Source organism: Mesorhizobium sp. WSM4935 (assembly GCF_029625735.1).
Lineage (GTDB): Bacteria > Pseudomonadota > Alphaproteobacteria > Rhizobiales > Rhizobiaceae > Mesorhizobium.
In genome coordinates this window covers 494,112-551,782 of sequence record NZ_JARTVR010000004.1, presented here as the reverse complement: position 1 = coordinate 551,782, position 57,671 = coordinate 494,112, and the positions used below count along the sequence as shown (strand labels likewise).

The 57,671-nt window shown below is 62.5% G+C and carries 50 protein-coding genes, 1 tRNA gene and 2 pseudogenes; 22 read left to right on the top strand and 31 right to left on the bottom strand.

Going from position 1 to position 57,671, the window contains the following annotated elements; translation table 11 throughout:
* Positions 1-363: 363 nt before the first annotated feature.
* Both P9273_RS14325 and P9273_RS14320 read right to left on the bottom strand, forming a co-directional pair.
* Positions 364-981 carry an ATP-dependent DNA ligase gene (locus tag P9273_RS14325; RefSeq protein ID WP_278049480.1) on the bottom strand — a complete coding sequence of 206 codons (618 nt, stop codon included), beginning with the start codon at positions 979-981 and terminating at the stop codon, positions 364-366.
* A gap of 34 nt (positions 982-1,015) precedes the next feature.
* On the bottom strand, positions 1,016-1,219 hold the full coding sequence (locus P9273_RS14320) for a hypothetical protein (RefSeq protein WP_278049479.1): 204 nt from the start codon (positions 1,217-1,219) through the stop codon (positions 1,016-1,018).
* 98 nt (positions 1,220-1,317) lie between these two features.
* On the opposite strand from P9273_RS14320, the gene P9273_RS14315 reads away from it, so the two are divergent.
* Complete coding sequence (locus P9273_RS14315) at positions 1,318-1,494, top strand: hypothetical protein (RefSeq protein ID WP_278049478.1); 177 nt, start codon at positions 1,318-1,320, stop codon at positions 1,492-1,494.
* Positions 1,495-1,720: 226 nt separating this feature from the next.
* On the opposite strand, the gene P9273_RS14310 is transcribed toward P9273_RS14315, so the two are convergent.
* The 3 genes from P9273_RS14310 to P9273_RS14300 form a co-directional block, all read right to left on the bottom strand.
* Positions 1,721-2,083, bottom strand: coding sequence for a hypothetical protein (locus tag P9273_RS14310; RefSeq protein WP_278049477.1), 363 nt, complete (start codon positions 2,081-2,083; stop codon positions 1,721-1,723).
* A 722-nt stretch (positions 2,084-2,805) separates the two neighbouring features.
* Positions 2,806-3,603: a DUF2243 domain-containing protein gene (locus P9273_RS14305; RefSeq protein ID WP_278049476.1), complete on the bottom strand. Its 798-nt coding sequence runs from the start codon at positions 3,601-3,603 to the stop codon at positions 2,806-2,808.
* The gene (locus tag P9273_RS14300) at positions 3,590-3,745 is read right to left on the bottom strand and encodes a hypothetical protein (protein ID WP_278049475.1); all 156 of its coding nucleotides are present in this window, start codon (positions 3,743-3,745) and stop codon (positions 3,590-3,592) included. Before P9273_RS14300 ends, P9273_RS14305 begins: the two co-directional genes overlap by 14 nt.
* Positions 3,746-3,910: 165 nt before the next feature.
* Here P9273_RS14300 and ctaD point away from each other — a divergent pair, with 165 nt between their 5' ends.
* Together ctaD and P9273_RS14290 are read left to right on the top strand one after the other, a co-directional pair.
* Positions 3,911-5,569, top strand: coding sequence for a cytochrome c oxidase subunit I (gene ctaD / locus P9273_RS14295; protein ID WP_442920213.1), 1,659 nt, complete (start codon positions 3,911-3,913; stop codon positions 5,567-5,569).
* A 50-nt stretch (positions 5,570-5,619) separates the two neighbouring features.
* The gene (locus P9273_RS14290) at positions 5,620-6,033 is read left to right on the top strand and encodes a hypothetical protein (protein ID WP_336619391.1); all 414 of its coding nucleotides are present in this window, start codon (positions 5,620-5,622) and stop codon (positions 6,031-6,033) included.
* A gap of 97 nt (positions 6,034-6,130) precedes the next feature.
* On the opposite strand, the gene ligD is transcribed toward P9273_RS14290, so the two are convergent.
* The 5 genes from ligD to P9273_RS14265 all read right to left on the bottom strand — a co-directional run bounded on the left by ligD (position 6,131) and on the right by P9273_RS14265 (position 12,638).
* Positions 6,131-7,900, bottom strand: coding sequence for a DNA ligase D (ligD, locus tag P9273_RS14285; protein ID WP_278049474.1), 1,770 nt, complete (start codon positions 7,898-7,900; stop codon positions 6,131-6,133).
* 1,061 nt (positions 7,901-8,961) lie between these two features.
* The gene (locus tag P9273_RS14280; protein ID WP_278049473.1) at positions 8,962-9,672 is read right to left on the bottom strand and encodes an ABC transporter permease; all 711 of its coding nucleotides are present in this window, start codon (positions 9,670-9,672) and stop codon (positions 8,962-8,964) included.
* Positions 9,669-9,941, bottom strand: a complete 273-nt coding sequence (locus tag P9273_RS14275; protein WP_278049472.1) for a hypothetical protein — start codon at positions 9,939-9,941, stop codon at positions 9,669-9,671. The genes P9273_RS14280 and P9273_RS14275 overlap by 4 nt, the downstream gene beginning before the upstream one ends.
* 2 nt (positions 9,942-9,943) lie before the next feature.
* Positions 9,944-11,440 (bottom strand): sugar ABC transporter ATP-binding protein, encoded by a 1,497-nt coding sequence (locus P9273_RS14270; RefSeq protein WP_040996592.1) that lies wholly within the window; start codon positions 11,438-11,440, stop codon positions 9,944-9,946.
* Positions 11,441-11,513: 73 nt separating this feature from the next.
* Entirely contained in the window at positions 11,514-12,638 is a 1,125-nt protein-coding gene (locus P9273_RS14265) for an ABC transporter substrate-binding protein (protein WP_082045091.1), read from the bottom strand.
* A gap of 216 nt (positions 12,639-12,854) precedes the next feature.
* Between P9273_RS14265 and P9273_RS14260 the strand changes: the two genes are divergently transcribed.
* The 12 genes from P9273_RS14260 to P9273_RS14205 all read left to right on the top strand — a co-directional run bounded on the left by P9273_RS14260 (position 12,855) and on the right by P9273_RS14205 (position 27,546).
* Positions 12,855-13,739: a DeoR/GlpR family DNA-binding transcription regulator gene (locus P9273_RS14260; protein WP_336619390.1), complete on the top strand. Its 885-nt coding sequence runs from the start codon at positions 12,855-12,857 to the stop codon at positions 13,737-13,739.
* 1 nt (position 13,740) lies between these two features.
* Positions 13,741-14,835: a four-carbon acid sugar kinase family protein gene (locus P9273_RS14255; RefSeq protein ID WP_040996594.1), complete on the top strand. Its 1,095-nt coding sequence runs from the start codon at positions 13,741-13,743 to the stop codon at positions 14,833-14,835.
* Between the two features lie 228 nt (positions 14,836-15,063).
* Entirely contained in the window at positions 15,064-16,095 is a 1,032-nt protein-coding gene (pdxA, locus tag P9273_RS14250) for a 4-hydroxythreonine-4-phosphate dehydrogenase PdxA (protein ID WP_278049471.1), read from the top strand.
* Positions 16,096-16,136: 41 nt separating this feature from the next.
* Entirely contained in the window at positions 16,137-17,627 is a 1,491-nt protein-coding gene (aldA, locus tag P9273_RS14245) for an aldehyde dehydrogenase (RefSeq protein WP_082045094.1), read from the top strand.
* Positions 17,628-17,805: 178 nt separating this feature from the next.
* Positions 17,806-18,843, top strand: a complete 1,038-nt coding sequence (locus tag P9273_RS14240; protein ID WP_278049470.1) for a substrate-binding domain-containing protein — start codon at positions 17,806-17,808, stop codon at positions 18,841-18,843.
* Positions 18,844-18,907: 64 nt separating this feature from the next.
* Positions 18,908-20,491 carry a sugar ABC transporter ATP-binding protein gene (locus P9273_RS14235; protein ID WP_278049469.1) on the top strand — a complete coding sequence of 528 codons (1,584 nt, stop codon included), beginning with the start codon at positions 18,908-18,910 and terminating at the stop codon, positions 20,489-20,491.
* A complete protein-coding gene (locus P9273_RS14230) occupies positions 20,488-21,435 on the top strand; it encodes an ABC transporter permease (protein ID WP_040996599.1) in 948 nt (315 codons plus the stop codon). The genes P9273_RS14235 and P9273_RS14230 overlap by 4 nt, the downstream gene beginning before the upstream one ends.
* A 120-nt stretch (positions 21,436-21,555) precedes the next feature.
* Positions 21,556-22,671: a sugar ABC transporter substrate-binding protein gene (locus P9273_RS14225; protein ID WP_040996602.1), complete on the top strand. Its 1,116-nt coding sequence runs from the start codon at positions 21,556-21,558 to the stop codon at positions 22,669-22,671.
* A gap of 59 nt (positions 22,672-22,730) precedes the next feature.
* Positions 22,731-24,254 carry a sugar ABC transporter ATP-binding protein gene (locus P9273_RS14220; RefSeq protein WP_278049468.1) on the top strand — a complete coding sequence of 508 codons (1,524 nt, stop codon included), beginning with the start codon at positions 22,731-22,733 and terminating at the stop codon, positions 24,252-24,254.
* 50 nt (positions 24,255-24,304) lie between these two features.
* Complete coding sequence (locus P9273_RS14215) at positions 24,305-25,213, top strand: ABC transporter permease (protein WP_278049466.1); 909 nt, start codon at positions 24,305-24,307, stop codon at positions 25,211-25,213.
* 65 nt (positions 25,214-25,278) lie between these two features.
* The gene (locus P9273_RS14210) at positions 25,279-26,208 is read left to right on the top strand and encodes an ABC transporter permease (protein WP_278049465.1); all 930 of its coding nucleotides are present in this window, start codon (positions 25,279-25,281) and stop codon (positions 26,206-26,208) included.
* A gap of 174 nt (positions 26,209-26,382) precedes the next feature.
* On the top strand, positions 26,383-27,546 hold the full coding sequence (locus P9273_RS14205; protein ID WP_278049464.1) for a mandelate racemase/muconate lactonizing enzyme family protein: 1,164 nt from the start codon (positions 26,383-26,385) through the stop codon (positions 27,544-27,546).
* A 196-nt stretch (positions 27,547-27,742) separates the two neighbouring features.
* Here P9273_RS14205 and P9273_RS14200 read toward each other — a convergent pair whose 3' ends face one another.
* From P9273_RS14200 to P9273_RS14165, 8 genes are all read right to left on the bottom strand, one after another.
* A complete protein-coding gene (locus P9273_RS14200; RefSeq protein WP_082045096.1) occupies positions 27,743-28,480 on the bottom strand; it encodes an ABC transporter ATP-binding protein in 738 nt (245 codons plus the stop codon).
* A complete protein-coding gene (locus P9273_RS14195; protein ID WP_040996608.1) occupies positions 28,477-29,205 on the bottom strand; it encodes an ABC transporter ATP-binding protein in 729 nt (242 codons plus the stop codon). Before P9273_RS14195 ends, P9273_RS14200 begins: the two co-directional genes overlap by 4 nt.
* Positions 29,192-30,271, bottom strand: a complete 1,080-nt coding sequence (locus P9273_RS14190; protein WP_082045109.1) for a branched-chain amino acid ABC transporter permease — start codon at positions 30,269-30,271, stop codon at positions 29,192-29,194. The genes P9273_RS14195 and P9273_RS14190 overlap by 14 nt, the downstream gene beginning before the upstream one ends.
* 13 nt (positions 30,272-30,284) lie before the next feature.
* A complete protein-coding gene (locus tag P9273_RS14185) occupies positions 30,285-31,154 on the bottom strand; it encodes a branched-chain amino acid ABC transporter permease (RefSeq protein WP_040997610.1) in 870 nt (289 codons plus the stop codon).
* An 85-nt stretch (positions 31,155-31,239) separates the two neighbouring features.
* On the bottom strand, positions 31,240-32,472 hold the full coding sequence (locus P9273_RS14180) for an ABC transporter substrate-binding protein (protein WP_278049463.1): 1,233 nt from the start codon (positions 32,470-32,472) through the stop codon (positions 31,240-31,242).
* A gap of 277 nt (positions 32,473-32,749) precedes the next feature.
* Positions 32,750-33,613 (bottom strand): amidohydrolase family protein, encoded by an 864-nt coding sequence (locus P9273_RS14175; protein WP_278049462.1) that lies wholly within the window; start codon positions 33,611-33,613, stop codon positions 32,750-32,752.
* Between the two features lie 5 nt (positions 33,614-33,618).
* The gene (locus tag P9273_RS14170; protein WP_278049461.1) at positions 33,619-34,605 is read right to left on the bottom strand and encodes an aldo/keto reductase; all 987 of its coding nucleotides are present in this window, start codon (positions 34,603-34,605) and stop codon (positions 33,619-33,621) included.
* 266 nt (positions 34,606-34,871) lie between these two features.
* Positions 34,872-35,621 (bottom strand): FadR/GntR family transcriptional regulator, encoded by a 750-nt coding sequence (locus tag P9273_RS14165; protein WP_040996617.1) that lies wholly within the window; start codon positions 35,619-35,621, stop codon positions 34,872-34,874.
* A 98-nt stretch (positions 35,622-35,719) separates the two neighbouring features.
* On the opposite strand from P9273_RS14165, the pseudogene P9273_RS14160 reads away from it, so the two are divergent.
* Positions 35,720-36,631: pseudogene (locus P9273_RS14160) on the top strand (NAD(P)-dependent oxidoreductase); the annotation flags it as partial.
* A 61-nt stretch (positions 36,632-36,692) separates the two neighbouring features.
* On the opposite strand, the gene P9273_RS14155 reads toward P9273_RS14160, so the two are convergent.
* Together P9273_RS14155 and P9273_RS14150 are read right to left on the bottom strand one after the other, a co-directional pair.
* Positions 36,693-37,478 carry a FadR/GntR family transcriptional regulator gene (locus tag P9273_RS14155; protein WP_040996621.1) on the bottom strand — a complete coding sequence of 262 codons (786 nt, stop codon included), beginning with the start codon at positions 37,476-37,478 and terminating at the stop codon, positions 36,693-36,695.
* 3 nt (positions 37,479-37,481) lie between these two features.
* A complete protein-coding gene (locus P9273_RS14150) occupies positions 37,482-38,924 on the bottom strand; it encodes an FAD-binding oxidoreductase (RefSeq protein WP_278049456.1) in 1,443 nt (480 codons plus the stop codon).
* Between the two features lie 161 nt (positions 38,925-39,085).
* Between P9273_RS14150 and gloA the strand changes: the two genes are divergently transcribed.
* Entirely contained in the window at positions 39,086-39,499 is a 414-nt protein-coding gene (gloA, locus tag P9273_RS14145) for a lactoylglutathione lyase (RefSeq protein WP_042639186.1), read from the top strand.
* Positions 39,500-39,582: 83 nt separating this feature from the next.
* Here the strand turns inward: gloA and P9273_RS14140 are convergent, their stop codons facing one another.
* The 4 genes from P9273_RS14140 to P9273_RS14125 form a co-directional block, all read right to left on the bottom strand.
* Positions 39,583-40,551 carry an ABC transporter permease gene (locus tag P9273_RS14140; protein ID WP_278049455.1) on the bottom strand — a complete coding sequence of 323 codons (969 nt, stop codon included), beginning with the start codon at positions 40,549-40,551 and terminating at the stop codon, positions 39,583-39,585.
* A gap of 4 nt (positions 40,552-40,555) precedes the next feature.
* A complete protein-coding gene (locus P9273_RS14135; RefSeq protein ID WP_278049532.1) occupies positions 40,556-42,058 on the bottom strand; it encodes a sugar ABC transporter ATP-binding protein in 1,503 nt (500 codons plus the stop codon).
* Positions 42,059-42,063: 5 nt separating this feature from the next.
* Positions 42,064-43,104, bottom strand: a complete 1,041-nt coding sequence (locus P9273_RS14130) for an ABC transporter permease (RefSeq protein ID WP_278049454.1) — start codon at positions 43,102-43,104, stop codon at positions 42,064-42,066.
* A gap of 107 nt (positions 43,105-43,211) precedes the next feature.
* The gene (locus P9273_RS14125) at positions 43,212-44,294 is read right to left on the bottom strand and encodes a sugar ABC transporter substrate-binding protein (protein WP_278049453.1); all 1,083 of its coding nucleotides are present in this window, start codon (positions 44,292-44,294) and stop codon (positions 43,212-43,214) included.
* Between the two features lie 208 nt (positions 44,295-44,502).
* On the opposite strand from P9273_RS14125, the gene P9273_RS14120 reads away from it, so the two are divergent.
* Complete coding sequence (locus P9273_RS14120; RefSeq protein ID WP_278049452.1) at positions 44,503-46,095, top strand: GMC family oxidoreductase; 1,593 nt, start codon at positions 44,503-44,505, stop codon at positions 46,093-46,095.
* A gap of 1,333 nt (positions 46,096-47,428) precedes the next feature.
* Here P9273_RS14120 and P9273_RS14115 read toward each other — a convergent pair.
* Positions 47,429-47,932: a DUF417 family protein gene (locus P9273_RS14115; protein WP_040996637.1), complete on the bottom strand. Its 504-nt coding sequence runs from the start codon at positions 47,930-47,932 to the stop codon at positions 47,429-47,431.
* Positions 47,933-48,782: 850 nt separating this feature from the next.
* Here P9273_RS14115 and P9273_RS14110 point away from each other — a divergent pair.
* A pseudogene (locus P9273_RS14110) lies at positions 48,783-49,223 on the top strand (tyrosine-type recombinase/integrase); the annotation flags it as partial.
* A gap of 191 nt (positions 49,224-49,414) precedes the next feature.
* Here the strand turns inward: P9273_RS14110 and P9273_RS14105 are convergent.
* Positions 49,415-49,490: transfer RNA gene (locus P9273_RS14105), tRNA-Ile, on the bottom strand.
* A 221-nt stretch (positions 49,491-49,711) separates the two neighbouring features.
* On the opposite strand from P9273_RS14105, the gene P9273_RS14100 reads away from it, so the two are divergent.
* Entirely contained in the window at positions 49,712-50,422 is a 711-nt protein-coding gene (locus P9273_RS14100) for an SIMPL domain-containing protein (RefSeq protein ID WP_278049451.1), read from the top strand.
* Positions 50,423-50,662: 240 nt separating this feature from the next.
* Here P9273_RS14100 and P9273_RS14095 read toward each other — a convergent pair whose 3' ends face one another.
* Both P9273_RS14095 and P9273_RS14090 read right to left on the bottom strand, forming a co-directional pair.
* Positions 50,663-51,016: a hypothetical protein gene (locus tag P9273_RS14095; RefSeq protein WP_278049450.1), complete on the bottom strand. Its 354-nt coding sequence runs from the start codon at positions 51,014-51,016 to the stop codon at positions 50,663-50,665.
* A 240-nt stretch (positions 51,017-51,256) separates the two neighbouring features.
* Positions 51,257-51,703, bottom strand: a complete 447-nt coding sequence (locus tag P9273_RS14090; protein WP_278049449.1) for a YcgN family cysteine cluster protein — start codon at positions 51,701-51,703, stop codon at positions 51,257-51,259.
* 243 nt (positions 51,704-51,946) lie between these two features.
* Here P9273_RS14090 and P9273_RS14085 point away from each other — a divergent pair, with 243 nt between their 5' ends.
* Positions 51,947-54,217 carry an OmpA family protein gene (locus tag P9273_RS14085; RefSeq protein WP_336619389.1) on the top strand — a complete coding sequence of 757 codons (2,271 nt, stop codon included), beginning with the start codon at positions 51,947-51,949 and terminating at the stop codon, positions 54,215-54,217.
* Positions 54,218-54,519: 302 nt separating this feature from the next.
* Positions 54,520-55,041 carry a TIGR00645 family protein gene (locus P9273_RS14080; protein ID WP_040996650.1) on the top strand — a complete coding sequence of 174 codons (522 nt, stop codon included), beginning with the start codon at positions 54,520-54,522 and terminating at the stop codon, positions 55,039-55,041.
* A gap of 14 nt (positions 55,042-55,055) precedes the next feature.
* On the opposite strand, the gene P9273_RS14075 is transcribed toward P9273_RS14080, so the two are convergent.
* The 3 genes from P9273_RS14075 to P9273_RS14065 all read right to left on the bottom strand — a co-directional run bounded on the left by P9273_RS14075 (position 55,056) and on the right by P9273_RS14065 (position 57,557).
* Positions 55,056-55,922 carry an SDR family oxidoreductase gene (locus P9273_RS14075; protein ID WP_040996652.1) on the bottom strand — a complete coding sequence of 289 codons (867 nt, stop codon included), beginning with the start codon at positions 55,920-55,922 and terminating at the stop codon, positions 55,056-55,058.
* A 106-nt stretch (positions 55,923-56,028) separates the two neighbouring features.
* The gene (locus P9273_RS14070) at positions 56,029-56,673 is read right to left on the bottom strand and encodes a helix-turn-helix transcriptional regulator (RefSeq protein ID WP_278049447.1); all 645 of its coding nucleotides are present in this window, start codon (positions 56,671-56,673) and stop codon (positions 56,029-56,031) included.
* An 8-nt stretch (positions 56,674-56,681) separates the two neighbouring features.
* Complete coding sequence (locus P9273_RS14065) at positions 56,682-57,557, bottom strand: S1C family serine protease (protein WP_278049446.1); 876 nt, start codon at positions 57,555-57,557, stop codon at positions 56,682-56,684.
* Between the last annotated feature and the right edge of the window lie 114 nt (positions 57,558-57,671).

Below are 57,671 nucleotides of genomic sequence, written 5' to 3'. Positions count from 1 at the left end.
TAAATGCGCGATTGGAGAAGGGGCACGTAGCTAGTGCGCCTAGTGCTGACGGCTCGCCGACTCTGAAATCCAGCATTGACGCGTGGCGCAGTTTCGCCTCACCCCTGAGAGTCTTCACCCGCGCCACGATGCCAGACCTCACCCATTCCACATCGTCCGTGACCGCAGCCGGCACGCCAGTCGGTTGCTTCGCCCTTGCCTCCTCCACGCGCCGCCATAACCGTTCTTTGATGGAACGGTTTGCCGTGATGACGGCACCGCCGGCGTATTTGCCGTCACGCGCCACAAGCGCGACAGCCGGTTTACCGGGGTCGCGCCTTATGCCCAACCACTCGAAGTCGGCGACATCCCAACATTTCGTCTTTACCTAGGCTTCGGTCTTCCCGCTGCGATAAGGGCTGTTCTTCCGCTTCGAGACCATGCCCTCGAGTCCATCTTGTCGGCGGCGGCGTAGAACTCGGCACCGCCACCCTCGACGCGATGGCTATATTGGATGATATCTGTAGCCGGCCTGACCAGCTCCCAGAGGATGTCCTTGCGCTGGACGGCCGGCAGCGACCGCAGCTCCCGGCCGTCCAGATGCAGGATGTCGAACGTGACGAACGCGAGCAGCTCGGTGTTCCATGCCATGCGGGAATGCATCTCATGGAAGTTGGGCCGACCGTCAGGATCCGGCGCGATCATCTCGCCGTCGATGATGAAGGATTTCGCCGGAAGCTTCTCGACCGCTCCGATGACGGGCCGGTAGCGCTTCGACCAGTGTGGCCGTTCCTTGAGAATGCGCGAGCACCAGCCCAATCGAGGATCAGCTGGGTGCGAAACCCGTCCTATTTGATCTCGTGAAACCGATCGTCGCTGATAGGCGGCTCGAGAACCTGAGCGGGTTCCATCGGGTTGATGAATTTCAACCGCTCTCTGGCGCCATGCATACACGTTGTACTCCGAACGCGATTCAAGCCGCACCTGGCCGATCGGTTCCAAGCCAAATTTGTTTGTAATAACCGTTATTCGCGGTCTACCCCGCCAAGCTTCCTTCGCGGTGCTCCATCGCTTCGAAGATCACTTCGTAGACGCTGTCGACCTCCTCGTTGATCTCCGCAGCCGGGATGCCTTCTCGCTCGTCGGCCAGGTCGCTCACCGCGACGGGATCATCAGTGATCGCGTTTGGGAGGTGCTCTGCCATCCATTTGTCGACGAAGTTGATGCCGCGTGTGCTCATTGAGCATGATCGCGCAGTCTCTACTATGTTCCCAAGCCAGCGGCTCGGGCCGGTTCGACTAAGGCTTGATCCGCAGCCTTTTCAAGTAGCCGCGACACATGCCACTCGTGAAGCTCTTGCATGCTTTCCAGAAGCGCAAGGAAATCGAGCGTCTGACTGATTGGCAATTCATCACGCTCCAGTTGAGCGATGCGCTGGCGCTGTTGCGCAAGGTGATGCCTGCCCAGCCGAACATGTCCTCGGACCATGCGGATATCGTCGGAAAGCGCCATTAGGGACAACGGCGGCGCGTTCAAGGCGTTCCGCGATCCGCCAAAGAGCGGGAACAAGGGCCAATGGTGGTGCTACTCCCATTCAGACGGAACCTACATGGCAGAAGACAAGAAGCGCTAAGTTCGGCGACCGCGATCTGCGGACCTCATTAAGAAGTACGGCAAAATAACCGCGAACGCTTGAGCATGATTGCGCGGCGGTGACACCTAGCAACAGGTCAAAAGAGTGTCACAGCGAAATGCCCGTGTTAGTACTGTCAGAGCCCTGGGCCAGCCGGGCCGCCAGACTAACAAGGTGTCGCACCGGCGCCGGTTTGGGCAGGTACGGCACTCCCTGGAAGATCGGGCCTGAAAAGCCGGATCGTAGCCAGAATGAACGGTGAAAGGAACGCCCAGTTCCTTTAGGCGAGCAGCAGCCCTTCCTTCCGGCCCATCCAACAGCTTGATATCGAGAATGGCAACGCTTGGCGTGTTGCGCTCCAGCGGCTGCGGTGTCACTGGCAGCACAGTTGACTTCGAACCCCGCTTCCTTCAGGTCCCCAGCAAGGTCGTTGGCGATCAGATACTCGTCTTCCAGAATGAGAGCCAACATAGCATCCACCTCATGCCTACTTCGATTTACTACCCCGCAATACAGCCGGTTCCCCATCCGTGAAGCTAGAAAGAGCCTGGCTGTGGGAGGGTCAGCCAGGCTCTTTGTCGGGGACCATCCACCCGACACGACGCGGTGAAGCGCTCGGGAAAGCGCGCGTCGCGCCCCCGAACATCGGCTTAGGCTCAATGTTCCGCTACGGAAGCGCCGCCCCTAGAATAGAACAGCCCACACGCACCTGGTGCCAATGGATAGAGGGCCTTTAAGCGAACTGAGGCCCGCGCCGCTGGTATAGCGGTCTGGGACGCCGTTGATGATCTCGTCTTGCGCTACTCCGGGCTCGACGTCGTCATGGCAGATGGGTCGACGGAGCGGATCGACGTGCTTTATCCCGCCATGGGATGCGAGGTCTGATCCGAGCTCGCGATGGACGTCGGCGCCGACTGCGATGACGACGGCTACATTACATTGGCTCGCACCCGCAAAGCTCGGTCGAGGGAGTTTACGCCATCGGCGACGTGGCCAAAGCTCTCAACCAGATGGCAGTGGGATTTGATCAGGCAGCTTTAGCTGCCGCTCACATCCCCAACGCTGTTGGCAGAGCAGGCTCGCGGCGGTCACTCGATGAAACCTTGGGGTAGTCGGTTGAAGCAATGGGCCTGGGAGTTGACTGGAGCTGTCAGCACTGAGGCGAAGATAAACGACCGAGCGTGCTATCCCGTTCAGGCCTTGAATTGCGACCAAGCTAAGCAGCCGCCGACGAACGGCGATGTGCTGACGACAAGGGCACCGTTCGCATGCAACCTGAATAGCCCTACCCATGAGACCGGCCCAAGGACCCACACAGATCCGTCGGAGCTGGTCCATTTTAAGCCCGTGCTGGCACCAAGAACCACTTGCATCATGGAGGCCGGACTCATCCCCCTTTGAAAGACCACTATCGTTTCGGAGTTTCGGGTGAAGCTCGGTCCGACCCCTGCCGCTAGCCCTGACAGTAAGACAATGCTCGTCAAGGCAGCGCTCGCGCTCCCACTCGCCGCCCCGCTCCGGCTCGGCAAGACCCAGGCGAGCAGCAAAGGTCCAAGACCAAAGACAACGACCCACCCGATGTCCCAGGCCAGCGGAGCATCGCTATTCATCTTGATCCGATGGAGCCCCAGCAGCCAGTGAAATACAGCGGCATCGACAACGTGCCACAGGCCAAACCCGACCAGCGACAGCCTCAGAATCTCACTTGTCGTGACGACGCGTGAGTTGGCTGCGCGTGCCGCTACCAGCAAAATGGTTGCCAATACTAGCAACAGGTACATCGCCAGATGGAACAGGCCGTCGCTCATGATCTGGAACCGCAAGTCGGCTTTGGGGGAAACGGCTGAAAGCAAGTGATGCCACTGCAAGATCTGGTGCAAAACGATGCCATCGAAAAATCCAGCCAGCGCGAAGCCGACCAGCAGCCATCCGCAAAGCGCCTTGCGATCCAGGCCACCAAGAGAACGGCCAACGCCCTCATGGAGCGACATCGGGTCCTCCCACATCGGTGCCGCCGATCGGCGCCTTCTCCGGCGGACCATGGAGGCCATGACGGGCCTCCAGCCAAAACACGACAATCAATCCCCCGGCGACCGCCGAAAGCACCAGTAGGGCTGCAAACATCTCCAGCATTTGCGTCGCTCCTGTCGCAACCGAACAGGCCGTTGGTTTGGTTGTTCCAGCGGCCGGAAAATTTACCGCCAATCGGCGGGGAACAATCCCCACATTGTCCGGTTCGGTGCGCCTGGCGCGTGCATAACTCGCTGCCAGTCATCCGGCTGAAAAGTGAGAGTTGCCGTGTCCCCCACCGAGACAAGTGCAGAACTGCAAGCTGGTATCCGCCACCCCACTGGAGCCGCGCGCTGGCTGTTCTCGACCAATCACAAAGACATCGGCACGATGTATCTGGTCTTTGCGATCATCGCGGGCATCGTCGGAATGGTTCTCTCGGTGGCGATGCGAATGGAGCTTCAGGAGCCCGGCATTCAGATTTTCCCGGGTCTGGCCGCATTCCTCTACGGCTATCAGGGCGATTCGGCGATCGATGGCGGCAAGCAGCTTTACAACGTGTTCACGACTGCCCATGCGCTGATCATGATCTTTTTCGCCGTGATGCCAGGGCTGATCGGGGGATTCGGAAATTGGATGATCCCGTTGATGATCGGCGCGCCCGATATGGCCTTCCCGCGGATGAACAACGTTTCGTTCTGGCTTCTCCCGCCGGCCTTCATGCTGCTCGTGCTTTCCATGTTCATGCCTAGCGTGCCTGGAGGCTACGGAGCTGGAACCGGCTGGTTCCTCTACCCGACCCTCTCGACATCCGGACACCCGGGGCCGGCAGTAGATCTTATCATCCTGGCCTTACACATCGCTGGCGCGTCTTCGATCCTAGGCGCCATCAATTTCATCACCACGATCTTCAATATGCGGGCTCCCGGCATGACGCTTCACAAGATGCCCCTGTTCGCCTGGTCGGTTTTGATTACCGGCTTCCTGCTGCTACTCGCCCTACCAGTGTTGGCCGGCGCGCTGACAATGCTGCTGACCGATCGCAATTTCGGCACCGCCTTCTTCGTGCCGGATCAGGGAGGGGATCTGATCCTCTACCAGCATCTCTTCTGGTTCTTCGGCCACCCGGAAGTCTACATCATGATCCTTCCGGCCTTCGGCATCGTCAGCCAGGTGATTTCGACGTTTTCCCGCAAGCCGATCTTTGGGTATTTGGGGATGGTTTATGCAATCGTCGCCATAGGAGCGATCGGCTTTGTCGTGTGGGCGCACCATATGTACACCAGCGGGATCGGTCTCGATACCCAGCGTTACTTTACCTTTGCCACGATGGTCATCGCCGTTCCGACGGGCATCAAGGTCTTCTCTTGGATCGCCACAATGTGGGGTGGATCAATACGCTTACAGACGCCGATGCTCTGGGCTCTGGGCTTCATCTTCCTTTTCACGATTGGTGGCGTCACAGGCGTCCAGCTGGCGAATGCGGGGCTCGATCGCGAGCTGCACGACACCTACTTCGTGATAGCCCATTTCCATTACATCCTATCACTGGGCGCGCTCTTCGGTATCTTCGCAGGGTGGTACTACTGGTTCCCCAAAATGACCGGATATATGTACAATTCCGTTCTTGCCGGCGTACATTTCTGGACAACTTTCATTGGCGTCAACCTGGTGTTCTTCCCGCATCACTTCCTCGGCCTGGCCGGTATGCCAAGGCGCTACATCGATTATCCCGACGCGTTTGCCGGATGGAACATGGTGTCTTCTTACGGCTCGTACATGTCCGGCGTGAGCGTCCTCTTCTTCCTCGCTTGCGTGATAGAAGCTTTTTACCGGAGACGCCAAGTTGGCAGCAATCCGTGGGGTTCAGGAGCCACAACGCTGGAATGGATGCTGCCCTCGCCCCCGCCCTTTCATCAGTGGGATCGCCTGCCGGTCATCAAGTAGGCTACCTGAGGCACCCGCTGGAGGTTCATCCAGCCCGTTGAGCGCCAACGTTGCCTTCCGAAGACATCTTTGCGCTTCAAGACGAGATCGCGCTGGCAGCGGTGGGCGCCATTGCGCCGAGGGTGCGGAAGGCCGAGATCCAACGCCTCAGGCGCAGGCGCCCTGACAGTCTCGATGCCTATCATCTCGTGCTGCAGGCCCAGCGTGATGTCGATTCCGGTATGCCGGAGCAAGGGACCAGGGCGCTGGTACTTCTTGAGCACGCGATCGCGCTCGAACCGGCCTATGCGCTCGCGCATGGCAATACTGCGATGTGCCATCATTGCCTGTTCCTTCGCACCGGCCTGAAGGAGATCAACCGCGCGTTTTCAATCCGTCGCGCCCGGGCGACCCTTGTTCATGGACAGGATGACGCGCTCGCCCTGACATGGGCGGGCTTTTCCCATCGGGATGGATGCGCATGATCGCGCCGATGACGGGTTGATCGCCAGGGCGGCTTCCAGTGCCTCGCTCGAACAGAGATTAACTTCTGATCGGAAGCAGCGCGATAGCTAACCCACCCTATGCTGCTTTCTGACCGCGGGCATTGAACGGATGCGCCAGCGTGAAAGCATCCGGTTGCAGCCCCCGCTCAACCTGTCTCCAGGTTACAGGACGGGCGATCGCGAAGCCGGGTCGTGCTCGGGGCGAAAACGCGCCGACCGCGGTGTTGCCCCGCCCGTTGCGAAGATAGTCCAGGAAGATGCGCCCTTTCCGCGCTACCGGATCGGCTGACAGCAGGTACCGGTCCGGATCGGCATCGACTAGGCGTTGAGCGAGAGACCTCGCCAATTGGCGCGCGCGGTCATGGGTCATCCTGGTGGTGAGCGGAGCCATCAGGTGGATGCCTTTGCCGCCGGTGACCTTCGGCCAACTCTCCAGGCCAGCCGCTTCCAATATGTCTCGCAAAGACAAGGCGGCTTCGATCACCTGGTCCCACGGAACGCCCTCTCCGGGATCGAGATCCAGGACAACCCGGTCGGCATGTTCTATATCGTCGACCTTGGCGTTCCACGGATGCAGTTCGACGGCATCCATAGCGACCAGGCCGAGCAGGCCGTCGAGGTCGTCGATCCAGACTCGGACACCCTCACCGCCCTCGCGCTTCTGGATGCGCAGCTGGTGCACCGCCGCAGGTATCGCAGGCAGTGGCCCCTTGTGATAGAAGGTGACTCCCGAGGCATGGCGGACCAGCTTGAGCGGTCGCCCGCCGAGGTGGACCAGAGCTTGATCGGCCACACGCCACCAGTATCGCACGAGGTCCTCCTTGGAAGGAGCGACCGCTTCGGGCAGAAACTGCAAAATGTTCTCGCGAGGGACTACGCTCTGGATTTCGGACCTGCGCTTGGAGGGCGACGGGGGCTTGGCCGGAATCGTCTGAAGGTCTTCGCGCAAGCCGTTGAACACGGCCTCGCGCAATATCCCCCTGTCGGTCACACCGCTGAACTGTATCTCGGCCAGCACAACGGGTTTCACCCAGGTGGCCTTGGGCTTTTGGATTGGCTCTGACAAGGGAGATTTGCTGACGATAAGCGGGTCGAGCCGCTCTCGAATGCGCCGCGCCGCTTCCAGTGTGTAGCCGCTTTGAGCTTTCCCGGCATAAAGCAGCCGATCGCCGTCCTGCTTGCCGATATAGAGCGAGGCTATACGGCGCGGTTGAGCGCCGAGCTTCTCGACAAACGCGACGATCGGAAAAGTGTCGCTCTTGATGCATTTCACCTTGAGCCAGCTCGTTTGGACACCCGAGCGATAGACAGCGTCCACCCGCTTCGAGACGATCCCCTCCAAGCCCATTCGGCAGGCGTGCTCGAACACGTTCTTGCCACTCATTTCAAGGTGCTCAGCGTAGGTCAATATCGGCGCGGTGTCCCTCAGCAGGTGCTGCAGCGCGCCCTTGCGATCAATCAGGGGCTGCTGCCGAAGGTCCTTCCCGTTGAGGTGCAACAGGTCGAAGCCAAAGAACATAAGCTTGGAGGAGTTCGGATTGCCCAACTCCCGCTCCAGAGCCTGAAAGTCAGGCAGACCGGTGGCGCCGAGAACGACAATTTCGCCATCGAGTATGGCGGATTTGACCGGCAGATTCGCGGCGGCCTGGACGATACGCCTATAACGGTGCGACCAGTCGTAGCCGCGCCGCGTGAATGCCTTAGCCTTCCCAGCCTCCACCACCAGCTGCGTTCGGTAGCCGTCATATTTGATTTCATGCACCCAGTCGCCGTCACCAGGCGGCTTGTCTGCCAAGGTTGGCGATTGGAACTCGATGAATGCGAGTTGGCCCTTCGCTCTATGCATGCACTCGTGTCTCCCGCAACGGGGACTCAAACCGTGCCGCAGCGATCGGTTCCGATCATTTTAGCAAAAATGAATATAAAATCGGCTGCGCCAGGTGCGGTCGGGACATCGGCTCCAGCGCAAGTTCAACGCACGCCGGTATCATTGCCACTGCGGAGGGCAATGACCGTGGCTTAGACCCTCTCCTCAAAGCCATCCAGCTTCTGCCAGTTAAAGATGATCCTAATGCCTGGTTCGTCCGGGGCATTGACGGCCCATCTGCAACGTGAGCGGACGAGTGGTGTACAATTGATGTCGAGTTGCGCGCCTCTACCCAACCGGCACGGGCCGGCCCCTACGAGACATTCAGGGACAAGCAGGACGGCTGCACCAAAGTGGTGATGCGCCCGCATGGCTGATCCCGGGCGTGTGGTTAACTGCTCGCGTCACAAACCGCGCGTTCGTTCACTCATCGAGGCACCGACAGGATTTCGAGTCGAACCGGTCCACCGCGATCGCAGCTTGTGCAGAATAGTGCTCGCTCTACAGAACTGAACAACGCGGCCTTGCCCACCAAAGACGGCATCACTTGGGATGGAACTGACCTGGTCGACCAAAACAAGCGCCCAATGGATCCTGATGTCTTTGCAACACAGGCTTCGGCAACATCCTCAATTATAACTTGGATGGGACGGTGACCAAGAACGTCGTCCGCTCAAGCTTCGTGATCTTGCCGGCGCAACGAATGGCAGATCGGCGTTCATCATTTTTTCCGAATTATTTTCTGGTCTCCGATGGCTAGTGACTCCGCTCTCGGTTACATAGCTGTCATTCGTGATTGAGCTCGGTAGGAATCTTCAGAGCGGCCCTTGGGAATGGCTGCGCTCTGGATCGGCCGTTCGGCCCACTTCAACGCCGGCTTGGCGCGCTTTCTCTCAAGTTGCAGTGATTCTGTCGCTGACCAAGATCCCATCTGCTCCTCGCGGCGTACGTAGCCGATCATGAATGGCTGAACTAGCCGGAAGCGTTCCTGTGGCGTGAAAGAGGTGATCTCCGGTGTGTCCGAAGCTCCCGGGTTGCCGCTACTTAATGATGCCAATCTTCTTGCGATCGATGGTAACGAAGACAGCGCAAACCAGAACAATTCCTTTGACGATATTCTGAAGGTATGGGTCCACGCCGATCATGTTCATGCCGTTCGATAGCAGAGTGATGATCAAAACGCCTAGTATGGTACCGACAACACTGCCCACACCTCCCGTCAAAGGCGTTCCGCCAACCACGACAGCTGCAATGACGTCCAGTTCCAGCCCCTCGCCGAGCTGCGCCGTGGCTGCCATGGCGCGAGCGCCCTGAAGCAACCCTGCGATGCCGCATAATGCCCCGAGGAGCACGTACATGGAGATCTTGACGCGATCGACTTGGATGCCCGTTAAAATGGCCACACGCTCGCCGCCGCCGATGGCGCGAACCTCACGGCCAAACACTGTCCTGTTGATGATGCCATAAGCAACCAGAGTGAGCACCAAGCCAATGATAACGGAATGAGGAATGCCCAAAGTTCGATTGGTGTAGGTGTCCAGAAACTGCTCGTCCTCGATCGACACAGGAGCGCCGCGAGTGAAAAGAAGCACGATGCCGCGATACACCACCATCGCCCCCATGGTGGCTATGAAGGACGGGACCTTGCCCTTGGCAAGCAACATGCCATTGATCCAGCCGGCGGCCGCGCCAACGGCAATGGGCGGAATGATTGCCGCAGCACCGAGACGATCTGCGGTCAGCGCCGTCAACAACGCCGCGAGCGATCGATGGAACCGGCCATAATGACGAAGGTCATGCCCAGCGCCGCGACCAGCAGCACCGTGCCCTGTTGAAGCACGATGAGAAGGTTGCCGAAGGTCAGGAAGCGTGGTGACAATATCGAGAAAATCACAATCAGCAGAACGAGCATGGCTAGCGGAAAGCTGCGCTTGAGGAGTTCAAGCCTGCCTGCGTTCCTGATCGGTCCGCCACTTGCGTTCAGCGTCTCCGTCGTGCTGGCTGTCTCGTTCGTTTCCATGGTCAGGCCATATGTCCAATGATGTCGTGTTCGGTGGCATCGGCTGCCGTCTCGATGCGATGCGTGACATATCCCTGTCGAAGCACCAGCAGACGGTCTGACATGCCGATCAATTCAGGCATGTCTTCCGAGGACAGGATTATGGCGAGGCCCTGCGCCGCCTTCTGCCTTATGATGCGGTAGATTTCCGCGCGGGCGCCGATATCGACGCCGCGCGTGGGGTTGTTGAGCAGGAGCAGGCGGGGCTGGATGGCCAGGCATTTGCCGATCACCACCTTTTGCAGATTGCCTCCGGAGAGTGAACGACAGGACGCATCGACGCTTTGCGCCTTGATGCCGATCTGGGCGATGAGATCGCCCGCGATGGCGGCGGCAGCGGCGCGATCGAAGACCGGCCCATGATGCGGCGGGCGGGCCATCACCAGATTGTCGAGTACGCTGAACTCGGCAATCAGCCCTTCATTGTTACGGTCGCCCGGCAGGTGGGCGACGCCCTGTCGCCAGGCGAAAGTCGGGCTCGACGGCGCGTATGAACCGCCTACGAGCTTCATAGAGCCATGGCGCAAAGGCAAGTCGCCGCAAATGGCCGCAAACAGCGCTTCGGCGCCGGCGCCTTTCAATCCGGCAAGGCCGAGGATTTCGCCAGCGCGAACATCCAGGCTGATGTTGTTGAGTTCGCGCCCGACAGCAACGTCGCTGATTTCGAGAACGACGGGATCCCGCGCCGTCCTGCCTGGGTCTTTCGCCGGCCGCGGCGGATAGATGCTTTTCGCAAGCTCGCGCCCCACCATGCGGTGATGAATTTCACGCGGCGCAATCTCGCTCGTGCGAAACGTTCCGACAAATTGCCCATCTTTGAGAATCGTCAATTCGTCGGCGACGGCAAGCACCTCGTCGAGGTGATGGGAAACGAAGGCTATCGTCATCCCCTGCCCCCTGAGTTCGCTGATGACGCGAAGGACGGCCTGAACCTCTCGATGATCCAGATAAGCGGTGGACTCATCGAGAAGGAGAATCTTCGGACTTGTAGAGAGCGCTCGAGCGATCTCGATGCATTTCAGCTCACCAAGATTGAGCCGACCCGTATCGGATGAGACCGATATCTGCGCGCCGATCCGCTCGAGGATCGCCTGCGCTGCCGATTCCATGCGTCTGCGGTCGATAAAACCGAGGCGGCCGGCAAACATCCGCAGGCGGTCGATGAAGATGTTCTCCGCAACGGACAATGAGCGATTGATCGTGATTTCCTGGTAGACGAGCGACACGCCAAGGGTCGCCGCCCCGATGACACTTGGAGGGGCGTATCTTGCGCCATTCAACGTCATTTCGCCGGCATCAGGCCGTTCGGCACCGGCAAGCATGCGCAGGGTCGTCGATTTGCCGGCTCCGTTTTCGCCCACGATCGCGTGAACCGTACCCGGCCGCAGCTCAATCGAGACGCCATGCACAGCACGTGTCTGGCCGTAGCTCTTATGCAAATTGCTCGCGGTAAGCGTCATGAACCGAACGCGTCCAATACCAGGGTGAGGCCTGCCCGCAACCGTAAGGCGGCAGGCAGGGCCGAATGTGCGTTCAGTTGCTGTATTGCATCTCGAAAACGGCTGGCTTGGCATCCTTGTTGTAGAAGCGGGAGTGCTGCCGGAAATCATAGGTGGGCACACCGCCTGGAAAATCCTTTTCAAACTGCGCGACCCGATCCTTGGTCAGCGGCAGCAGCTTGAGCTTGACGTTGTCGGCGGCGGGCGGCACGGGAATGCCCTTGATCTGGTCGAAGAGAGTTACAAGCGCGAAGCCGCCCTGAAGCCAGTGACCGCCGATGTCGAAAAGCAGATCGCCGGATTTCACCGCTTCGACATTCTCAGGGTTTAGATCCATTCCGACGACCATGACGTCCTTCCCGGGTACTTTCCCATGGTTCTTGAGAGCCGCCATCACACCGGTCGCGGTCCCCCCATTCGCCGCCCAGACGCCCGTGATGTCAGGATTGCCCTGGAAGAGTGATTCAAAAGCGGTCTGCGATGTATCACGGACGAAATTGCCGTCGACTTCACCGGCGACGCGGACGTCGGGCGCTTCCTTGAGAGCGTCTTCCAGTCCTTTGCGGCGATCGATGGCGACCGAGGTGCCTGCGGTGCCGTTGACCACGCCGATTACTTTCTTGCCGTCCGGCCCAGGCTTGATCGCGGCGAACAGCGCCTTGGCCATTTGGTATCCGGCATCTTCATCGCTCGGCCCGATGAAGGCGATGTAATTGGGGAAACGCTCGGTTTGAGGCGAAAAGTCCGGGTAGCTGTCCGTCAGTATGACCGGAATATCGGCTTCCTTCGCCAGCGTGAGCCCTCGGGCGGCAGTGGCCCAATAGGGAGTGAAGATGATCCCGTCGACCTTTTGGGCCACCAGATCCTCAAGTGACTTGACCATCTGGTCGGGCTTGTTGTCGGCGTTGAGCACGACCAGGTGCACGCCGAGCTCATCCGCTCCCTTCTTCATGAAGGCGACATAGCTGTTCCAGAATTGCGCGTCCAAGGTCGGCACCACTACGCCGACCGTTGGGCCGTCGGCCGCGACGGCCGCCGTTGACAGGAAGGCCGCGGCAGCGACGCCGATAACGGCTGATTTCAGCCTCGACAACAAAAACATGGTTCCTCCAACCGGTTCGCAATGCAGCCCACAAGGCTCTTTGCATTGCTGGTTCATCTCGATTTTGACCAGAACTGCCCGTTTCCGATCCTTCTGGTGGCGACAGTTGACGAAGTTTGATTAACATACACGGTCAAAATCAGTCAAAATAATTCTATAGCAACCAAAAATGGTAGCCATTCGGCTATCATGGTGACAAATCATTGGGCTCGCTTGGGGGATTCGTGATATTCGCGATCCCAGGCGCGCTGTGATTCATGCGGAGATGCGAACGTGGCAAGGAACGTCCGAAAATCGTCGGTGGCGGACATGGCGCCTGCAGTGCCCGCCGGGCCATGGGAAGACGACGGCGGCCGCGGTCGGGTCGATCTCATTCCCGCCAAGCGTCACGCCTTCATCCTCGAATGCCTTAAACGGGAAGGAGCGGTCGGCGTTCAGGAACTCATCGATCTCATCGGCGCATCGCCTTCGACGATCCGGCGCGACCTCGAGACGCTTGAAAGGCAAGGTGCGTTGGAGCGGACGCATGGCGGGGCGATGCTTCAACGCACGGAGTTGGCTACCTTCGAGCCGGATCTCGCCACCGCGGCGCAATTCGCCAGGGCTGAGAAGGCCGCCATAGGCGCTGCTATGATGTCGGAGCTTCGAGCCGGCCAGAGCGTCATTTTTGACGCAAGCACGACAGTTCTAGAGGTCGCGCGCGCGATCGCTGCGGCCCCTATTCCGCTTACGGCCGTCACCAACAGCCTTGCGATCGCGCAGATCCTTGCAACGGTGCCGGAAGTACGTTTGGTGATGCCTGGGGGCACCTGCAAGCCTGGTTCGCTGACGCTGATCGGCCAGCCTGGCGAGAATTTTCTGAGGACCATTCACGCGGATGTGGCCATTCTGGGCACCCACGCCATCACCGGAGACATGCTCACGGAGACTTCGCTCGAGGTTGCGGCAATGAAGCAGGCGATGATTGCGGCGGCGCGCCGTGTCGTCGTCCTTGCCGACCATTCCAAGTTCACCGCCCCTAATTTCTGCACCATCTGCCGTCTGGCCGATATCCACCAGATCATTACGGATGATGGCATCGACCAGGCTCACCTCACCAATCTTCGGACGCTCGATGTGGACGTCAGGGTCGTGCGCCTCAGCCGTTCGGGTGCTTGAATTGCGCGCTCTTGAGGCTGCCGATATCCGGGTCGTCGCTGATGACTTGACCGGCGCCCTCGACAGTGCGGTTTCCTTTGCGTCGCGAGGGAACGGCATTGGGGTAAGCTGGCGATTGGACCGCGCTTTTGCCGGGCGCATGGCGATCGATGCCGCCACCCGGGAAGGCTCATTGGCGACGGCCGTCGAGCGACACCGGACGCTTGCGCCATGGCTCGCCGGGGGACAACTGAGTTTCAAGAAGATCGACAGCCTTTTGCGTGGCCACGTGATCGCCGAAATCGAGGCCTGCATTGTCGAGGGGGCCTACCAGCATGTAGTTCTGGCACCGGCGTTCCCGTTTCAGGGGCGTGCCACGCGGCTTGGACGCCAATGGCGCCTCGATCGATCCGAAGTGGTGGGTCCCGATCTTGTCGCCGGCCTGGGTCGGCGCTTCCCGGCCGGTCGATCGACACCAGGGCCGCGCCCGGTGGATTTCATCACGCTCTACGACGCCGAAACGGATGCCGACCTGGACAGGGTAGTCGCAGCGGTGCCGAAGGGATCGACATTGTGGGTCGGCACAGGCGGCCTGGCGGCGGCCCTAGCACGACATATGAACGCGCCGCCTAAGCCAGCCCCTGCGTTTTCCGCTCCATTCGTGGCCCTTGTGGGAACAAACCATGAGGTGACCGCGAACCAGGTAGCCCTCTTTTCCTCCACGCATGCGGGCGGGCATATCGTCGTCGACGGCGACATCGAAGGTGCAAAAACGCATTTGACGAAACGGATGACGCGCGGGGAGCCATCGGTTGTCAGTGTCGCCGCATCGGGCGATCGCCACGTCGTGGCGGATCATATCGGCAAGGTGTTTGCCTCGCTCCTCGAGGGTTTGCCGAAGCCGGGCACCTTGCTCGTCACCGGGGGTGAAACCCTGCGGTCGGTCTGCGACAGCCTCCGCGCGATCGAACTTACGGTCGAATGCGAGATTGAGCCGGGGCTTCCGGTTTCCAGAATCACAGGTGGCGTTTTCGATGGGCTAGTCGCCATTTCGAAATCCGGCGCATTCGGCGACCATGCCCTGCTCTGCAGGCTCGCGGCTCTAGCGTGCCGGTGATCAAGACGGATCACCGCCAGGGGTCGTCAGGTTCGTCCAAGCCGGTCAAATAGCGTCAAACAATGTATCAGAGTTGGGCCAAGCCCTCACCTGCGCCCTCGAAGCAGGCAGGCCGACGATAGGATTTTCGCCATGCCTATGATTACGGATGACGAAAAAAGAAAACTATTGCGCATTTGATCCTGGAGGGATTAGAAGATGATCACAATTGACCGATTAGGGGCATGCATGTCTGGTCCAAGACTCGGCATAACGATGGGCGATCCCGCGGGCATCGGCCCCGAGATCATTGCGAAGGCATGCGCACGGCTGAGGCCGCGGCTTGCCGACGGGTCGTTATCGCTTCTCATCGTCGGCAGCGTTGCCGCGATGCGCGCAATGGAGTCGATTTCGGGACGCATCGAGGAGGAAGAGCCGTCGGCTTCGGCCGCAGGCCCTTTTCCGCCCGTGGCCATTCTTGAGGCGGGACCGGAGCGGACCCCCATCGAACCAGGCGTCATGTCGGCCGAAGGCGGACGCCTTGCCTATCTGGCCATCGAAAAGGCCGTTCGCCTGGCTCAGGCCGGTTCGATTGCGGGTATCGTTACCGCCCCGCTCAACAAGGAAGCGCTCAACCTGGCCGGCTATCACTATGCCGGCCATACCGACATGCTGGCGGAACTGACGGGCGCCCGCGATTCCGTGATGATGCTTGCCCATGGCGATTTCCGAGTCAGCCATGTCTCGACCCATGTCGCCCTCGCACAGGTTCCGTCGAAACTGACCGAAGCTCGGTTGCGGCGAGTTATCGAGCTGACGGCCGATGCGCTGCGCGGCCTCGGCATTGCCCATCCCCGCATTGCAATTGCCGCGCTCAATCCACACGCCGGAGAAGGCGGGATTTTCGGCCGTGAAGACATCGACATCACGACACCTGTCGTCGCCTCCTACGCGTCCGCCGACTTTAGCGTGTATGGACCCGTTCCGGGCGATACGGTCTTCGTCAAGCTGCGCGCCCGTCAATACGACGCGGTGGTCGCGATGTATCACGATCAGGGCCATGTCCCGGTCAAGCTGCTCGGCTTCGACGTCGATCCCGCGACCGGCGAGTGGAAAGCGCTCTCCGGCGTCAATGTCACGCTCGGCCTTCCGATCATCCGCACCTCCGTCGACCACGGCACGGCTTTCGACATCGCCGGCAAGGGCATCGCCAACGAGGACAGTCTGGTCGAGGCGATCGAATTCGCGGTGCAAATGGCCGCGGCGAAATCCAACCCTTAGGCGTCAGCACGCCTGTAACGCACGCGGAAGCGGATTGAACGATGGCAGTAGAAGACAAGAAATCCTATCTCATGTTGATCGACGGGACGTTAGTCACCGGCGAAGCTGGCACGCGCCCGGTGATCAATCCGGCGAACGGCAAGGCCTTTGTCGATGTGCCTGAGGCCAGCCCGGATCAGGCTCGCCGGGCGATAGAGGCCGCGCGCAAGGCGCAAAAGGCCTGGGGGCTCAAGTCACCCCTTGCCCGCGCGGCGATCATGAAGCGGATCGCGGCCTTGGTCCGCCAGAACGCCCGGCACCTAGCCGAGGTGGTGGTGAGGGAACAAGGCAAGCCGATCAACGAGGCTATCGGTGAAGTCGGCGGCACGGCCGAGTTCTTCGACTATTACGCCGAATTCGCCCGTCGCATTCAAGGTGAGATCCTGCCATCCGACTATGCGGGAGAGCAGGTCTGGATCCAGCGCGTGCCTGTCGGCGTCGTCGCCGCCATCATTCCGTGGAATTACCCGAGCGCGCTTGTCAGCCGAAAGGTGGCGCCCGCCATGATCGCCGGCGACACCATCGTCCTCAAGCCGCACGAGGATACGCCGCTTTCGGCACTCGAAATGGCCCGCATCTTTGTTGAAGCCGGCGTGCCGGCGGGCGTGGTCAACATCATAACGGGGCGAGGCGAAACCATAGGCGAGGTGCTCTGCACGGAGCCCGGCGTCGATCTCATCACGATGACGGGAAGCGTGCCGACCGGCAAGCGCATCATGGCCAACGCATCAGCCAATCTGACGCCGGTTTCGCTGGAGCTTGGCGGCAAGGCGCCTTTCATCGTGCTTGCCGATGCCGATCTCGATCTGGCGGTGCGTTCGGCGGCTACCTCGCGTTACATGAATTGCGGACAGGTCTGCATCTGCAACGAACGCACGCTCGTTCATCGATCGGTTTACGATCAATTCGTCACCCGCTTTGTCGAGTTTTCCAAATCGCTCGTCGTCGGCGATCCGATGCAGGCGAACACCGATATCGGCCCCAAGGTCAGCCGTGAGGAGCTGGAGAAGGTCGAGGGGGTGCTTGCGGAGGCGGTCGCGGGCGGCGCAAGGCTCGCCCTCGCCGGCGGGCGCCCGGCAAACGCGCCGATAGACGGCGGCTACTGGCTCAATCCGACGGTGTTGACCGACGTGACGCCCGATATGCCGATCATGACGCGCGAAATCTTTGGCCCGGTCGTGCCGATCATGCCCTTCGATACGTTCGAGGAAGCGGTCAGCATCACCAATGCCAGTCGTTATGGCCTGTCCGCCTATCTGTTCACCAATGATCTTGGCCGCGTCATGAACGCCGTCAACGAGGTCTCGTTCGGCGAGATCTACGTGAACCGGATTGGGCCGGAAATGCTGCAGGGCTTCCATGTCGGCTTCCGCGAAAGCGGGCTGGGCGGTGACGACGGCGTGCATGGGCTCGAGAGCTACATGCGCAAGAAGACGGTCTACGTGAATTATTCGGGTGCCGCCACGGCGGCATTGATGCCTTACGGGCGCTGAGCAGCGCCCGACCAATACCATTAAGGTCGCCATCCGGCCGATACGGCCGTTTCATATGATCGGGAGGAGTGAAATGAACTATCGTGGATTAATGGCGGCCGCCTTGGCCGTAGCACTTTCGGGAATGGCTGCATCCTCGGCGAACGCCGATGACACCATCCCGCCCGAGGCAAAGGCGTTGCTCGAGCCGCTGCCCCTGTCGCCCAGGGGCCAGCCCGTCCCGGGCTTCCCGGATGGCCCGCCGGCAGTGTCGCCGGACGTGCTCAAGTTTTCGGCCGACGATATTGCCAAGCTCAAGGCCGGAAAGTTCACCGCAGGACTGGTGATGCATACGATGGATGCTGGCTGGCCCCAGCTGCAGGTCGCCGGCATCACCAACACGCTCAAGGACTTTGGCATCGACGTCGTCGGAACCACCGATGCCAAGTTCCAGCCTGGCCAGCAAATCAGCGATCTCGAGCAGATGATTGCCCGTAAGCCGGATGTGATCTTCTCGATCCCGATCGATCCGAAGTCCGAATCCGAAGCCTACAAGAAAGCGGCGGCGGCCGGCATCAAGCTGGTGTTCATGGACAACGTTCCGGTCGATATGGCGCCGGGCAAGGACTATGTGTCCGTTGTCGCCTCCGACAATGAGAAGAACGCCTATTTCGCCGCGCAAGAACTTGTGAGCGGGATCGGCGGCAAAGGCGAGGTCGGCGTTATTACGCTGGTCTATGACTATTATTACTCGGTCGCCGCCCGCAAAGTCGGCGCACTAAAGGCCTTCGCCGAGCATCCCGACATCAAGGTCGCGGATGTCGGCACCTTCACAGCGCCCGAGAAGGCCTACGAGGTTGCCACCGCGATGCTGACGGCGCACCCCGACATGAAGGGCATTTTCGTTGCGTGGGATACTCCCGCCCAGCAAGTCGTGGCCGCGGCCAAGACGCTCGGCCGCGAAATCGTCGTCACAACCAATGACATCGCCGCGGACAGCGCCTTGAACGTGGCCCGGGGTGAATTTCTGGCGGTAGGCGCGCAGCGCCCCTACGACCAGGGCGTCGCCGAAGCCAAGGCGGCCGCGCTCGCTTTGCTCGGGCATGACGTCCCGCCCTACATTTCGGTGCCGACATTGCGCGTCAAGAAGCTCGATCTTCTCAGTGCCCTCAAGGAGGTCACGAAGGAAGATGCGCCGGCGTCGGTGGTAAAGATCTGCAACGGCGAGTGCTTCTAGCACCTTGCTGCGTCGGCGGGCCACTGCATCCGCCGGCGCATCCCAGAGCAATCGAGAAACCATCATGGCCGAAACGAAAACGCCAGCACCCCAGCACGCGATCGTAACGATGCAAGGCATCGGCAAGTCGTTTGGCGCGAACCGCGTGCTGTCGGACATTTCGTTCGATGTCATGGCCGGCGAGACGCATGCGCTGCTCGGCGAAAACGGCGCCGGCAAGTCGACGCTCATGAAGATCCTCATGGGAGCCTATCGAACGGATGAGGGCCGGATTCTGTTCGACGGACAGGACGTCACCGCCTTGTCGCTGCGGGACAGGATCGATCGCGGTATCGCAATGATCTTCCAGGAACTGAGCGTTTTGCCGAACCGCTCGGTTGCCGAGAACCTCTTTATCCTTCGCGAGCCCCTCGCCTTCGGCCGGCGTGTCGACAGCAGGAAGATGCTTCGCGAAGCTCGGACCTTGATCGAGCGGTATGCATTCGCACTCGACGCTTCGGCGCGCGTGAGCGACCTGGCATTCGCTCAGCGCCAGATGGTCGAGATCCTCAAGGCGATCTCGCGGGGCGCCAAGCTGCTCGTGATGGATGAGCCGACGTCGTCACTGACCATCCATGAGGAGGAAACGCTTTTTCGCACCATCGGCCAGCTCAAGCAGAACGGGATCGGTATCGTCTACATCAGCCATCGCATGGCCGATGTGCTGAGGCTTTCGGACCGCATCTCGATCATCAAGGATGGGCGGCTGGTCGGCCCTCTGGACCCCCGCAAGACGTCCATCGACGATATTGCCGCGATGATGTCGCGGCCAAAGGGCCAAGTGCCCTTGCCGGCTGCCGCGGCGCCCGCGACGCACCATTCGGTAATGGCCGCTGGAACCCCCGCCCTCGAGGTCGACAATCTTGCAACGTCACGAAAGCTGTCCGGCGTATCGCTCTCGATCGACCCAGGTGAGATCGTTGGCCTTGCCGGACTTGTCGGCAGCGGTCGCTCGACCTTGGGTAAGGCCTTGTTCGGAGTGCTTCCCGATGTATCGGGTGACATAGCAGTTGCGGGAGAGCCCCTCCGGCCGGGTAGTGTCAGCGGAGCGATCGCTGCCGGGATCGCGCTTGTTCCGGAAGACCGACGGCTCGAAGGTCTCATAGGCGGGCGCTCGATAGAGGAGAACCTGTCGCTCCCCCGCCTTTCCGATTTCTCGCTGGCGGGTCCGCTCGGGCCGATGGCGACGGCCCGGATCACGGCTCTGTTCAGACAATACCGGGACGATCTCAACATCCTGTGCCGCGGACCTTCGCAGAAGGCCCAGGAGCTTTCGGGCGGCAATCAGCAGAAGATCGTCTTCGGCAAATGGCTGGCGATGAAGCCGAAGCTGTTGATCCTCGACGAACCGACCTCGGGCGTCGACATCAACGCCAAGCGCGATATGCGTGAACTTGTGCGTCGTACGGCCGGCGAAGGCGTTGCCGTGCTGCTCATTTCGTCGGAGCTCGAAGAACTCCTGGATCTGTCCGACCGCATCCTTGTGATGGCGGAAGGGCGGATCACGCGCAGCATCGGCCGCATGCACGACGAGACAAGACTTCGCGCATTGCTGCAGGCTGAAGCCGCCAGACAGACCGACATACGCGCTCAGGGAGTTGCAGCATGAAATCGTCCTCGATGCCGTTGCGCGCTAGTGCCGTGAATTTCCTGCGCGACCACATCACCTACGTGATCTTCCTCGCCATCACTCTCTATTTCGTCCTGTTTGCTCCCCACTTCGCCTCTGTCTCGACGGCAGGCGCGGTCCTGCGCATCACAGCCATCGTCTCGGCAATGGCGATCGGCATGACGTTTGTGATCATCTGCGGTGAAATCGACCTCTCGGTCGGATCCCTCGCGAGCTTCTCAGGGATGATCGCCGCGCTGATGCTTGATCAGAATGTCCCGACCTACGTCGCGGCACTTCTAGTGCTGGGCGCCGGCGCCGCAATCGGCGCGACCTCGGGCATCCTCGTTACGAAATTGCGCATCCCATCGTTTCTCGTGACGCTCGGCATGCTCTCGATCTTTTCCGGATTGGCACTGACGATCACCGGCACGCGGCCCGTCTCGATCGTCGACGATGATTTTTCGAACCTGTTCTGGAACGGCAGTTTTCTGGGCGTCCAGGCACCAATCTGGTGGACCGTCGTCCTCACCGCAGGCGGCTACTATCTTCTGCATCAGATGCCCTATGGCAGGCGTGTCTATGCAACCGGCGGGAATGCCGTAGCCGCCCGCTTTTCCGGGGTGCGCACGGACGGCGTCAAGATCTTCGCCTTTGTCCTGTCCGGCATGACCGCCTCCCTCGCGGGCATGATGCTCGCGGCCCGTTCGACGGCGGGCAATCCCAGCCTTGGAGCGGGGCTCGAGCTCGACGTCATCGCGGCCGTGATCATAGGCGGGACAAGTCTCTTTGGCGGCTATGGATCGATCGTCGGTTCCGTCGTCGGCGCGATCTTCATTGGAATTCTCGGCTTTGGCCTTCTCGTGCTCGGTCTTTCCACCAGCATCCAGGAGGTGATCAAGGGAGCAATCATCATCATCGCCGTCTCGTTGAATCGGCGTTGAGGGGGCCGGAACAAGGCGCCGGCCCTATGCGCATTCAGGAACTCGGTCTCCGCGGCGACGGCTGCAGGAAGGTCCAATTCGAAATCCGGCGATGGTCGCCGAAAGACGGGAGGAAGTGAAATGAAAAGACGTATTCCGTTTGTGATGATGGGCGCCCTTGCAGCATCCAGCGCAATGTTTGCAAGCGCCTGGGCGCAGGACACCTACAAGCCCGACTGCTATGCTCCTGCGCCAGACAGTGCTTCGGTGATCTCCTATCCGAAGAAGTCGGCGCCATATAAAATTGCCCTGGTAAACGGCTATGTAGGCAACGACTGGCGTGCCAATTCGATCCAGACCGCCAAGGCCTGGGGGGCGCGTCCCGAGAACAAGTCCAAACTATCCGACTTGAAGATCATTTCGGTTGGAAACGATTCCACGGCTCAGATCTCGGCGATCGATAACTTCATTGCGGCCGGCTACGACGCCGTGATCATCAATGCCGTCAATCCGACCGCCTTCGACGCCGTGGTCAGGCGCGCCAAGCAAGCCGGCGTGGTGCTGGTGACCTATGACAACGTGCTCGATTCCAACCAGGTCGTTCAGATCAACGAAGACCAGGTCGAGCTGGGCCGGATCAAGGCGCAGGCCGTCGTGGATGGCATCAAGGCCAAGAAGGGCAATGTTTCGGGTCAGGTTCTGGAAATCGATGGCGTCCCCGGCAACAGCGTTGACCGCGACAATCAGGCGGGCTTTAACCAAGTCTTCTCCAAGTACCCCGATCTAAAGACGGTCAAGGTCGAGGGCGACTGGGACGTAGGTAAGGCGTCGAAGGTGACGTCCGACGCCATCGCCACCAACGGCAATTTTGACGGCATCGTTGTCCAGGAGGGCTCCGTCGGCGCGCTTGAGGCTATGGCCGCAGCAAAGCATCCCGTCATCCCGGTCGGCTTCGATGCCGGCAACGGCACGCGGATGCTGGTCGCCAAGGGCAAATATCCGGGCATCACCGCTGCCCAGGCGCCGGCGCTGGCCGCGATGGCGCTGGAGGCCTCGGTCGTGCTGCTGGAGGGCAACGCGTTGCCGCAGAAGGTGTTCTTGCCAATCCCCCAGAAGAACAACGCGGATCTGGCGGAAGGCAAGGATTTCTTCCCCGACCTGCCGAAGACCTTCTACACTGCCACCGGCTTTCCGCAGTGCTTCCCTGTGTTCACGCCGAATGAGCTGCAGGGCCAGACCGCCGATAATGCCAACTGAGCCGTGACACGAACCTGGCCGGCGGTTGCGCCGGCCAGGTCGGCGGCAACGGAGCGCGCATGGCCGATCGCTATGTCGAACTGAAATCGGTGTCGAAATCCTATGGCGGCGTCCCGGCGCTGACCAAGGTGGATTTCCGCTGCGAACCGGGACGCGTGCACGCCATTCTCGGCGAGAACGGCGCGGGCAAATCGACGCTGATGAAATTGCTGGCTGGCGTCATCCAGCCGGACAGCGGAACGATCTCCATCGGCGGGCAGACGGTGCGCTTCTCTTCCCCGCGCGACGCGGCCAAACAGGGCACTGTCTGCATGTTCCAGGAACTGTCGCTGATGCCGCATCTTTCGGTTGGCGACAATATCGCGCTTGCAGCCCCGCGCACCCGGATGGGACTGGTGGAGCGCGGCGTCTATCAGGAGGCGCGCGAGGCGCTGGACCTGGTTGGTGCCAGGTCGATCCCGCTCGGCGCTCGCGTTTCTGGCCTTTCCCTGTCGGAGCGACAGCTGGTGGAAATCGCGAAGGCCGTGTTCCGCAAGCCCAAGCTTCTTATCCTTGACGAGGCGACCTCGGCGCTGACCAGCGAACTCGTCGAGACGGTGTTCGGTGTCCTCAGGATGCTGAAGGCGCAGGGTGTCGCGATCCTTTTCATCTCGCATCGCATGCATGAGGTCGACGCCATCGCCGACCGCATATCCGTCTTCCGCAACGGCAGACATATCGAGACCTTCGACGTCGGCGCGCGCACGACGGATCAGATCGTCGGCCTCATGATCGGCCGCTCGCTGGAAGAGCTCTTTCCGCCGCGCCGCCCGCCTGTGCCCGACACGACGCCGGCAGTTCTGGACGTGTCCGACGTCAGCTGGCAAAGCCAGCTCGTCAATGTATCGCTTGCCGCGCGCGCCGGCGAAATCGTTGGGCTCGGCGGTTTGGACGCGCAGGGCCAGCAGCAGATCATGCATGCTGTCTTCGGCGTGTTGCGGGGCGTGACGGGCCGCATCGAACTCAACGGCAAGCGACTGAATGGCCTGAAGCCGCCGAGGCTGAAACAATCCGACATCGGTCTGGCGCTTGTGCCCGAGGACCGCAAGACAGAGGGGCTGATCCCCAGCATGTCGGTTGCGCAAAACATGCGCCTGGCGGCTCTTGGACGGGCGCCGTTCGGCTTGCTCGACCTGAACGGCAACAGCGATGCGCGACTGCGGCAACTGATCGAACGCCTGGCCCTGACCTATGGTTCGCTCGAGGATCCCGTTGCAACGCTGTCGGGCGGCAACCAGCAGAAGGTGGTGCTGGCCAAATGGCTGGTGCTGTCGCCCAAATGCCTGCTGCTGATGGACCCGACGCGCGGCATTGACCTCGGGACCAAGGCCCAGATCTACAGGCTGCTCACCGATCTGGCGGCCGAAGGAATGGCGGTGATCCTGCAGTCGACCGACTATGAGGAACTCATCCATTTGTGCGACCGGGTCTACGTCTTCTACCGGGGGAGTGTGGCAAAGGAACTGAAGGGCGATCAACTGTCCGCCGACGCGCTCATCGCCGCCTCAATGAATGTGCACCTTCACGCTGGGGCTCGAGCATGACGACCAGGCTTCGCCAAAATGCAAGGGAAGCGATTGCCGCGCTCGCGCTGGTGGTGCTTTTCACCGGCTATATCGCCATTCATCCACGCGGCTTCTCAACCTACGTGGTTACCATCTGGTCGAACGAAGGGACGCTGCTTGGGCTTGCCGCGATCGCCCAGTTCTTTGTCGTCCTGGTTAAGGGGATCGATCTCTCGGTAGGGTCTGTTGTTGCGCTGACCAACGTGGTGGCATCCTTCGTTCTCAACGGATCTCCAACGTCGATCGCTCTTGGCATGGTGGCAGTGCTCGCCGTTGGGGTCGCCTGCGGGCTCGTAAACGGGATCGCGGTCGTCCATGGCCGGGTGCAGCCGATTGTCACCACCCTGGCGACAGGTGGTATGTTCAGCGGCATCGCCCTGCTTCTGCGGCCAACGCCTGGCGGCAGCATCGATGAGACGATGTCGGACGCGCTCACCTATGCGGTGGCGGGCATCCCGGTCTCGGCGATCGTTCTTGTCGTCGTCCTCGTCGCATTGCTGGTCCTTTTGCGCCGCACGACCGTCGGGCTTGGCCTCTATGGCGTCGGGTCGTCCGAACAGTCAGCCTATATGACCGGCCTTCGTGTGAACCGGCTCAAGCTGGTCGCCTATAGCAGCAGCGGCTTCGTCGCCGCCCTTGCCGGCATTTATGTCAGCATGGTCACGCTTACTGGCGATCCCAATATCGGGCCGTCCTACACGCTGAACTCGATCGCCGCCGTCGTGTTGGGCGGCGTTGCGCTAAGCGGTGGCGTGGGCAGCCCCATCGGCGCCGTGATCGGCGCTTTGATCCTGAAGACCATCTCGTCGCTGATGTTCTTCTCCGGACTGCCGCCATTGGCGCAACCGTTTTTCGAGGGATTGATCCTGGCAACCGCAATTGCACTCGGCGCGCTCGGCGTTTTCCGGGTGCGCAGCCGGCTTGAGCTATACCGCTGATGACTGATGCAACCGAGCGAACCGTTACGCCACGCAAATCCCCCCCCTGGCTCAACCGGGACCGGATGTCGGTCCTGCTGATCGCCCTGGGCTGCGTCGCTCTGCTTCTGGGCGGCTCGCTATTGTATCCCGGCTTCCTGAAGCCCGGCTACCTGTTGCAGCAGCTTCAGATCGCCGCCTTTCTTGGCATCATCGCCACCGGCGCCATGATGGTGATCCTGCTCGGCGAGATCGACCTTTCCGTGCCCTGGACCATAACAGGCACGGCGATTGTCGTTATCTCGGCCTCCGGCAGTTCCAATCCCCTGATCGCCAGCCTGGCAATTCCCCTGGGCTTGTGCCTTGGCATGGCGGTCGGGCTGTTGAACGCCATCGGTGTCGCCGTTTTTCGCGTGCCCGCGATGGTCTGGACGCTGGCCGTCAACGCCATGCTGCTTGGCGCCGCGGTTTTCTACACCGGCAACAGCCGTCCTAACGGTGAAGTTCCCTGGCTAGCGACGCAGGCGGCGACCGGCCGCAGCTTCGGCATCCCCAATGCTTTTCTCGTTTGGGCCGTCCTTGCGGCGATCACCGTCTGGATGCTCAAACGGACCGTTTATGGAAACTACCTCTATGCGCTCGGCAATTCGCGACGTGCCGTGTTTCTTGCCGGGGCACGGGTTCATCTGGTGACAGTGGCAACCTTCGTCCTTGCAGGGTTGTTTTCCAGTTTCGGCGCCATCCTCCTGCTCGGCTACACCAACCAGGCCTATCAGGGTATGGGGGACCCTTATCTCATGCCGGTCATCTCGGCGGTGGTAATCGGAGGAACCTCAATCCAGGGCGGTCGAGGAAACTATGTCGGCACCTTCGTCGGGGCTATCTTCATCACGCTTCTGTCGTCGATCCTTTCCGTGATGCAGATGCCCCCCGCAGCGCGCCAGATCATCTTCGGCGCAATCATCTTGGTCATGCTGCTGATCCACGGCCTCACCGACAAGAACGGCGACATCTGAGGGCGCCAGTTCGATCGGAAGGTCTGGACGTCTGGATGATGCTCGAGGACTTACGAGGAGGCTGCCCGAGCCATCGTGCAGCCATCGAAGAACCAAGCCAACTGCACAGGCGATTTCGCCGGCAGCCACTTACTGCAAGGCGGCGGCAGCGCCACTCGAAGGACAGGACCAACTATGCGCATCGTGGACATCAGGGAAAAGACAGTCTCGATTGCCTCCCGCATCGCCAACGCCTACATCGACTTTTCCAAAATGACTTGCTCGGCCGTCGCCGTGATCACCGACGTCGTACGTGACGGCAAACCGGTCGTTGGCTACGGTTTCAACTCGAATGGCCGCTATGGACAGGGCGCCCTAATGCGCGACCGTTTCTTTGCGCGAGTTCTTGGCGCCGATCCGGAAACGCTCATTGACCATCAGCAGAATAACCTCGACCCGTTCGCAATCTGGAAGACTCTCATGACCAACGAGAAGCCCGGTGGCCACGGCGAACGGTCCGTGGCGGTGGGCACCATAGACATGGCTGTCTGGGACGCCGTCGCCAAGATCGCCGACGTTCCGCTGTGGCGCCTGCTGGCGGACCGTTACCGGGCAGGCGTGGCGGACGAGAAGGTTTGGGTCTACGCGGCGGGCGGTTATTATTATCCTGGCAAGGACCACTCGAAGCTTCAGGCGGAGATGCGAGGTTATCTGGACCGCGGCTACAAGGTGGTGAAAATGAAAATCGGCGGCGTGCCGCTGGATGAGGATCTGCGCCGCATCGAGGCTGTTTTGGAGGTGGTCGGTGAGGGCAAATATCTGGCTGTGGATGCCAACGGACGCTTCGACCTGAAGACCGCCATCGCCTATGCCGAGGCGATCCGGCCGTACCGCCTGTTCTGGTACGAGGAGCCTGGGGATCCGCTGGACTACGCGCTACAGGCTGAACTGACGAGCCACTATGACGGCCCGATGGCGACGGGCGAGAACCTTTTCTCGCATCAGGATGCGCGCAACCTCCTGCGCCATGGCGGCATGCGGCCCGACCGCGACTATCTTCAGTTCGACTGCGCCCTCTCCTACGGCCTGGTGGATTATCTCCGCACACTGGAGGTGATGAAGACGCTTGGCTGGTCCTCACGGCGCCTGGTTCCGCATGGCGGCCATCAAATGTCGCTCAACATCGCCGCGGGCCTGCATCTGGGCGGCAACGAATCTTATCCCGGCGTTTTCCAGCCCTTTGGCGGCTTCGCCGACGACATTGCTGTAGAAGACGGCTATGTCGGGCTACCGGATATTCCAGGTGTCGGCTTTGAAAAGAAAGCCGAACTGTTTACGGTCTTCCGACAATTGCACTAGCCGTCAGCGGTCGCGCTCCTGAAACGAGGTTTCGGCACTCCGAACGCTCGAGATAGGTACTCATATCGCCGTCGATATGGCGCGAGTAGTTGTCTCAACGGAGAGAAGGCGACCGCTAAGGAGAAGATCGCCGCGCCGCCTATGGCTGTAACGGCCTCTAGCGGGTGCTTCGAGCCGGTGCTGTGGCGGAGTCGTTTTACAGGGCTCCTTTTGCTTGTGCCCTCTTGCCGAGATAGAGCTCCTGCATGACTGACGACTGTTGCAACTCTTCGATGCCGCCTGACGCTACGATGCGCCCCGAATTCATCAGATAGCCTTGTTCGGCCACCGAAAGCGCCAGTCCGGCATTCTGCTCGACCAGCAGCACAGCCGCGCGGAACTTCTCGCGCACATCGATGATGATCCCCTGCAGCTCGGACACCAGCAACGGCGACAGCCCGAGCGAGGGTTCGTCAAGCAGAAGGATGCGCGGTCTCGCCATAAGGCCGCGCGCGATCGCCAGCATCTGCTGCTGGCCGCCGCTGAGCGTACCCGCCTTGGCGCCGCGCTTCTTGGCAAGGATAGTGAAGTAGTTCTCCATCAACGCGAGGTCGGCCTCGACCGCATCCCGGTCCTTGCGGCAATAGGCGCCCAGCAAAAGGTTCTCGCGCACGCTCATATCGGCGAACACGTGGCGGCCTTCCGGCACCATCACGACGCCGAGCGTGGCCTTCTCATCGGCGTGAAGCGCGGTGACGTCGCGGCCGTCGAAGGTCACGGTGCCGCGCCGCGGCTTCACCAGACCGGCAATGGAACGCAACAGCGTCGTCTTGCCGGCGCCGTTGGGGCCGAGGATGGTGACGATCCCGTTTTGCCCGACCGTAAGCGAGACGTCGCGATTGACCGCGACAGGCCCATAGCCGGTATCTACATGCTCGACGGCAAGCAGGTTCATGACGCGGCCGCCTTCCTGTTGGGACCCAGATAGACCTCGCGCACCTTGGAATCGGCGAGCACCTCGGCCGGCAGGCCTTCCGCGATCTTGGTGCCGAAGTCGAGCACGATGAGGCGGTCGCATAGGTCTGACATCATGTCCATGTCGTGGTCGATGAGGCAGACGCCGATGCCTTGCGGCGGCAGTTGCGCGATGACGGCCGCGAAGGCCTGGGCTTCGCTGTCGTTCAGCCCTGCGCCGGGTTCGTCCAGCAGCAGCAGTTCGGGCGAGACGCCGAGCGCGACGGCCAGGCCAAGGCGCCTGAGGCTGCCGAAGGGCAGCGATCCCGCGATCGCCCTGCCGAGCGGCGCTAGGCCGACAAAGTCGAGGATCATGCCGGGCGACGCCCAGCGGCTGCCTCTCATCCTGCCCTGCTCCCAGGCGATACGCACGTTCTCGTAGACGGTCAGGCCCGGAAAGGACATCGCCTGCTGGAACGTCCGGACCAGCCGCTTTCGCGCAATGCGGTGCGCGCCGATATTGGTGATGTCCTGCCCTTGCCACGATACCGTGCCGCCGGTCGCCGGGTGGACGCCGGTGACGACGTTGAACAAGGTGGTCTTGCCGGAGCCGTTGGGACCGACGATGCCGACCACTTGGTCGGTGCCGATGTCGAGATCGATGCCGTTGAGCGCGACGACGCCGCCGAATTGCTTGCGCAGACCCCTCACCTCAAGCGCGGCCATTCGTGCCTCCGCCTTGCTTTTCGAGCCCCCCGCGAACCGCGCAGTAGACGTTCTTGATGCCTGCGCCGACCCCGCCTGGAAGCAGAAGGATCACCAGAAGCAGGCAGACGCCATAGGCGATGCGGGAATCGACCGGATCGAGGTTCAGCACTTCGGGCAGGAAGTTGACGATGACGGCGCCGATCAGCGGCCCGTAGAGGTAGCGGGCGCCGCCCAGCATGACCATCAAGGCCAGGTAAAGGCTGGGGAAGGCGCCGAACAGGGTCGGCGAGATGTGGCGCAGGTAATAGAGCTGCAGCACCCCGGCCAGGCCGGCGAACAGGCCTGACACCATGAGCACGCCAAGCTTGTGCAGGTCGACATTTATGCCGACCGAACGCGCCAGCTGCTCGTTCTCGCGGATCGCCCGCAACGTCCGGCCGTAGCGCGAATTGCCGATGAGATAGGTCGCGGAGAGCGCCAGGAAGAGCGCCGCCAGGACCAGGTAATAATTGTTGGAGAGCTTGTCGAAATTGATGCCGGGCAACGGCGTGACCGACCCGACATCGAGGCCGGTGGCGGATCCGGTGAAGGTGCCGCCATTGGTGAGCACGACGACGAACAGGGCGCAGAAGCAGAAGGTGATGATGATGTAATGTTGTCCACCCACTCTCAGCGTCGGCAGACCGATGACGCCGCCGACGATCGCCGACAAGGCCATGGCGAAGGGCAGCGACGTCCAGAAGCCGAAGCCGAGCTGCACGGAAAGGATAGCCGAGGCGTAGGCGCCGACCCCCATCAGCGCCGCATGGCCGACCGACATGATGCCGGCCTGGCCGAACTGCAGACCGAGGCCGTAGAGGCCGATCGCCGTATAGAGCGTCGTGATGGCGATCGACAGGAAGCGATAGCCGAGGCCGAGCCAGGGCAAGGCGATGAGCAGCACCGCCAGCAGGATTGCTGTGATCGCCTGGACGCCGGCCGGCAGCGGAACGGCGGCATTGTCGGCCGTCAGAAGCGCGAGCCGATCCCGTGCCCTGACGCCTTCTGGCGCGGCGCCTGTCTTGCCGGCGCTGTTGTCGGTCATTGGCATCGACATCTCACGATGCCTTCGGGCCGAGCGTGCCGCCGAGCAGACCCTGGGGCCGCAGCACCAGGATCAGGATCATCACGACCAGCGAATAGGCGTCGGTCCATTCCGGATATCCGTAACCGGCGCTGAGGCCGTCGACGAGGCCGAGCACGAGACCGCCGACGACGGCGCCGCCGACATTGCCGAGACCGCCGATCAGCGAGACCGCGAAGCCGCGGATGATGATGACGCTGCCGGTGAAGGGCGTGATCGGAAACAGCGAGATCATCAGCGCACCGCCGATGCCGGCAAGCAGGCTGCCATAGATGAAGACGCCGGTGACGTAGCGGCGGACCGGAATGCCCATCAGCTCGGCGGTGTCGCGGTCCGAAACGCTCGCCCGCAACGCCATCCCATAGCGGCTGCGCGAGATGCCAAAATAGGTTATCGCCACGATCACTGCGGTAATCGCGACAACGATCGCGCGCATGGCGGTGACATCCACGCCGCCGATCGTCCAGACCAGGCCGACCGGGTCGGTGATGCTTTTCTGGAACTCGTTGAAGACGCGGATGACGGCGTGCTGCAGGATCACGCTTAAGCCAATCGACATAATGAAGCCGTTCATTGGCCGATTAAGCGTGAAGCGGAACAGGCATCTTTCGGCGGCAAAGCCGAGCGCCCCGACCAGCAGGCCGGCGAACACCAGCGCCACGAAGAAGTTCATCCCGGCGCCGACCATGAACCAGGTCGCCATGCCGCCGACCATCAGGAACTCGCCATGCGCGAAATTGACAATGCCGGCCAGGCCGAAGATCAGAGTGATGCCGATGCCGATGAGAATGGTGACGCTGGCAACCGATAGGCTGTTCACCAGTTGCTGCACAAAAATGTCCATCATCAAATCCGGGTGGAGAACCTGCAGGGAAGGATGGGCGGAACATAGCCGCCCATCCCGATGTCGGATTTCGTTGCGGAACGGCTCAGCCGCCGTTGTCGCCGGGGGGCGGTGCGGCCGGCGGCTGCTCGACCGCGCATTTGAACTGGTCGGATGTGTTGGGCTCGACCATGCAGACCTCGGTCGCGAAGGTGACCTGATGATGCTTGTTGAACACAAGCGGTACAGGGGAAACGACGCCCTTGTAGTCCGATTTCAGGAGCTCTGCGACCACCGCGTCCGGATCATCGATCTTGCCGACCTTCTCCAGCGCCTTGGCGTACCAGAAGAAGTAATCGTAATAGAGCAGCGAGACCGAGGACTGCGGGCCCTTGGCGGCGCCGAGGCCGAAATACTTGTCGAAATACTGCTTCACCTCGGGGTATGGCGAGGAACCCCAGCAGACCGGCACGCAGCTCATCGTCACCGGCACGTCCGCCTTCAAGCTGCGCTCCTGATAGATGCCCGGATCGACACCGAACAGGAAATAGGACGGCGCCACGCCGAGCTTGAGGGCTTGCGGGAAGGCGGTGAGCGTTGAATCGCCATTATACCAGAAATGCACGATATCGGGCTTCATGCCCTTGATGCGGGTGAGCAGCGGCGAGAAGTCGGTCGTATCCGGCGGATATTGCACGAGGTCGACTTTCTGCCCTTCCGCCTCGAGCGCCTTGACATAGTGAGATGACAGATACTGCCCCGTCGCGTCGTTGCCGACGAACACCACCGAATGCCTCGGCGGCGATTTCAGCTGCGGCGTGAGCAGCGAGAGCACGCCCTTGGCGGTGCTGCCACTGCGCTGCCATTCCTGCGGCTCGCTCTGGAACGCGTAGTGAAGCCAGCCGTCCTCGGCGACGGCCTTGTCGTCGAGCACGGCGCCAAGCGAGCTGTTGCCGGAAAACTGCAGCACCTTGGCCGGACCGGTGATCTTGGCCATAGACACTGAGAAGTCATGCGTCTCGGTGCCCCAGATCGCCTTGACGCCAATGTCGTTGACCAGCTCGCGCGCGGCCGCGATGGTGACGTTCACATCCGTCCGGTTGTCGCGGATATAGAGTTTGACCTTGTAGGTCTTGTCGCCGACCTTGATGCCGCCGGCGTCGTTGATCTGCTGCGCCGCCAGATTGGCCGCGCCGACGATGGTGTTGCCGGCAGAAACGAACGAGCCCGACTGCGCGGCGATGACGCCGATGGGCAGTTCCTCGTCAGCACGTGCCGTCTGCAAAGCCATGGCGAGCCCCGCGGCTGCCATGGCCAATCCAAGTCCTAGCTGTCTCATGCATGTTCCTCCCGTTACATGACCAACTTGTCATACAACCCTATTACCATGTAACACTGCTGTCAACATGACTCCGGCCTGAGGGCGAGCGAACAGGTGGCGTCATGTCACCCCTTTCGTTCGTCTGTTTCCGATCTAAGCTTGGGTGGGGAAGTTCATCGCAGCCGGTGCGAGGCGCCGGACAAGGATGCCCAACACAAAGACATGCGCCGCGATCATTGTGATGATGAAAGTGGCCCGGCAAACGCCAAGGCGGAGACTCAGAGCCTTGCCACAGTCACAGCGGCAAGCGGTACGCCTCGATGGCGGAAGCACCAAGAATTTGCGACCGTTCTTCTTCCGTCAACCCGGAGAGGCAATCGTCGAGGGCACGCTTGACCGACTGATAGTCGGCGGCGACCAGGCAGACCGGCCAGTCCGAGCCGAACAGGCATCGCGACGGCCCGAAGATCGAAAGCACCGCGTCGACATAGGGCTGCAGGTCCTGACTTTTCCAGTGCCGCCAGTCGGCCTCCGTGACCATCCCGGACAGCTTGCACCAGACGTGGTCGCGATGCGCCTTGAAACCTTGCATCAATCCAGCCCATGGCTCCATCGCATGCTGCGCAATGCGTGGCTTTGCGATGTGGTCCACCACGAAACGCAGGCTAGGATGCCGCTCCACAGTCTCCAGGGCGGCCGGAATCTGCGGCTCCTTCAACAGAAGGTCATAGACCAAGCCGGCATCCCCGACAGCCGCCAGCCCACGCTGGACATCCGCGCGCAACAGCCAGTTCGGATCCGCCTCGTTATGGACGAGGTGACGGATGCCGACCAGATAGCGGCCATCCGGCCGCGCCTTCAGTTCCGACAGTGTGGCCGCCACCTCGGCATCGGTGAGATCGACCCATCCGACGACGCCGGCGACAAAATCGGTCCGGCTTGCCGTGCCCAGGAATGCCCGCGTCTCGTCGAGCGAATGCCATGTCTGGACGAGCATGGTTTTGTCCACGCCGGCCGCGGCAAGCGCCGGCCTGAGGTCCTCGGGCGAAAACACCCGGCGTATGGCGGAGTAATCCTCCGTCATCCAGCCGCAGGATCCGTCCGCCGGGTCCCAGAAATGCTGATGCCCGTCGATCACCAGGGGATTGCCGGTACCCATGGCGCTCACCAGCGCTGGTGGACAGAGGCCTTGATGCGCCGCTCATAGATGTCGGCGATACGCTCCATCACTTGCGGCGACAGCGCCGGCAGGTCGGACGCGGCGGCGTTTTCCTGCGCCTGCCTGACGGACTTGGCGCCCGGAATAGTCACCGTCACCGCCGGGTTCATCAGGATCCAGCGCAGCGCCCATTGCGCCATTGTCGCGCCTAGCGGCAGCAGCGGCCGCAATTCCTCGACCGCCTGCAGGCCTTCCTCATAATTCACGCCGGCGAATGTCTCGCCGACGTCGAAGGCCTCGCCCTGCCGGTTGTAGCTGCGGTGGTCCTTGGCGCTGAAGCTGGAATCGCTCTTGAACTTGCCGGACAAGAGCCCGCTGGCCAGCGGCACCCTGACGATGATGGCAACGTCATTCTGGCGCGCCATGTCGAAGAACAGTTCCGCGGGGCGCTGCCGGAAAATGTTGTAGATGATCTGGACGCTGACGACGCCGGGATATTGCAGCGCCTTGATGCCTTCCTCGACCTTCTCGACGCTGACGCCGTAGTGACGGATCTTGCCCTCCTCGACCAGCTTCTCAAGTGCCTCGAATGTTTCGGGCTGGTAGAAAACCTCCGTCATCGGACAATGGAGTTGCACAAGGTCGAGCACGTCGACCTCGAGATAGCGCAGGCTGCGCTCGACGAAGCTGGTCAGGTTCTGGCGATTGTAGCCGGAGGCGACATGCGGGTTCAGCCGCTTGCCGGCCTTCGTGGCGACCATCGGCCTCGCGCCGCCCCGCCCCTTCAGCGTCTTTGCGATCAGCTTTTCGGCCCGACCGTCGCCATAGACGTCGGCCGTGTCGATCATCGTCACGCCTGAATCGAGCGCGGCATTGAGCGCCGCGATCGCGTCCTTCTCCTCGACGTCGCCCCAGTCGGCGCCGATCGCCCAACTGCCGAAGCCGATTTCCGACACTTGCCAGCCGGTGCGGCCAAATCGCCTTTGATGCATGGAAACTCACTCCTCAAAGCCAACGTCGTCTTGACGGGTCGTGCCCGCAGGAATATCAGATCGGATGGTTGTATGACAACCCTGTAAGCATGCAAAAGGTGATTATGGATAGCCCCGGGTTTGGATCTATCGGAAGGCTGGAGGACGACGGGATGCTCCTGGCATTCGCGCAAGATGCCGATCGAGGCCGGGCGGGCTTAGAACGTCGGGCCGTAACCGCCTCCTGTCGCGGCAGGCCAGACACCGCTCAGGCGCCCTCGCCCGATCTATTTCAGATGTCCGGCGCCGTCGCGGAGCTGCTCGAAGCGCTTGTAGGAACGGGTCAGGTGCAGCCGCATCGCGCGCTGCGCCGCTTTGGCGTCGCGGGCCGCGATAGCGTCGTGGATCGCCCGGTGCTCGCGCCGCGTCCGCTCGAAATGCCGCTCGCGCTCGTCGGGCTCCAGGCGATCGAACTGCGTCCATTGGCGCGGGATCATCGCGGTACCGAACGTGTCGAAAAGCCGGCTGAAATAGGCGTTGTGCGAGGCGAGCGAAATCGCCCGATGGAAAGCCGCATCCTCGGTCGCGGCGAGACCGGTTTCGGCGATCGCGCGGTCGATGGCGTCGAGCTGCCTGGCCATGAGCGCAAGGTCCTTGGCGGTCCGGCGCGTGGCTGCCAGCGCCGCCGCCTCTCCCTCGACGCCTATGCGCAGCTCGAGCACCGCCAGGATCTCGTCGATCGATTCGACATCCGTCGGCACGATCGAAAAGGTTTTCGGCGGCGGCTCCTGGGCCACGAAGGCGCCGAGGCCCTGCCTTGTCGTGATCAGCCCTCGTGCGCGCAGCGAAGCCAGCGCCTCGCGAACCACCGTCCGGCTGACGCCAGTCGCGTTGACGATTTCCTGCTCGGTGGGAAGCCGCTGTCCCGGCGCAAGATCGCCGGCTTCGATCTGCGCGGCAAACTTGTCGACCAGCTCGCCCCTCAGATTGGGGGACTGGCGAATGGCGCCGAACATTGCTCCCTCGCGATCCGTCATCGGAAAACCGGCCCTTTAAATCGATTCTTGCGCCAAGGATCGCACCGCTTGGTTGCAACGGCAATCTTTCGTTTGTTTGAGCCCAACAGCAAGGAAGGACCAACATGAAGCAGCAAATTGGCTTTATCGGGCTGGGCGCGATGGGTTCGGGCATGGCGGCCAACCTTCTGGCCAAGGGCTGGCCGCTGACAGTGTGGGCGCACCGCAACCAGGAGGCGGCGCTGAAGCTTGTCAGCGCTGGCGCCCGCCAGTCGGCGACGCCGCGCGCGCTCGCCGAAGGCTGCGACATCGTTCTCCTTTGCGTCACCGGCTCGCCGCAGGTGGAAGCGGTCGTAAAGGGTCCGGAGGGGCTTGCGGCTGCCAACAAACCGCTGCTCATCATCGACTGCTCTACCTCCAACCCGTCCTCGACGATCGCTCTCGCCGCCGAACTTGCAGCTCAACGCGTGACGCTGATCGACGCGCCGCTGGCGCGCACGCCCAAGGAAGCCGCCGAGGGCAAGCTCGACGTCATGGTCGGCGGGGCGGCGGAAGCGGTCGCCCGCGCGCGGCCAGTGCTCGAAGCCTTCGCCGCGCGCATCGTCCACACCGGCCCGACGGGCAGCGGCCACACCATGAAGCTGCTCAACAATTTCGTCTCGATGGGCTATTCCGCGATCTATTCCGAGGCGCTGACGCTCGGCGCCAAGGCGGGGTTGACGCCGCAGGTCTTCAACAGCGTCATCTCCGGCAGCCGCATGGACTGCGGCTTCTACCAGGCCTTCTTCGACTTCGTACTGAACCGCAACGAAAACGCCCAGCGCTTCGCCATCGCCAATGCGCTGAAGGACATGACCTACCTCACCTCCTTCGCCCAGGCCGCCGGCATCGCCAACCCGGTCGGCGCCGTGGTCCGCAACGGTTTTGCGACGGCGGTGGCCACGGGGCATGGCGAGAAGTTCGTGCCGGCGCTGTCGGATATCGTCGCTGGGCTGAATGGGGTATCGCTGGTTGAGCCGGCGGCTGAGTGAAATCGCAAAGGGCGCTTCTCTCCGTTTTGGCTGGCGCTGACCGAGCGGGCTGAGCCGCTGCCTACCCGGCTGCCTGCCCGCGCATTGCCTTCCGCAGCCGCGAATGCCGTGCCGGCGACGCTGGCTTCGCGGAGGCTTCGCCTCCAGGCAGTCCAACGCGTGAGGCAGCACCTGCGAGATGCCGCGTCATGGCAGCGCTCGCGCCCTTCACGTCGCCGGCCTTGATCGCCGCCAGGATGCGTTCGTGCTCGCCCAGTGTCGTGCGTGCCATGTCGTCCGACTTCTGCTGGTTGCCGGCGGCCAGGATGCTTTCGCGCACCCGCTCCGAGACGAAGACGAGAAACTGGCCCATATAAGGGTTCTGGGTCGCTTCTGCGACGGCGCGGTGGAAACCGAGGTCGTTCTTCAGCCAGGCGACGCTGCCATAGGGAGCCGTGCGCATCCCATCGAGCGCCTGCTCCATCGCCGCGATATCCGCATCGGAGCGGCGGGTCGCGGCCAGCGCGGCGATCTGCACTTCCAGCATGCCGCGCAGCTCGAAAAGATTGCGGAAGGAATCCGCGCGCTGCAACGTCTCATAGTCGATCGTCAGCACCGTCGCGTTGGTGGCGTCGGCGACGAAGGCGCCCCTGCCCTGCTGCGACCAGATGCGGCCTTCGGAGCGCAGCCTGGCAATCGCTTCGCGCACGACGTTTCGGCTGACCCCGAATGTGGTCGCCAGCGCCTGTTCGGTCGGAAGCTGATCGCCGGGCTTCAGCCGCCCCTGCGCGATCTCGCGCGAGATCGAACTCGCCACGAGGGTGGAGAGGTGCGGACCGCGATTGACCTTGTCGAGCTTCAGCGTCATCGCTCACCTATAGTCGAGCGCGGATGCGGACGCCAGAATGCGGCCGTTGCTCAATATATGGCGCGGATCGATCGCATCCTTGATGCCTGCCGCAAGATCGAGCGTTACCGGATCGATGCGGTCGAGGAAGGCCCGCTGCTTGACCCGGCCGATGCCGTGCTCGGCGCTGATCGAGCCGCCATAGCGGTCGACGACGGCGAAAATCTCCGCTTCCGCCTCCTCGAACAGATGCTCGATCGCCTCGACCCCCATGCCCTCCGGCGGCACGACGTTGAGATGGATGTTGCCGTCGCCGACATGGCCGTAGGTGACGGGCAGCGCGTCGGGTCTCGCCCGCCCCAGTTCGAACAGTGCATCGGTTACGAAATCGGCAAGCTTCGAGATCGGCACGGAGACGTCGGTGCGCAGATAGCGGCCGCCGCGCCCCTGACGCTCGACCATGATCTCGCGGTAAAGCCACAGGCGCTCGCCCTGCGCCCGTGTCGATGCCACAACGCCGTCCTCGACAAGATCCTCGACGCCCGCGAGAAAACTCAAAAGCATATCCTTGAGGTCGATCAGCCCTCCGGACGAAACCTCGATCAGCACATAGGCGGGGTAAGGCTTGCCGAGCGGCTCGTGGAAATCCTTGCCCTCGCGCATGGTGATCTCGATGCCACCGCGCAGGATCAGCTCGAAGGCGGTGAGCAGGTCGCTGCAGCCGCGCCGCGCCCGCGCATAGAGCGCCATCGCGTCCTCGACCGAACGCAGGCCGACGAGCGCGGTTTCGATCTGCGTCGGCCTGGGGAAGAGCTTCAGCGCAGCGGCGGTGACGATGCCGAGCGTGCCTTCCGAACCGATGAAGACCTGCTTCAGATCATAGCCGCGGTTGTCCTTGCGCAGGACCTTCAGTCCGTTCCAGATCCGGCCGTCGGCCAGCACAACTTCGAGGCCGAGCACAAGGTCGCGCGTCATGCCGTAACGCAGCACGTTGAAGCCGCCGGCATTGGTGGCGACATTGCCGCCGATGCGACAGCTGCCCTGCGCACCGAAGGTGATCGGCAGGATGCAGTCGCTCTCCTCGGCCGCGCGCTTGGCATCCTCGAGGATGCAGCCGGCTTCGACCACCATCGCGAAGTCGATCGGGCTGATCGAGCGGATCCGGTTCATGCGCTCAAGCGAGACGACGACCTCGTTGCCGTCAGCCGCCACCGCGGCGCCGACAAGGCCGGTCAGCCCCCCTTGCGGCACGACAGGGATGCGCTCGGCATGGCAGTGCCTCATCAGCGCCGACATCTCTTCCACCGAGCTGGGCCGCGCCACCGCCAGCGGGCGGCCGAAATGGTCGCCCGACCAGTCGCGGCTGTAGCGGACAAGGTCCTCTGCCTCGGTCAGTAGCCCGCCATCCGACAGCACGCCGGTGAGGGCGGCGATCAGCGATGCGGAATTGGGCGACACGGCATTCATGAACTGAACCTGGACCCTTCCGGAAAACGACTGGACAACCACCAATCTTGTCGTGTTATCATACAACCCTGATTTAGAACATCAAGCGACGCCATGCTTCCCGAAGCCGTTTGATGTGGATGGTCAGACCGGCAAATCACTGAATTCGGAGGACTTTCCCAATGAGCGACGCCCCCGGCTTTCGCTATATGCACACCATGATCAGGGTGCTCGACCTCGACAAGTCGATCGCCTTCTACACCGAAGTGCTCGGCATGACCTTGCTGCGCCGCGAGGATTATCCCGGCGGCAAGTTCACCAATGCCTTTGTCGGCTACGGGCCGGAGGACAAGGAAGCGGTCGTCGAGCTGACGTTGAACTGGGGCCGCGAGGAACCCTATGAGATCGGCACCGGCTTCGGCCATCTGGCGCTCGGCGTCAACGACATCTACGCCGTTTGCGCCGAGCTGGAAAAGCGCGGCGCCAAGATCCCGCGCAAGCCCGGACCGATGCAGCACGGCACCACCCACATCGCCTTCGTCGAGGACCCGGACGGCTACAGGATCGAGCTGATCGGTCTGGACACTATGCAGTAAATTCAGGCCGGACCGCACCGGCCTCGCGCCGATGCGGTCCCCCTGCGTCCGCGCTTGCTTGGGAGGCGGTGCGGATCGGTCCGTCACTTGATGACCGCGATCTTGCTGCGGTCGATGGTGATGGCGACGGCGGCGATCAGCACCGCGCCGAACACCATGTTCTCCAGGAAGATATTGACGCCGACGAAGGTCATGCCGATGCGCACGATCGAGATGATCAGCGCGCCGACCGCGGTGCGCGCGACGCCACCCAGCCCGCCGGTGATCGCAGTGCCGCCGACAATGACGGCGGCGATGGCCGGCAGCAGGAGCTGGTTGGCGAGCACCGGAGAGCCGCTCGACAGCCTGGCCGCCAGCACGACGCCGGCGACGGCCGCCAGCATCCCCGACGCCGCGAAGGCGATGATCTTGGTGCGGTCGACATTGATGCCCGCGGCCCAGGCCGCCGGTTCGCCGGCGCCGACCGCGATCGCCTGGCGGCCAAAGCGCGTGTAGCGCAGCACCAGGAAACTGACGATGCCGATCAGCGCCGAGATCAGCACCACCATCGGCAGGCCGAAAATCGTGGCGTTGATCCAGGCGGTCTTTTCGCGGCCCGCTTCCTCGATGGTGATGGCGCGGCCGTTGGAAACCCAGAGCGCCAGGCCCGTGACCACGCCGCCGGTGGCCAAGGTCGCGACGAAGGACGGCACGCGTAGCTTGACATGCACGATGCCGCTCAGCAGCCCAAAGCCGAGGCCGGACAGGATCGCCACCGGAAAGGCGGCGAAGCCGAGCGTAGGCAAGAGCTGCGCCAGCATGACGCTTGCCAGCGAGGCGACCGCCTGGATCGACAGGTCGATGCCGCCGAGCAGGATGGAGAAGGTGACGCCGGTGGCCAGGATGAACAGGACGGCGGTGTTGGCGAAGAGCAGCGCCAGCGTCTCACCGGTCAGGAAGCCGGGCGCGGCGATCTCGATGATCAGCAGCAAGGCGACGAGCAGGACCAGCGGTATGGCGCCTTGCGTCCACTTGCCTTCGAAGACCTGCCTGATCGAAAAAACCTCGTTCATCGGCTCACACCATCGCTCGCAGTAGATCGACCTGCTTCGGCTTGTTGCCGGGGCTCGCATTGAAGCGCGCGGTGATCTCGCCGTCGCGCATCACCAGCACCTGGTGCGACAGGCCGATCGTCTCTTCCAGCGTGTCGGAGATCAGAAGGATCGCCACGCCCTGCTCGGAGAGATCGCGCACCAGCTCGTAGACTTCCTCCTTGGCGCCGACATCGAGGCCGCGCGTCGGATGGTCGAGTACCAGGATGCGCGAGCCGGCCGTCATCCAGCGCGCCAGCACCACCTTCTGCTGGTTGCCGCCGCTGAGCTTGCGGCAGGCGGCGTCCGGTCCGGGCGCCTTGATGCTGAGCCGCTTGATCCAGTCGGCGGCAAGCCGCCGCTCCTTCCCGTAGTCGATGGCGCCGTTGCGCATGACGCTCGAGAGGTCCGCCAGCGAAATGTTCTCCGCGATCGACAGGAACATCACCAGCCCTTCCAGCCTGCGCTCGCGCGGCACATAGCCGATACCCCTGCGCACCGCCGGTTCCGGCGAGCCGAAGCGCACCGGCTCGCCCGCGATCTTCATCTCGCCGGCGTCATGCGGCAGGAATCCGCCGATGGTGCGGGTCACCTCTTCACGGCCGGAACCGACGACGCCGGCGATGCCCACGATCTCGCCGGCGCGGATCGAAAGATCGACCCCGTGATAGAAGCCGTTAGCGCCCAGCCCCTTGGCCTCGACCATGATCTTGTCGCCCGGCGGCCGTTGGCGCGCCTCGCGGTAATATTCGGCCTGCAGCCCGCGCCCCACCATGATCTCGTGCAGCTCCGGCGCGGTGACTTGCGTGGCGCGATGCTCGGCCACGACCGCGCCGTCCTTCATCGTGTAGACGCGGTCGGAAATCGCCAGCACCTCGTCGAGCCGGTGCGACACGAAGACGAAGCTGGCGCGGGACTTGAGCGAGCGCACCCGCGCGAACAGAACCTCGATATCGGCGGCGTTGAGCACCGAGGTCGGCTCGTCGAGCAGGATGAGCAATGGACGCTCGACCATCTCCTCCAGCGTCAGCGCCTTGGCGAGCTCGACCATCTGGCGCGCTGCGAAGGTCAGCTCGGAGGTGCGCGCGGTGACGTCGATGTCGACGCCGATCTTGGCGAGCTGCCGTCGCGCCGCGGCGTTCATGGCGCGCCAATTGACGAGACCGAAGCGGGTGAAGCGGTCTTCCTCGCCCAAATAGATGTTTTCGGCGACGGTCAGGTTGAGAACCAGCGACTGCTCCTGGAACACCATGCCGATGCCGTGCCTGGCCGCGTCGCGGGCGTTGCGCAGCTTGAGCTGTTCGCCGTCAAGGGTAATCGTGCCGCCATCCGGCCGGTAGCCGCCGGCTAGCAGCCGCATCAGCGTCGACTTGCCGGCGCCGTTCTCGCCGATCAGCCCCACCACTTCGTTTGGCCGCACCTCTATGGAGACGTCGCGCAACGCCTGGACGCCGGGGAAATTCTTGATGATGTTCGACGCCTGCAGCATGGCGGTCACTTCACGATCTTAAGGCGAACGCGGTCGAGCGACAGCGCCACGGCGGCGATGATCATCAGGCCCTGCACCGTCTGCTGGATGTAAGGCGAGATGCCCAGCAGGATCATGCCGTTGGCCAAAACGGTGACGATCAGCACGCCGATCAGCGTATTGACGACGCCACCCTCGCCGCCGGTCAGCGCCGTGCCGCCGACGACCACCGCCGTGACCGCGGCAAACAGCCTCCCGTCGCCGATGACGGCATGCGACTGGCCGAGCTGGGCGGCGGCGAGCACGCCTGCAATGCCGAAGAAGAAACCCGCCAGCGCGAAGGCCGCGATGCGCACGCGCGTGACGTTGACGCCGGAGAGCTTGGTCACGTCCTCGTCGCCGCCGATCGCCAAGATGTGGCGGCCGAGCCGTGTGTAATATTGGATAACGGCGGCAAGGGCGAACGCGCCGATGGCGACCCAGACCGCCAGCGGCAGCCCGAGGAAACGATGCAAGGCGAGGTCGCGGATCGAGGCGTCGTTAAGGCGGATGGCCGAGCCGCCCAGCATATAGACCGACAGGCCGAGCCCGATGAACCACATGCCGAGCGTCGCCATGAAAGATGGGATGCGCAGCATCGTCTGGACGAGACCGCTGATCAGCCCCATGATCGTGCCCGCGGCGATCGCCGCCAGCACCGCCCACCAGCCATAATCGTTGCCGTTGCTGTCATTGGCTGCCAGCAGCACCACCACCATCGCGGCCACCGACAGCGTGCCCTCGACCGAAAGGTCGATGCTGCCCATCAGAATGATGAAGGTCAGCCCCATCGCCAGTGTCAGCGGCACGGCAGCGGAGTTCGCCAGCCGCACAAGATTGCGCAACTCGATGAAATTGGGATTAGCGATGGTGATCAGAATGCACAGCACGACCAGCACCGCCAGCGGCGCGAGCCTGCGCCAGCGCCTGCCGCTGAGCATGCTGGCGATGCGGCCGGGGAGGAATGTCATAAGCGTCGTCCGCTCGATGTCCGAAACGGACTTCAGGGGTTCTGTCTGGATTGTCAAGAAACCGCTTCCCGTCTGCTGGTGACAGGCGTCGTGGCCACGGGCGCAAGACGCCGGCAAAAAGGGAGCGGGCCGCTGCCAGGGAGAAGCCGGCCCGCCCCAACGGGTCAGGCGCGGATCGCTCCGGTCACCCGGCCCCACAGATCGTTCCAGTCAATCTCGGGCTTCGACTCGACATTGGTCTTGTAATATTCCTCGACATTGTCGTGCGAGATCAGCACCGCCTTGCCGTAGAATTCGCGGTGCTCCGGCGGCTCCTTGGCCGGGTCGAACTTGCCGATCTTGGCGTTGTAGCCGATCGCAAGCCCCATGCCGCCCTGCCAGAACGGATCCGAGGTGACCGTGCAGGCGAACTCGCCTGTGCGCACCGCGTCGACTGCGGTCTTGATGCCGTCGACACCGACGATCGGCACCTTGCCGGCGAGGTTTTCGGCGCGCAGCGCTTCGAGTGCGCCGGAGCCCATGTCGTCATTGGCGGCCCAGATGCCCTTGATGTCGTCGCCGAAGCGGGTCAGCAGATTGCCCATCAGGTCGAAGGCCTCGGTCGATTTCCAGTTGGCGACCTGGAAGTCGAGCAGCTTGATGTCGGGATTGGCGGCAAGCGCCGCATCGAGGCCCTTCTTCCGCTCGATCGCGGCCGTGGTCGAGATCAGGCCGCCGAGCGCGACGATGCCGCCCTTGCCGCCCATCGTCTTGAACAGGATCTCGGCGATGGTCTTGCCGCTGGCGATGCCGTCGAACTCGATATGCGAGACGTAGTTCGGGTTGAAATCCTTGGGGTGCAGGTCCGCCGGCTTGTTCCACTGCGTCACCACATAGGCGCCGGCCTTGGCGCAGGCTTCGACGATCGGGCGCGCGTCGGGCGTGTCGTTGGGATCGGAATTGAGCACCATGTTGCCGTTGGTCTTGGCCAGCATCGCCTTGATGTCGGCGATGCCCTTCTCGCTGTTGCCTTCCGAGACCAGCGTGACGTGCTCCAGTCCGGCCCATTTGGCATAGGCCTCGGCGCCGGTCTTCCATACCGCGTGATAGGGATTGGACAACGAGCGGATCGACGTCACCAGCGTCGGCTTGTCGGCCGCGCGCAGCACATTCGGCATGGCCAGCGTCGCCCCCCCGGCGGCAGCGCCCAGCATCAGCGTCCGGCGGTTTACCCTGCCGGAAAAAACAAGACCATTGCTGTCCTTCATTTCGACCTCCCGATTGAATTTGTTTGCCGCCCGGCGCTTGCGCAGGGCGCGCGGCCGGATCCTCCAGCGAGGGGTTATCCTCCTCTACTTGTATGACAACCCTTCAACACGGCAACCATACTCTTTCTCTTGACGCGGCACAAGCGACTTGAGATCGTCGCGCGCATGAAGAGCGAGGCACTGACTTCGCCTCGGCAGGGGAGCGAGAATGGCGGATTATATCATCGTTGGCGGCGGCTCGGCCGGCTGCGTTCTTGCCGCCAGGCTGAGCGAGGATCCCGACCTGTCGGTGGTTCTGCTCGAGGCCGGTCCGCCCGACACCGATCGCTATATCCACATGCCGGTCGGCTTCTTCAAGATGACGTCGGGACCGCTGATCTGGGGCTATGACGCCGCGCCCGGCACGGAGATCAACGGTCGCGTCATGGTCTATCCGCAGGCGCGGGTGCTCGGCGGCGGCTCCTCGATCAATGCGCAGGTTTTCACCCGCGGCTGCCCGCAGGACTATGACGGCTGGGCGACCGACCTCGGCTGCGCCGGATGGAGCTACGCCGATGTGCTGCCCTATTTCGTCCGCTCCGAGGGCAACGACACCTTCGCGGGCCGTGAGCACGGCATCGAGGGTCCGCTCGGCGTTTCCAGCGGCGCGCCGCATCCGCTGACCCGGATCTTCGTCAAGGCGGCGCAGCAGGCCGGCCTGCCTTTCCGAGCCGACTTCAACGCCGGCGAGCAGGAAGGCGCCGGCTTCTACCAGACGACCACGCGCAACGGTAGGCGCTCGAGCACGGCGGTCGCCTATCTCAAGCCCGCCCTGGCGCGACCGAACCTGAGCTTGCGCACCGACGCCACGGTCAGCCGCGTCGTCGTCGAGAACGGCCGCGCCGTCGGCGTCGAGATCGTGGCCACCGGCCGCACCGAGCTGCTGCGTGCCGAGCGCGAGGTGATCGTCACCGCCGGCGCCATCGGCTCGCCGAAACTGCTGCTGCTATCCGGCATCGGCCCGGCCGAGCATCTGAGCCAGCACGGCATCAAAGTGGTGCACGATCTCGCCGGCGTCGGCCAGAACCTGCACGACCACATGGATGTCGACGTCGTCGCCGAACTCAACGGGCCGCACGGCATCGACCGCTACAAGAAGAAGCGCTGGCAGGCCGTCGCCGGTCTCGAATACGCGCTGTTCGGCAAGGGACCGGTGGCTTCCAACATCGTCGAGGCCGGCGGTTTCTGGTGGGGCGACCGCGCCGAGAGGACGCCGGACATCCAGTTCCATTTCCTGCCCGGCGCCGGCGTCGAGGAAGGCATCGGCTCGGTTCCCGGCGGCAACGGCTGCACGCTGAACTCCTACCATGTGCGGCCACGTTCGCGCGGCAGTGTGGCGCTGCGCTCGGCGGATCTGCGCGATGCGCCGATTATCGACCCCAATCCTTTCGCCGAGCGCTACGACCTCGAACGCGCCGTCGACGGCATCGAGATCAGCCGCGAGATCCTGTCGCAACCGGCCTTCGCCAAATACATCAGCCGCGAGCATCTGCCGGGAGCGGCGACGAAGGGCCGCGCGGCGCTCGAAGCCTTTGCCCGCCAGCATGGCCGCAGCGCCTATCATCCGGTCGGCACCTGCCGCATGGGTGACGATGCCGACAGCGTCGTCGATCCCGAGCTTCGTGTGTGCGGTCTTGCCGGCCTGCGCGTCTGCGACAGCTCTGTGATGCCGCGCATCGTCTCTTCCAACACCAACGCAGCGGTGATCATGATCGCCGAGAAGGCGGCGGATATGATCGCGGGCAAGGCACCAGCGGCATAGTTCGATCGTCCTCGAACGTCTCGCGCGGCGGAAAGTCCGCGCGGCTGTAGTCGGCCACGATGAGCCGACCTTGCCGCCGCGCGAACGGCTGCCGCCGAAGTTCTTCAGGCTGGATTGGGCGAAGCCTTCGCCGAAGACCATGCAGCGATCGTCAGCCGGTGACAGCGTGCCGCCGAGCGCCAGCCGCCCCAGACCGGCCGATCGTGCTCATGGAAGGCCGTGCCCGACATATCCACGTCATTGCCGTTGTGATGGAGGTTGGCGATGCCGTAGACATGCGGGGACCTTGCCGTGGGCGCCGTCCAGCATCCTGGCAGTCCAGCGACAGTCCGGCCTTGCCGGTGGGCGCATCGCTGCCGCTCAGCGGTACCGATGCGTCGAACGGATCGGTGAGGCTGTTGAAGCGCACCGAGGAGGAAGGGAGTTGAGCCTGTGACGTTAGGGTCCACTTGCCCTGAAGCGCTCGTTTCTGGTCGGCTTCGATGCTCAGCGCATAACCGAAGGCGTTGTTGCCCTACCCTCGCGGAGCAGATCGCGCAAAGACTGGGCGCCCGCCGGTTGATTGCCGTGGTTCTCGCATCGCTGATGGCAATTGCGGACTGCCGCTGCAGATGTGGAACACGGTCCTCAACGCGCCGTTCTTCCAAGCCTTCGAACTGGCTGTGATCGACGACGAGGGCGAGCATCCATTGGTTTCTCCATGCCAGCGGAGACAAAGGCCGGATGGAAACATGGTCAAGGTCAGTCCGGCGCACTGGGGGATGGCACCTCAGAGAGGGCAGACACGCCCCCCTGCTACCAGATGCAGACTGTGGATAGTAATCGTCGGCTTACCATGTGCCGGCATCCCAATGAAGGCGCAAACAGTGCGCCTAAGCTGAGGCTGCATCAATTAAGACGCGCCCCCGCCCAATACTGGCATCCGACGCTTTCATGTTCCGAACCTCAAATCCTCGTATGCGTCGGCCGCTGGGTTTTTTCAGGCAGGGATTTCGTGGGAGGAGTTATGCACTGGCTTGAGCGAATAGCGGAACGGATGGCGAAAGGCGTTGCGCGCGCCAGTTCCTGATCGTTATGAAACCCCGGCACGAAGCGTAACGTGCAGATCGCGCATGGCCGCCGCCCTTTTTTTCGCCGGCGATGGGGTCCGTCAGGCCCGCACCAGTGGGCTGCCAGAATCTGTAGGCGATGCCGATCCTGGTCTTAACGGTCCGTGCTCGACATACGAAGAGTTTGTATCGAGCACTCAGGCCGGTGCGACGGTGATGATGCCAAATTCATCGAGCCTACGGCCTCATTGCGGACTACGACGACTTCCTCGACCGGGTCGGGCTCAATCGCCATCCTCCCTTTTTGTTCTGAGAGGGATAAGGCCGGACGGAAGGGAGCTAAGAAGCAGAACGATGCACACGCAAAGCAGCACTACGTCTTTGTAGAGAAACTCTCCCGCGAGATTCCATGCAATGGGATCGGCGGAGATGCTCCATATCACCACTCCGGGGGTCGTAAAGAAAAATGACCAAGTGATCAAAAAAGTACCGACGCCGATCAACGCTCCGAGCGCGGATAGGACGGGCACAAAAGCGCCCAATGCGAGGAGAAGTGCCGTCGACAGCTCTATATAGCCCAGAAGATAAGCCTCGCCCTCAATTCCGAAAATCTGCAGCCAGGAAACAAACGGACTGTGCGAAATATATAAAGCGATTCCCTGTGCCGACTGCGGTGTGAATTTCTGAATCCCGAACGATACGAAAATCAGCACCATTACCCACCTGAGGATGGCGAGCGGCCAATACGAGCCGAAGCCTTTCTCAGCAATGTTGAACTCTCTTTGCATCCTGTGTCCTTTGCCTGAGGCGATACTCGCAACGGATAGCCGCACCGCAACGGCGCGTTTAGCCCGCAGCAGCCAGTTCCGTTGCTACAACCTGCTTCGTCGGCACCGACGCTTTGTTACATGCGCATTCTGGAAAAGGAGCGCCAAGCGGCAATTGGCGCCAAGCGGAATTGCGCACTCGCTGTAAGGGCTGCCTTCGGCAGGTCTCGGGGAACATCGCCAGATATCCGAAATTTGGATGGGTGACGGGTACAAGCGGCGGTATCGGATGGCCAAAGACACGTCTCGAAAGCAGGAGCAAAAACGCACCGCCACAAGCCTGATCGAGGAAGCGGCTGAGCGGAGTTTCCTCGCCCGCTAAGCGGCCAAGGTCCACGAGAATGCGGACATGTCCGTGCAGCTAGGCTAGCTCGGCGGTGGCGTCCAATGATGATGGGCCCTCTCGAGCAGAGTTGAAACCAAACCATGAGGCTGCGAATTGCTCCGATCTGACCTCGGCAAGCAGAGTAGATGAGCGACATCGGGCGCAAGGGGTGCCATTCCGCAGAAGCTGAGCGAAATATCGATGGTGGGATCGGCTTCTTGAATCGATTTCGGCGAACTGCTTCGTAACCTGCTGGCGAACCCGCTCATCTGGCGGAACGTGCCGGTTAAGAACCTTCGACGCATCCATGTTGAAGAGCTTCTAGGCCGCTTCATCGCCACGCCCCACAAGGCCAAACACCTATTGGTCGGCATACGCAAGCTGGTCTATGTCGCGCTACGGCAAGGCTGGATCGAAATCGACCCCACAGCGGCGGTCGAGTGGCGTCCTGCCTATGCCGGCTGGAAAGCATGGTCTCGCGAGGCCATGGCACAATTCGAAAAGCGTTGGCAGCTCGGCACCGCAGCGCGCACCTGCTACGGGTTGGCACTTTGGCTCGGCAACCGCCGCGGCGACGTCGCGGGCCTGCGCTGGGATCAGAGAGTCACTCGTCGTGTGTTCATCGATGGTATCGAGCGTCACTTCGATGGGTTTGATATCGTTCAGGCCAAGAATAAGGGACGAACCGGCGGTAAGCGGCTTTTTGTGCCGATCACACCGATGCTGTCTGAGATCCTGGATGCGGCCGACGGGCGCGGCGAGACTGTCCTGGTTAACGGCTACGGTGAGCCTTTCTCCGCCAAGTCGCTGACTGGAATGATGGCGCATTGGTGCAAGCTTGCCGGCCTGCCGAAGGGACTGACCCTCCATGGACTGAGGAAGTCGCTTGGCGTCTATCTGGCCGAGGCAGAGGCTTCGACCAGGCAGCTCATGGATGTGCTTGGTCACGACGACATCGATCATGCCGAGCTCTATTCGCGCGAGGCATCGCAGGTACGGCTGGCGGTCCAGGGGATGGATCGAGTCGTGCGTCTGGTGACGCGCAAGCCGATGCTTGGCGAACCTATTGGCGAACCTCGTGGCGAACCACCCTGTAAGGCATTGATAAATGGCGATAATGGTGGGCCCGGAGGGACTCGAACCCCCAACCAAGCGGTTATGAGCCGCCGGCTCTAACCATTGAGCTACAGGCCCCACGCGGGCTGGCTTAGTGTTTTTCGCTCGTCCGCACAAGGCTTTCGAAAGCGCTGGCGCAAAACGCCAAAATCAGCCCATATTCGCGCCGTAGAGCGGCCTGCGCCCATAGGGCGCGAAACAAGATCCGGCCCTTGCGCCGCACCGCCGGGAATCGACGCGTTCGCGGGTCGAGGCAGATGCGGCGCGGAGCCTCGGATCGCAGACTTCGAGGAGTTTTCATGACCAGACATCTTTTGCCCATCGCGCTCGCTGCCGCGGTCGCGTTTCCGGCGCTGGCGAGCGCTGCCGACATCCAGCCTGCGCCCCGCATCGTCGTGTCCGGCGAAGGCGAAGCGACGGTGGCGCCGGACATGGCGATCCTTTCGCTCAGCGTCATGCGCGAGGCCAAGAGCGCGCGCGAAGCGCTCGATGCCAACAACGACGCCATGGCGGCGATGATCGCGGCGATGAAATCTGCGGGCATTGCCGAACGCGACCTGCAGACCGCCGGCATACAGATCAACCCGCGCTACAACTACATCAACAAGACCGACGGCAGCCAGGAAGCGCAGCTCGTCGCCTATCAGGTGACCAACACGCTGTCGGTGCGCGTGCGCGATGTCGACAAGACGGGCGAGATTCTCGACAAGGCGGTGTCGCTCGGCGTCAATCAGGGTGGCGGCATCACCTTCACCAATGACGATCCGAAGCCGACGATCACCGAGGCGCGCAAGAAGGCCGTCGCCGACGCCATGGCCAAGGCAAAGACTCTTGCGGAAGCGGCCGGCGTCAGCCTGGGCAAGGTGCTCGAGATCACCGACCAGAATATCGCGCCGGCGCCGATGCCGATGGCGGCCAAATCGTTCGACGCCGCCCGTTCGGCCGTGCCAGTGCAGGCCGGCGAAAATTCCTACAACGTCCAGGTCACGGTCACCTTCGAGCTGAAATAACGATCGGCCCGCGCAGGCGCCACCGACGCAAAAAAGCCCCGGAGGATCGGTCCTCCGGGGCTTTTTCGAGACACGCCTCACATCGAGGGGCTCCGCTACTCACAGGCGATCCTCGCAGAGGATCGTCCTTTCCGCTCATCCGTGCTTCAAGATTGATCTTCGCAGAAGATCATATCCAAGGCGATCCTCAAAGAGGATCGTCCGCATAGGCGATACTCCAAGAGAGTCGTCCTTTCGGCCTCAGCGATAGATGATCGGGCAGCCGCGCTCGTTGGCGAACACCACCACCACGCGGTCGCCATACTGGCGGCCAGCGACCTTCACCGTGCGACGGCTGATGTCGACGATGCGGACGCGGTGCAGACCCATGCGCTCGGCTTTGTCGAGGGCGCGGTCCGGCGAGCAGCCGCGCCAGCCACGGTCGCGACGCCAGTCGCGGCGATAGCCGTCGTCGTCGCCGGTGTAGATGCCGAAACGCGGGTCATGCCTGTCTCCGAAACCGAGATAGAGGCTGTCCGCATGCGCCGGAATGGCGGCCAAGGTGCCAAGTCCGACAAGAGCCGAAAGGGCTGCCGTCTTGATCGTGTTGAACATCGTCTTCTCTCCTTGTTGTGGGCTGTCGCCCCTAGAACCGATGATTGGAAAATGCCTTTTTGCGTCTGAATTTTCCGCGAACCGGCCGTTCATATCCGGTTCATGTAAGCGCGAACCCGCCAGGGTTCGTCGCTCGTGGTCAAAAGCGCTAACCCCGCCAGGGTTCCAAACGCGAACCCGCAGGGTTCGTCGTTCCTCGTCATAAAGCCCCCTCAGGGTTCGTCGTCAAATGCAAACCGGTTACGGTTCGTCATCCAGTATATAATCAAAGTAGTCGTCTGGCTCGGCCAGATCGGTTTCCTTGGCCTTCACGCGGCCCTGGATCGAAATGCCGGCTTGGTGCACGGTCTCGGCACTTCCCGAAACAAGCCTGTGCCACCAGTAGAGATCATGGCCCTCGGCGATAAGACGGTAGGCGCAGGTCTTTGGCAGCCAGGTGATGGTGCGCACATTCTGCGGCGTCAGGGCGACGCAGTCGGGCACCCGCGCCAGGCGGTTGGCATAGTCGGAGCAGCGGCAGTTCTCCGCGTCGAATAGCCGGCAACCGACGCTTGTCCAGAAGATCTCGCCCGTATCCTCGTCCTCGAGCTTCGACAGGCAGCATTTGCCGCAGCCGTCGCATAGCGATTCCCATTCGGCCGGGGTCATCGCTTCGAGCGTCTTCGTTTTCCAGAATGGCGCGGTCATTTCGGTGGATTTGGCCCTCCGCAGCCTTTCGGTCAAGCGTGCGGTGACGGGTGACCCAGTATCAACATTAGAAAAACACGAAATTGCCTTCAAAAGGCCGGCCAAGCATCCTTGGCTGGCGCCAATGCCCGACGGAACCAATTGCGGTTGACGAAAGTTTGGGCAGGGATGGGACCCCACTAGGAGAAAATCGATATGAAACGCCAACCACGGATTCTGGCGGGTACGGCAATCGGCCTGCTTATGGCATCCGCGCCGTTGGGCGCGTATCCGCTGCAGGGGGGTGTGGCTTCCGGAAGCCTGCACGGCGCGCCGCTCGTGCTGGCTCAGGCCGCTTGCGCAGAAGGCCAGTCGGCAGAGGAATGCGCGCAGGGGGGAGCCGAGCAGCCGCGCAAAAGGAAGCGCGAACAGCAGCAACAAAGCGAATCGGCGCCGGCAACCGAACAAGCAGCACCTGCTGAGAGCGAGCAGAAGCCGCGCCGGAAGCGGCAAGAGCAGCAGCAGATGGAGGGCGGCCAATCCGGGGAGGCTGCCCCGGCCGAGCAGCAATTCAAGCCGCGCAAGAAACGCGATCAGCAGCAGCAGACCGAGGCTGCACCCGCCGATCAAGGCGGCCAGCCCGCGACCGACGAACAGCAATTGAAGCCCCGCAAGAAGCGGGACCAGCAACAGACCGAAGCAGCGCCGGCCGATCAGGGCGGGCAGCCTGCAACCGACGAGCAACAGCCGCGCAAGAAGAAGCGCAACCAGGCCAAATCGGCGCCGGCTGAGCAACCGGCCGAGCAGGTCGCGCCCGACCAGCAGCAACAGCTACGCAAGAGGAAACTCAATCAGCAGCAGAGCGAGACGGGCCCGGCCGAGCAGGTCGCCCCGGACCAGCAGCAACCGCGTAAGAGGAAACTCAATCAGCAGCAGCAGAGCGAGACGGCCCCGGCCGAGCAGGCCGCCCCCGACCAGCAGCAACAGCTGCGCAAGAGGAAGCTCAATCAGCAGCAGGAAGCCGCGCCTGCCGAACAGCAGCCAGAACAGCCGGCAAATGACAACCAGCCCGGAAAGAAACGGAAGCAGGGCCAGCAACCTGCCGAGCAAGGCCAAGCCCCGGCCGAACAGGCCCCCGCAGGTCAGGAGTCTCGCAAGCTCAAGCCCTTGCCGGTTCCGGGAACGGAGCAGGCGCCGGCCGGAACCGAGCAGGCGCCGGCTCAAGGCGAACAGCCTTCGAACCAGAACAAGAGGCAGGCCAAGAAGCCGCTTACCGAGCAGCCCGCAACAGGGCAGCAGCAGCCTGCCACGGGTGAACAGCCTGCCATTAACAATCAGCCCGAGACTGGCGGCAATGCCGCGCAAGGCGAAACTCCCGCCAACCCGAACGAGGCGCCTCTCCTCGACAGCCAGAAGGATGTCTTGCGCAGACACCAGGGCCGCCGGCCGGCCGGCCAGAACGAGAATGGCCAGGTCGAGCAAGGCGGCAACCAGGCCGGACAGCAAGCCGAGAGGCAGGCCCCTGTCAATCAGGGCCCGCCGCCCACCGACGACAAGACGGCGCAACAGGCGATCCAGCCTGAAAAGATTGCTCCTGTCATCGAGGAGAAGGGCAAACGCGTCGACCTCACGCCCCAAGAGATTGTCCGCGAGCGTCGCCGGCCGCAGGGCGCGGATGTCGTGAAGCAGTTCGGCGACCGCGTGATTCTCCAGTTCAACAACCAGACCTTCGTGGAAAGCAACGAGGCTCCCCGCATCACCCGCGGTGCCAGGGATGTCTACTATGAGGATCTTTCAGGCGGCCGCACCCGCGAAATCGTGGAGCGCGACAACGGCATCAGGATCATCACCATCCGCAACCGCAATGGCGACGTCATCCGGCGATCGCGCATTACCCCGGATGGCCGCGAATATGTGCTGAGCTATGTCGACGAGCGCTACTACAACGATGTCGACGAGTGGCGCGATCCCGGCGACGACCTGCCGCCGATGCGGCTCGACATCCCGCGCCGGGACTATATCCTGGATTCGGAGGAAGTCGAGGATCCGGACGAGTATTATACCTTCCTCGAGCAGCCGCCGGTGGAAAGGGTGCAGCGTCTCTACTCGATCGACGAGGTCAAGCGGTCGGCCCGCGTGCGCGACATCGCCCGGCGCATCGATCTCGACACGCTGAACTTCGACTTCGGCTCGGCCACAATCTCCGACACCGAGGTGCAGAAGCTCGATGGCGTTGCCAGCGCCATGGAAAAACTGCTGAAGAAAAATCCGGCCGAGACCTTCCTGATCGAAGGCCACACCGACGCCGTCGGCACGCCGGACGCGAACCTCGCGCTGTCGGACCGCCGCGCAGAGGCGGTCGCCGAGGCGCTCACCAACGCCTTCGGCATCCCGGCCGAGAACCTCACCACGCAGGGTTATGGCGAGCAATATCTCAAGGTGAACACGCCCGGTCCGAACCGCGAGAACCGGCGTGTCGCCATCCGCCGGATCACCTCGCTGGTGGCGCCCGTGGCGAGCAACAGCGAGCAGTAATTGAGCGTTTGATTTCAAGATCCTGCCCGGATCTTCGGAATCAGCGCGCAAGATGAGGCCCGTCCGCTTCGGACGGGCCTTTTTCCTTGTCGGCTCAAGAAGAATTGTCCTGCCTTGCCCGCCTGCTCATTGAATCGCCGCATTGCGGCACCCAGATTCTGTCCAGGGCGTTCCCTGCCCTGTCCCGACTCCAGCGGGACACACTGAGCCCCGTCGGGTCCCCTCCCCGGCGGGGTTTTTGTCTTGAAAACAGGGCCTATCTGGCCGAAATACCCTCTATCGCAATTCGACCGGAACCCTTCATGAAGCGTCTCGAACTCGCCATCGAATCCGTCATCCTCGCCTCGCGCTGGCTGCTGGTCGCCTTCTATCTCGGGCTCGGCGTAGCGCTCGCGACATATGCCTTGTCCTTCGGCAAGAAGCTTTACGAGTTTGTGATAAGCGCCTTCACGCTCGGCGACACCGACACGATCCTGAAGATGCTCGGCCTGATCGACGCCGCGCTGGTCGCCTCGCTGGTGGTGATGGTGATCATCTCGGGCTACGAGAATTTCGTCAGCCGCTTCGACGAGCAGGACGGCGAGGTGCATTGGCTGGGCACGATCGATGTCGGCTCGCTGAAGGTCAAGGTCGCCTCGACCATCGTCGCGATCTCGTCGATCCACCTGCTGCAGGTTTTCTTGAACTCCGTATCCTACACCACCGACCAGCTGATGTGGCTGACCATCATCCACCTCGCCTTCGTCGTCTCGGCGCTGATGCTGGCCTATATCGACCGGGTGATGGCGCTGGCGAAAGGCAAAAAGGCCGAGGCGGCGGAGTAGACCGCCGAAGCCCGTCAGTAGATTCTTTTGACCTTGGTCTGCGAGTTCGCGAACACCTCGTCCGGGACGAAAAAATCACCGGCAAGCTGATCGGCCGCGCCCGGCGCATAGGCCGAAAAGTCCGTGACGCCTTCTTCGCGCAGAACCTCTTCGTCGATGTAGAAATTACCGGTCGCCTCGCGCGACGGGCGCATGAAGATCGCATGCGCCGCATCGGCCATGATGTCGGGCGAGCGGCTCATCGCCGCCACCGTCGCACCGCCGAGAAGATTGCGCACCGCGGCCGTGTCGATGGTCGAGATCGGCCACAGCGAGTTGACGGCGATGCCGGCTCCGGCGAACTCGGCGCTCATGCCGAGCGTGCACATCGACATGCCGAACTTGGCCATCGTGTAGGCGACATGGTTCTTGAACCATTTGGCCTTCATGTCGAGCGGCGGCGCCAGATTCAAAATGTGAGGGTTCTTGGCCAACTTCAGGTGCGGAATGCACATCTTAGAGACCAGGAAGGTGCCGCGCGTGTTGATCTGGTGCATCAAATCGTAGCGCTTCATGTCGGTCTCCAGCGTGCCGGTGAGCTGGATGGCGCTGGCATTGTTGACGCAGATGTCGATGCCGCCGAACGTCTCGACGGTTCTCGCCACCGCATCGGCGACCTGCGCCTCGTCGCGGATGTCGCAGAGCACCGGCAGCGCCTTGCCGCCCGCCTGCTCGATTTCTTCGGCCGCCGTGTAGATCGTGCCCGGCAGTTTCGGGTGCGGCTCGGCGGTCTTGGCCGCGATCGTCACATTGGCGCCGTCGCGGGCCGCGCGCAGCGCGATCGCCAGCCCGATGCCGCGCGATCCGCCCGAGATGAACAGCGTCTTTTCCTTGAGCGACATCCTTCGCCTCCCTCTTCGATGTGGAGGCAAATTGCGCGGCGCACGGCCATGGCGCAAGACCCAAGGAGCCAATCGGAGATTACGCTGCGTCGTGCCGGAAGCAGCCCTAGACGAGCACCAGACCCTGCCGCATGGCAATCGCGATCGCATCGGTGCGGTTGACGGCGCCGAGCTTGATCAGGATGGCGGCGACATGGAATTTCGCCGTGTGCACGGAAATGTTGAGCCGCCGGGCGATGACCTTATTGGGCGCGCCTTCGGCCAGCAGCGCCAGCACTTCCGCCTCGCGCGGCGACAAGGAAGGCCGCGCCTGGTTGTCGTCCGCCACGTCATCTTCCGCGAGCTCGTCATGGAAATCGCCATGCACGGTCGCCGACGCCCTTGCCCTGTCGATGCGATAGCCCGAAGCGGCGAGCCGCGCCGCGGCGGCGACCAACAGGCCATCGGCCGACGGCGGCAGCACGGCGACCACGTTGCCGGGAAGCCGCTCGTGCCCGCTATGGCGGGACAGCAGGACGACGGGCATCGTCGAGCCGATGGCTCGGCTTTCCAAGGCGGTGTCGTCGGTCACGGCGACATCGGCTGCTTGATCTGTGCCGCTCGCGGCCAGCGACGGCAACAGATCGTCGCTGGCGCCAAGCGCATCGGCCAGTTGCTCAGCGCGCCCAGCGTCGCCAAGCGCGATCAGCACCGTCAGCCGGTGAGTTGCCGGCTCCGGTCTCGCAATCGTCTGTGCCGCGCTGCTGGCCATCGATCCTCTCAGCTCAGCGGCTTCTCGCCGATGGTGATCGACACGTCACGCTCGGCGCCGCCGCTCGAAACGCCGAGCGTCACGGTCGTGCCGGCGCTGTCCGGCCCGAGCTTGCGGATCAGCTCGCGCGGACCATGCACGGCCTCGCCGTTCCAGGCGACGACGATGTCGCCGACATGCAGGCCGGCGGCCTTGGCCGGGCCGTTGTCGTCGAGGCTCATCACCATGGCGCCTTTCGTATCGCCATTGCGGATCGGGTGCAGCCCGGCGCCGAGATAGCCGCGCGTGACATGGCCTTTCTCGCGCAGCGTCGCCACCGCCCGCTCAATCGTCTCGTAGGGCATGACGAGCGCACGCCGGCGCGGCCCGAACAACAACATGCCGATCAAGCCACCCTTGGCGTCGAGCACGGGCCCGCCCTCGAAGCGCCCGCCGGTGTTGATGGCGAGGTTGATGCGCCGGTCGATCGTGCCGCCGCGCATCGAGCGCCAGGCCGGCCCGACCTCGCCGACCGTGCCGAACACCGCAAGCGCGGCACCATCGCTGTTTCCCACCGCGATCGCCACATTGCCGGGCCGCACGGCGCCGGCCTGAGCGAGTTGCGGCAAACCGGCAGCGGCGGAAGCCGGCTTCAGCACGGCAACGCCCGTCGACGGATCGCGTCCGACAAGCTCGGCCTTCACGGTTTCACCGGAAGCCAGCGTCAAATCGATCTCCTCGCCGGCTTCGACCGCTTCCTCGGCGCTGACGAAGTAGCCGTCGCACCAATGGAAGGCGCTCGCGGTGCGGTGATGGTGCGTGACGAAGCTCGCCAGCGCGGGGGCCGCGGCGGCCGCGACATCGGCGATCGCGTCGGAAAAGGCACTGAGATTGAAGTCGCTCATAAGACTGTCTCCTGGGTTCGGTGACCCAGATATCGCTCGGTAACGCCGCCGCGGGTACTCGCCTGACGGCTAGTCGCCGGCCGGACTGGCCATCTGGTCAGGTCGCGGCAATTG

Bases quoted from the DNA above. Each gene is read 5' to 3' on its own strand.
- P9273_RS14320 (WP_278049479.1), bottom strand. From the start codon at position 1,219: ATGAGCACACGCGGCATCAACTTCGTCGACAAATGGATGGCAGAGCAC.
- P9273_RS14315 (WP_278049478.1), top strand. From the start codon at position 1,318: ATGCCACTCGTGAAGCTCTTGCATGCTTTCCAGAAGCGCAAGGAAATC.
- P9273_RS14310 (WP_278049477.1), bottom strand. From the start codon at position 2,083: ATGTTGGCTCTCATTCTGGAAGACGAGTATCTGATCGCCAACGACCTT.
- P9273_RS14305 (WP_278049476.1), bottom strand. From the start codon at position 3,603: ATGTCGCTCCATGAGGGCGTTGGCCGTTCTCTTGGTGGCCTGGATCGC.
- P9273_RS14300 (WP_278049475.1), bottom strand. From the start codon at position 3,745: ATGCTGGAGATGTTTGCAGCCCTACTGGTGCTTTCGGCGGTCGCCGGG.
- ligD (WP_278049474.1), bottom strand. From the start codon at position 7,900: ATGCATAGAGCGAAGGGCCAACTCGCATTCATCGAGTTCCAATCGCCA.
- P9273_RS14275 (WP_278049472.1), bottom strand. From the start codon at position 9,941: ATGGAAACGAACGAGACAGCCAGCACGACGGAGACGCTGAACGCAAGT.
- P9273_RS14270 (WP_040996592.1), bottom strand. From the start codon at position 11,440: ATGACGCTTACCGCGAGCAATTTGCATAAGAGCTACGGCCAGACACGT.
- P9273_RS14265 (WP_082045091.1), bottom strand. From the start codon at position 12,638: ATGAACCAGCAATGCAAAGAGCCTTGTGGGCTGCATTGCGAACCGGTT.
- pdxA (WP_278049471.1), top strand. From the start codon at position 15,064: ATGTCTGGTCCAAGACTCGGCATAACGATGGGCGATCCCGCGGGCATC.
- aldA (WP_082045094.1), top strand. From the start codon at position 16,137: ATGGCAGTAGAAGACAAGAAATCCTATCTCATGTTGATCGACGGGACG.
- P9273_RS14235 (WP_278049469.1), top strand. From the start codon at position 18,908: ATGGCCGAAACGAAAACGCCAGCACCCCAGCACGCGATCGTAACGATG.
- P9273_RS14230 (WP_040996599.1), top strand. From the start codon at position 20,488: ATGAAATCGTCCTCGATGCCGTTGCGCGCTAGTGCCGTGAATTTCCTG.
- P9273_RS14225 (WP_040996602.1), top strand. From the start codon at position 21,556: ATGAAAAGACGTATTCCGTTTGTGATGATGGGCGCCCTTGCAGCATCC.
- P9273_RS14220 (WP_278049468.1), top strand. From the start codon at position 22,731: ATGGCCGATCGCTATGTCGAACTGAAATCGGTGTCGAAATCCTATGGC.
- P9273_RS14210 (WP_278049465.1), top strand. From the start codon at position 25,279: ATGTCGGTCCTGCTGATCGCCCTGGGCTGCGTCGCTCTGCTTCTGGGC.
- P9273_RS14205 (WP_278049464.1), top strand. From the start codon at position 26,383: ATGCGCATCGTGGACATCAGGGAAAAGACAGTCTCGATTGCCTCCCGC.
- P9273_RS14200 (WP_082045096.1), bottom strand. From the start codon at position 28,480: ATGAACCTGCTTGCCGTCGAGCATGTAGATACCGGCTATGGGCCTGTC.
- P9273_RS14195 (WP_040996608.1), bottom strand. From the start codon at position 29,205: ATGGCCGCGCTTGAGGTGAGGGGTCTGCGCAAGCAATTCGGCGGCGTC.
- P9273_RS14190 (WP_082045109.1), bottom strand. From the start codon at position 30,271: ATGACCGACAACAGCGCCGGCAAGACAGGCGCCGCGCCAGAAGGCGTC.
- P9273_RS14185 (WP_040997610.1), bottom strand. From the start codon at position 31,154: ATGGACATTTTTGTGCAGCAACTGGTGAACAGCCTATCGGTTGCCAGC.
- P9273_RS14180 (WP_278049463.1), bottom strand. From the start codon at position 32,472: ATGAGACAGCTAGGACTTGGATTGGCCATGGCAGCCGCGGGGCTCGCC.
- P9273_RS14175 (WP_278049462.1), bottom strand. From the start codon at position 33,613: ATGGGTACCGGCAATCCCCTGGTGATCGACGGGCATCAGCATTTCTGG.
- P9273_RS14170 (WP_278049461.1), bottom strand. From the start codon at position 34,605: ATGCATCAAAGGCGATTTGGCCGCACCGGCTGGCAAGTGTCGGAAATC.
- P9273_RS14165 (WP_040996617.1), bottom strand. From the start codon at position 35,621: ATGACGGATCGCGAGGGAGCAATGTTCGGCGCCATTCGCCAGTCCCCC.
- P9273_RS14155 (WP_040996621.1), bottom strand. From the start codon at position 37,478: ATGACGCTGAAGCTCGACAAGGTCAATCGCGGTCCGCACCTCTCCACC.
- P9273_RS14150 (WP_278049456.1), bottom strand. From the start codon at position 38,924: ATGAATGCCGTGTCGCCCAATTCCGCATCGCTGATCGCCGCCCTCACC.
- gloA (WP_042639186.1), top strand. From the start codon at position 39,086: ATGAGCGACGCCCCCGGCTTTCGCTATATGCACACCATGATCAGGGTG.
- P9273_RS14140 (WP_278049455.1), bottom strand. From the start codon at position 40,551: ATGAACGAGGTTTTTTCGATCAGGCAGGTCTTCGAAGGCAAGTGGACG.
- P9273_RS14135 (WP_278049532.1), bottom strand. From the start codon at position 42,058: ATGCTGCAGGCGTCGAACATCATCAAGAATTTCCCCGGCGTCCAGGCG.
- P9273_RS14125 (WP_278049453.1), bottom strand. From the start codon at position 44,294: ATGAAGGACAGCAATGGTCTTGTTTTTTCCGGCAGGGTAAACCGCCGG.
- P9273_RS14120 (WP_278049452.1), top strand. From the start codon at position 44,503: ATGGCGGATTATATCATCGTTGGCGGCGGCTCGGCCGGCTGCGTTCTT.
- P9273_RS14115 (WP_040996637.1), bottom strand. From the start codon at position 47,932: ATGCAAAGAGAGTTCAACATTGCTGAGAAAGGCTTCGGCTCGTATTGG.
- P9273_RS14100 (WP_278049451.1), top strand. From the start codon at position 49,712: ATGACCAGACATCTTTTGCCCATCGCGCTCGCTGCCGCGGTCGCGTTT.
- P9273_RS14095 (WP_278049450.1), bottom strand. From the start codon at position 51,016: ATGTTCAACACGATCAAGACGGCAGCCCTTTCGGCTCTTGTCGGACTT.
- P9273_RS14090 (WP_278049449.1), bottom strand. From the start codon at position 51,703: ATGACCGCGCCATTCTGGAAAACGAAGACGCTCGAAGCGATGACCCCG.
- P9273_RS14085 (WP_336619389.1), top strand. From the start codon at position 51,947: ATGGCATCCGCGCCGTTGGGCGCGTATCCGCTGCAGGGGGGTGTGGCT.
- P9273_RS14080 (WP_040996650.1), top strand. From the start codon at position 54,520: ATGAAGCGTCTCGAACTCGCCATCGAATCCGTCATCCTCGCCTCGCGC.
- P9273_RS14075 (WP_040996652.1), bottom strand. From the start codon at position 55,922: ATGTCGCTCAAGGAAAAGACGCTGTTCATCTCGGGCGGATCGCGCGGC.
- P9273_RS14070 (WP_278049447.1), bottom strand. From the start codon at position 56,673: ATGGCCAGCAGCGCGGCACAGACGATTGCGAGACCGGAGCCGGCAACT.
- P9273_RS14065 (WP_278049446.1), bottom strand. From the start codon at position 57,557: ATGAGCGACTTCAATCTCAGTGCCTTTTCCGACGCGATCGCCGATGTC.